At 71.8% G+C, this 55917-nt stretch carries 51 protein-coding genes and 7 tRNA genes (2 of these 58 cut by a window edge); 17 read left to right on the top strand and 41 right to left on the bottom strand.

Going from position 1 to position 55917, the window contains the following annotated elements; translation table 11 throughout:
* The 8 genes from ruvC to pgsA all read right to left on the bottom strand — a co-directional run.
* A protein-coding gene (ruvC, locus tag PYR72_RS39040) for a crossover junction endodeoxyribonuclease RuvC (RefSeq protein WP_275459667.1) crosses the window boundary here: on the bottom strand, window positions 1-108 show its beginning. 423 nt of this gene lie to the left of the window's left edge; the window shows 108 of its 531 coding nt (coding positions 1-108); its start codon is at window positions 106-108; the stop codon falls past the left edge of the window.
* A gap of 115 nt (window positions 109-223) precedes the next feature.
* Entirely contained in the window at window positions 224-976 is a 753-nt protein-coding gene (locus PYR72_RS39035) for a YebC/PmpR family DNA-binding transcriptional regulator (protein WP_275459666.1), read from the bottom strand.
* A 49-nt stretch (window positions 977-1025) separates the two neighbouring features.
* On the bottom strand, window positions 1026-1634 hold the full coding sequence (gene pdxT / locus PYR72_RS39030) for a pyridoxal 5'-phosphate synthase glutaminase subunit PdxT (protein ID WP_275459665.1): 609 nt from the start codon (window positions 1632-1634) through the stop codon (window positions 1026-1028).
* 6 nt (window positions 1635-1640) lie between these two features.
* Window positions 1641-2555, bottom strand: coding sequence for a pyridoxal 5'-phosphate synthase lyase subunit PdxS (gene pdxS / locus PYR72_RS39025; RefSeq protein ID WP_275459664.1), 915 nt, complete (start codon window positions 2553-2555; stop codon window positions 1641-1643).
* Between the two features lie 329 nt (window positions 2556-2884).
* On the bottom strand, window positions 2885-3430 hold the full coding sequence (locus PYR72_RS39020) for a hypothetical protein (protein ID WP_275459663.1): 546 nt from the start codon (window positions 3428-3430) through the stop codon (window positions 2885-2887).
* A gap of 82 nt (window positions 3431-3512) precedes the next feature.
* Complete coding sequence (locus tag PYR72_RS39015; protein ID WP_275459662.1) at window positions 3513-4673, bottom strand: glycosyltransferase family 4 protein; 1161 nt, start codon at window positions 4671-4673, stop codon at window positions 3513-3515.
* Entirely contained in the window at window positions 4670-5632 is a 963-nt protein-coding gene (locus PYR72_RS39010; RefSeq protein ID WP_275459661.1) for a phosphatidylinositol mannoside acyltransferase, read from the bottom strand. Before PYR72_RS39010 ends, PYR72_RS39015 begins: the two co-directional genes overlap by 4 nt.
* Window positions 5629-6381 (bottom strand): phosphatidylinositol phosphate synthase, encoded by a 753-nt coding sequence (gene pgsA / locus PYR72_RS39005; protein ID WP_275459660.1) that lies wholly within the window; start codon window positions 6379-6381, stop codon window positions 5629-5631. Before pgsA ends, PYR72_RS39010 begins: the two co-directional genes overlap by 4 nt.
* Before the next feature lie 243 nt (window positions 6382-6624).
* On the opposite strand from pgsA, the gene PYR72_RS39000 reads away from it, so the two are divergent.
* Both PYR72_RS39000 and PYR72_RS38995 read left to right on the top strand, forming a co-directional pair.
* Window positions 6625-8823, top strand: a complete 2199-nt coding sequence (locus PYR72_RS39000) for an elongation factor G-like protein EF-G2 (RefSeq protein WP_275459659.1) — start codon at window positions 6625-6627, stop codon at window positions 8821-8823.
* Between the two features lie 333 nt (window positions 8824-9156).
* Window positions 9157-10827: a hypothetical protein gene (locus tag PYR72_RS38995; protein ID WP_275459658.1), complete on the top strand. Its 1671-nt coding sequence runs from the start codon at window positions 9157-9159 to the stop codon at window positions 10825-10827.
* Between the two features lie 177 nt (window positions 10828-11004).
* On the opposite strand, the gene PYR72_RS38990 is transcribed toward PYR72_RS38995, so the two are convergent.
* Window positions 11005-11565 (bottom strand): HIT domain-containing protein, encoded by a 561-nt coding sequence (locus tag PYR72_RS38990; RefSeq protein ID WP_275459657.1) that lies wholly within the window; start codon window positions 11563-11565, stop codon window positions 11005-11007.
* 67 nt (window positions 11566-11632) lie between these two features.
* On the opposite strand from PYR72_RS38990, the gene PYR72_RS38985 reads away from it, so the two are divergent.
* The gene (locus PYR72_RS38985; RefSeq protein ID WP_013004994.1) at window positions 11633-12289 is read left to right on the top strand and encodes a potassium channel family protein; all 657 of its coding nucleotides are present in this window, start codon (window positions 11633-11635) and stop codon (window positions 12287-12289) included.
* A gap of 43 nt (window positions 12290-12332) precedes the next feature.
* Here PYR72_RS38985 and thrS read toward each other — a convergent pair whose 3' ends face one another.
* The 3 genes from thrS to PYR72_RS38970 form a co-directional block, all read right to left on the bottom strand.
* Window positions 12333-14309, bottom strand: a complete 1977-nt coding sequence (gene thrS / locus PYR72_RS38980) for a threonine--tRNA ligase (RefSeq protein ID WP_275459656.1) — start codon at window positions 14307-14309, stop codon at window positions 12333-12335.
* A gap of 105 nt (window positions 14310-14414) precedes the next feature.
* Window positions 14415-15683: a hypothetical protein gene (locus tag PYR72_RS38975; RefSeq protein WP_275460636.1), complete on the bottom strand. Its 1269-nt coding sequence runs from the start codon at window positions 15681-15683 to the stop codon at window positions 14415-14417.
* Window positions 15684-15694: 11 nt separating this feature from the next.
* Window positions 15695-16261 (bottom strand): DUF4365 domain-containing protein, encoded by a 567-nt coding sequence (locus PYR72_RS38970; RefSeq protein ID WP_037725663.1) that lies wholly within the window; start codon window positions 16259-16261, stop codon window positions 15695-15697.
* Window positions 16262-16429: 168 nt separating this feature from the next.
* On the opposite strand from PYR72_RS38970, the gene PYR72_RS38965 reads away from it, so the two are divergent.
* A complete protein-coding gene (locus tag PYR72_RS38965; RefSeq protein ID WP_275459655.1) occupies window positions 16430-17155 on the top strand; it encodes a 3'-5' exonuclease in 726 nt (241 codons plus the stop codon).
* Between the two features lie 38 nt (window positions 17156-17193).
* Here PYR72_RS38965 and PYR72_RS38960 read toward each other — a convergent pair.
* Together PYR72_RS38960 and PYR72_RS38955 are read right to left on the bottom strand one after the other, a co-directional pair.
* Window positions 17194-17265 (bottom strand) — tRNA-Val (locus PYR72_RS38960).
* A gap of 39 nt (window positions 17266-17304) precedes the next feature.
* Window positions 17305-17763, bottom strand: coding sequence for an SRPBCC family protein (locus PYR72_RS38955; protein WP_275459654.1), 459 nt, complete (start codon window positions 17761-17763; stop codon window positions 17305-17307).
* A gap of 103 nt (window positions 17764-17866) precedes the next feature.
* Here PYR72_RS38955 and PYR72_RS38950 point away from each other — a divergent pair, with 103 nt between their 5' ends.
* On the top strand, window positions 17867-20293 hold the full coding sequence (locus PYR72_RS38950) for a hypothetical protein (RefSeq protein WP_275459653.1): 2427 nt from the start codon (window positions 17867-17869) through the stop codon (window positions 20291-20293).
* Window positions 20294-20401: 108 nt separating this feature from the next.
* Here the strand turns inward: PYR72_RS38950 and PYR72_RS38945 are convergent, their stop codons facing one another.
* The 7 genes from PYR72_RS38945 to PYR72_RS38915 all read right to left on the bottom strand — a co-directional run bounded on the left by PYR72_RS38945 (window position 20402) and on the right by PYR72_RS38915 (window position 28290).
* The gene (locus PYR72_RS38945; protein WP_275459652.1) at window positions 20402-23149 is read right to left on the bottom strand and encodes a Tat pathway signal sequence domain protein; all 2748 of its coding nucleotides are present in this window, start codon (window positions 23147-23149) and stop codon (window positions 20402-20404) included.
* Between the two features lie 112 nt (window positions 23150-23261).
* Complete coding sequence (locus PYR72_RS38940) at window positions 23262-23867, bottom strand: hypothetical protein (protein ID WP_275459651.1); 606 nt, start codon at window positions 23865-23867, stop codon at window positions 23262-23264.
* A 12-nt stretch (window positions 23868-23879) separates the two neighbouring features.
* Window positions 23880-24779, bottom strand: a complete 900-nt coding sequence (locus tag PYR72_RS38935; RefSeq protein WP_275459650.1) for a carbohydrate ABC transporter permease — start codon at window positions 24777-24779, stop codon at window positions 23880-23882.
* Window positions 24779-25777, bottom strand: a complete 999-nt coding sequence (locus tag PYR72_RS38930) for a sugar ABC transporter permease (protein ID WP_275459649.1) — start codon at window positions 25775-25777, stop codon at window positions 24779-24781. The genes PYR72_RS38935 and PYR72_RS38930 overlap by 1 nt, the downstream gene beginning before the upstream one ends.
* Window positions 25777-27066, bottom strand: a complete 1290-nt coding sequence (locus PYR72_RS38925; protein ID WP_275459648.1) for an extracellular solute-binding protein — start codon at window positions 27064-27066, stop codon at window positions 25777-25779. The genes PYR72_RS38930 and PYR72_RS38925 overlap by 1 nt, the downstream gene beginning before the upstream one ends.
* 594 nt (window positions 27067-27660) lie before the next feature.
* Window positions 27661-27732 (bottom strand) — tRNA-Val (locus PYR72_RS38920).
* A gap of 78 nt (window positions 27733-27810) precedes the next feature.
* Window positions 27811-28290, bottom strand: a complete 480-nt coding sequence (locus tag PYR72_RS38915) for a TIGR02611 family protein (protein WP_275459647.1) — start codon at window positions 28288-28290, stop codon at window positions 27811-27813.
* A gap of 191 nt (window positions 28291-28481) precedes the next feature.
* Here PYR72_RS38915 and PYR72_RS38910 point away from each other — a divergent pair, with 191 nt between their 5' ends.
* Together PYR72_RS38910 and PYR72_RS38905 are read left to right on the top strand one after the other, a co-directional pair.
* Complete coding sequence (locus PYR72_RS38910; protein ID WP_004002642.1) at window positions 28482-28895, top strand: SsgA family sporulation/cell division regulator; 414 nt, start codon at window positions 28482-28484, stop codon at window positions 28893-28895.
* 315 nt (window positions 28896-29210) lie between these two features.
* Window positions 29211-29771, top strand: a complete 561-nt coding sequence (locus PYR72_RS38905; protein WP_275459646.1) for a CGNR zinc finger domain-containing protein — start codon at window positions 29211-29213, stop codon at window positions 29769-29771.
* 98 nt (window positions 29772-29869) lie between these two features.
* On the opposite strand, the gene PYR72_RS38900 is transcribed toward PYR72_RS38905, so the two are convergent.
* Both PYR72_RS38900 and PYR72_RS38895 read right to left on the bottom strand, forming a co-directional pair.
* Entirely contained in the window at window positions 29870-30022 is a 153-nt protein-coding gene (locus tag PYR72_RS38900) for a hypothetical protein (protein ID WP_013004980.1), read from the bottom strand.
* Between the two features lie 202 nt (window positions 30023-30224).
* Window positions 30225-30680: a hypothetical protein gene (locus PYR72_RS38895; protein WP_275459645.1), complete on the bottom strand. Its 456-nt coding sequence runs from the start codon at window positions 30678-30680 to the stop codon at window positions 30225-30227.
* 160 nt (window positions 30681-30840) lie between these two features.
* On the opposite strand from PYR72_RS38895, the gene PYR72_RS38890 reads away from it, so the two are divergent.
* Window positions 30841-31359 carry a DsbA family protein gene (locus PYR72_RS38890; RefSeq protein ID WP_275459644.1) on the top strand — a complete coding sequence of 173 codons (519 nt, stop codon included), beginning with the start codon at window positions 30841-30843 and terminating at the stop codon, window positions 31357-31359.
* Between the two features lie 282 nt (window positions 31360-31641).
* Here PYR72_RS38890 and PYR72_RS38885 read toward each other — a convergent pair whose 3' ends face one another.
* From PYR72_RS38885 to PYR72_RS38875, 3 genes are all read right to left on the bottom strand, one after another.
* Window positions 31642-32466, bottom strand: a complete 825-nt coding sequence (locus PYR72_RS38885) for a GNAT family N-acetyltransferase (RefSeq protein WP_275459643.1) — start codon at window positions 32464-32466, stop codon at window positions 31642-31644.
* A 200-nt stretch (window positions 32467-32666) separates the two neighbouring features.
* The gene (locus tag PYR72_RS38880) at window positions 32667-33488 is read right to left on the bottom strand and encodes an aminodeoxychorismate lyase (protein ID WP_275459642.1); all 822 of its coding nucleotides are present in this window, start codon (window positions 33486-33488) and stop codon (window positions 32667-32669) included.
* Window positions 33485-34528, bottom strand: a complete 1044-nt coding sequence (locus PYR72_RS38875) for a chorismate-binding protein (protein WP_275459641.1) — start codon at window positions 34526-34528, stop codon at window positions 33485-33487. Before PYR72_RS38875 ends, PYR72_RS38880 begins: the two co-directional genes overlap by 4 nt.
* 157 nt (window positions 34529-34685) lie before the next feature.
* Here PYR72_RS38875 and PYR72_RS38870 point away from each other — a divergent pair.
* From PYR72_RS38870 to PYR72_RS38850, 5 genes are all read left to right on the top strand, one after another.
* A tRNA-Gly gene (locus tag PYR72_RS38870) sits at window positions 34686-34758 on the top strand.
* 39 nt (window positions 34759-34797) lie between these two features.
* A tRNA-Cys gene (locus PYR72_RS38865) sits at window positions 34798-34871 on the top strand.
* 1 nt (window position 34872) lies between these two features.
* Window positions 34873-34944 (top strand) — tRNA-Val (locus PYR72_RS38860).
* 41 nt (window positions 34945-34985) lie between these two features.
* Window positions 34986-35057, top strand: a tRNA-Val gene (locus PYR72_RS38855).
* A 34-nt stretch (window positions 35058-35091) separates the two neighbouring features.
* Window positions 35092-35163: transfer RNA gene (locus PYR72_RS38850), tRNA-Val, on the top strand.
* An 82-nt stretch (window positions 35164-35245) separates the two neighbouring features.
* On the opposite strand, the gene PYR72_RS38845 is transcribed toward PYR72_RS38850, so the two are convergent.
* The 4 genes from PYR72_RS38845 to PYR72_RS38830 all read right to left on the bottom strand — a co-directional run bounded on the left by PYR72_RS38845 (window position 35246) and on the right by PYR72_RS38830 (window position 38186).
* Window positions 35246-35551, bottom strand: a complete 306-nt coding sequence (locus PYR72_RS38845; RefSeq protein WP_079081847.1) for a zf-TFIIB domain-containing protein — start codon at window positions 35549-35551, stop codon at window positions 35246-35248.
* An 87-nt stretch (window positions 35552-35638) separates the two neighbouring features.
* Window positions 35639-36586: an aminoglycoside phosphotransferase family protein gene (locus PYR72_RS38840; RefSeq protein ID WP_275459640.1), complete on the bottom strand. Its 948-nt coding sequence runs from the start codon at window positions 36584-36586 to the stop codon at window positions 35639-35641.
* Between the two features lie 907 nt (window positions 36587-37493).
* Complete coding sequence (locus tag PYR72_RS38835) at window positions 37494-37694, bottom strand: hypothetical protein (protein ID WP_013004972.1); 201 nt, start codon at window positions 37692-37694, stop codon at window positions 37494-37496.
* A 252-nt stretch (window positions 37695-37946) separates the two neighbouring features.
* The gene (locus tag PYR72_RS38830; RefSeq protein WP_013004971.1) at window positions 37947-38186 is read right to left on the bottom strand and encodes a hypothetical protein; all 240 of its coding nucleotides are present in this window, start codon (window positions 38184-38186) and stop codon (window positions 37947-37949) included.
* Window positions 38187-38382: 196 nt separating this feature from the next.
* On the opposite strand from PYR72_RS38830, the gene PYR72_RS38825 reads away from it, so the two are divergent.
* Entirely contained in the window at window positions 38383-39699 is a 1317-nt protein-coding gene (locus PYR72_RS38825) for a serine/threonine-protein kinase (protein ID WP_275460635.1), read from the top strand.
* Between the two features lie 65 nt (window positions 39700-39764).
* Here the strand turns inward: PYR72_RS38825 and PYR72_RS38820 are convergent, their stop codons facing one another.
* The 8 genes from PYR72_RS38820 to PYR72_RS38785 form a co-directional block, all read right to left on the bottom strand.
* The gene (locus PYR72_RS38820) at window positions 39765-40583 is read right to left on the bottom strand and encodes an RNA methyltransferase (RefSeq protein WP_275459639.1); all 819 of its coding nucleotides are present in this window, start codon (window positions 40581-40583) and stop codon (window positions 39765-39767) included.
* A 107-nt stretch (window positions 40584-40690) separates the two neighbouring features.
* Window positions 40691-41923 (bottom strand): uroporphyrinogen-III C-methyltransferase, encoded by a 1233-nt coding sequence (gene cobA / locus PYR72_RS38815; protein ID WP_275459638.1) that lies wholly within the window; start codon window positions 41921-41923, stop codon window positions 40691-40693.
* A gap of 192 nt (window positions 41924-42115) precedes the next feature.
* Window positions 42116-46510 (bottom strand): nicotinate-nucleotide--dimethylbenzimidazole phosphoribosyltransferase, encoded by a 4395-nt coding sequence (gene cobT / locus PYR72_RS38810; RefSeq protein ID WP_275459637.1) that lies wholly within the window; start codon window positions 46508-46510, stop codon window positions 42116-42118.
* A 347-nt stretch (window positions 46511-46857) separates the two neighbouring features.
* Window positions 46858-48069: a precorrin-6y C5,15-methyltransferase (decarboxylating) subunit CbiE gene (cbiE, locus tag PYR72_RS38805; RefSeq protein ID WP_275459636.1), complete on the bottom strand. Its 1212-nt coding sequence runs from the start codon at window positions 48067-48069 to the stop codon at window positions 46858-46860.
* A 127-nt stretch (window positions 48070-48196) separates the two neighbouring features.
* Window positions 48197-48835, bottom strand: coding sequence for a GNAT family N-acetyltransferase (locus tag PYR72_RS38800; RefSeq protein ID WP_275459635.1), 639 nt, complete (start codon window positions 48833-48835; stop codon window positions 48197-48199).
* 191 nt (window positions 48836-49026) lie between these two features.
* Window positions 49027-49860, bottom strand: coding sequence for a MetQ/NlpA family ABC transporter substrate-binding protein (locus tag PYR72_RS38795; RefSeq protein ID WP_275459634.1), 834 nt, complete (start codon window positions 49858-49860; stop codon window positions 49027-49029).
* Window positions 49861-49944: 84 nt separating this feature from the next.
* Window positions 49945-50676, bottom strand: coding sequence for a methionine ABC transporter permease (locus PYR72_RS38790; protein ID WP_275459633.1), 732 nt, complete (start codon window positions 50674-50676; stop codon window positions 49945-49947).
* Entirely contained in the window at window positions 50673-51719 is a 1047-nt protein-coding gene (locus PYR72_RS38785; RefSeq protein ID WP_275459632.1) for an ATP-binding cassette domain-containing protein, read from the bottom strand. Before PYR72_RS38785 ends, PYR72_RS38790 begins: the two co-directional genes overlap by 4 nt.
* 411 nt (window positions 51720-52130) lie before the next feature.
* Here PYR72_RS38785 and PYR72_RS38780 point away from each other — a divergent pair, with 411 nt between their 5' ends.
* Window positions 52131-52490, top strand: coding sequence for a hypothetical protein (locus PYR72_RS38780; protein ID WP_013004961.1), 360 nt, complete (start codon window positions 52131-52133; stop codon window positions 52488-52490).
* A 1-nt stretch (window position 52491) separates the two neighbouring features.
* Window positions 52492-52929 (top strand): hypothetical protein, encoded by a 438-nt coding sequence (locus PYR72_RS38775; RefSeq protein ID WP_275459631.1) that lies wholly within the window; start codon window positions 52492-52494, stop codon window positions 52927-52929.
* 66 nt (window positions 52930-52995) lie between these two features.
* Here PYR72_RS38775 and PYR72_RS38770 read toward each other — a convergent pair whose 3' ends face one another.
* The 3 genes from PYR72_RS38770 to PYR72_RS38760 form a co-directional block, all read right to left on the bottom strand.
* Window positions 52996-53493: a GNAT family N-acetyltransferase gene (locus PYR72_RS38770; protein ID WP_037725642.1), complete on the bottom strand. Its 498-nt coding sequence runs from the start codon at window positions 53491-53493 to the stop codon at window positions 52996-52998.
* A gap of 45 nt (window positions 53494-53538) precedes the next feature.
* Window positions 53539-54045 (bottom strand): sigma-70 family RNA polymerase sigma factor, encoded by a 507-nt coding sequence (locus PYR72_RS38765; protein WP_275459630.1) that lies wholly within the window; start codon window positions 54043-54045, stop codon window positions 53539-53541.
* A gap of 107 nt (window positions 54046-54152) precedes the next feature.
* Complete coding sequence (locus PYR72_RS38760; protein ID WP_275459629.1) at window positions 54153-55343, bottom strand: glycerophosphodiester phosphodiesterase; 1191 nt, start codon at window positions 55341-55343, stop codon at window positions 54153-54155.
* Between the two features lie 331 nt (window positions 55344-55674).
* Between PYR72_RS38760 and PYR72_RS38755 the strand changes: the two genes are divergently transcribed.
* Window positions 55675-55917, top strand: partial view of a lysophospholipid acyltransferase family protein gene (locus PYR72_RS38755; RefSeq protein WP_037725637.1) — the 5' end (the start) only. The gene runs 432 nt beyond the window's last position; the window shows 243 of its 675 coding nt (coding positions 1-243); its start codon is at window positions 55675-55677; the stop codon falls past the right edge of the window.

Genomic DNA, 55917 nt, shown 5'->3' with positions numbered 1-55917 from the left:
CGTCCGTACGACTCCGACACCGATCATGGTGAGCGGCCGGCCGGCGACTCCCTCGACGACGCCCACACCGCACCGCGTGAGTCCGGGGTCCACCCCTAGTACGCGCACGCGCCCCCCTCCACTCCCTCGCCTGTTCGTGCAGGCTATCTGCTGCCACCGACAACGGCGGCGGGCCGGTGGGTGTGTCCCACCGGCCCGCCGGAGTTGCCGTGTCCGCGGAGCGTTACGCGTCGACCTTGGCCATCACGTCGTCGCTGACGTCGAAGTTGGCGAAGACGTTCTGGACGTCGTCGCTGTCCTCCAGGGCGTCGATCAGCTTGAAGATCTTCCGGGCGCCCTCCTCGTCCAGCTCGACCTGCATGGTCGGGACGAAGTTGGCCTCGGCGGAGTCGTAGTCGATGCCCGCCTCCTGGAGGGAGGTGCGGACCGCGACCATGTCGGTGGCCTCGCTGAGCACCTCGAAGGACTCGCCCAGGTCGTTGACCTCCTCGGCGCCCGCGTCGAGCACGACCTCCAGGACGTCGTCCTCGGACAGCTCGCCCTTGGGGACGATGACGACGCCCTTGCGGTTGAAGAGGTACGAGACGGAACCGGGGTCGGCCATCGAGCCGCCGTTGCGGGTCATGGCGACGCGGACGTCGGAGGCGGCGCGGTTGCGGTTGTCGGTGAGGCACTCGATGAGCACCGCGACGCCGTTCGGACCGTAGCCCTCGTACATGATCGTCTCGTAGTCGGCGCCACCGGCTTCGAGGCCGCCGCCGCGCTTGACCGCGGAGTCGATGTTCTTGTTCGGGACCGACTGCTTCTTCGCCTTCTGGATGGCGTCGTAAAGAGTCGGGTTGCCCTCGACGTCGACGCCGCCCATCCGGGCCGCGACCTCGATGTTCTTGATCAGCTTCGCGAAGAGCTTGCCGCGCTTGGCGTCGATCACGGCCTTCTTGTGCTTCGTCGTAGCCCATTTAGAGTGGCCGGACATCTGCCTGTCTCCTTCGCGTAACCCATCTCTGCAACGAACCCCAGAGATCCTACAAGGAGTCCGCCGCCCTGTTCGCGCGCACCATCTCCACGAACAGCGCGTGCAGCCGGTGGTCGCCGGTCAGCTCCGGGTGGAAGGACGTGGCGAGGGCGTTGCCCTGGCGCACGGCGACGATGTGGCCCTCGTGCTCGGCCAGCACCTCCGTCCGGGCGCCCACGGACTCGACCCAGGGGGCGCGGATGAAGACGCCCTCCACGGGGGCGCCCTCCACACCCTTGACGTCGACCGCCGCCTCGAAGGACTCGTTCTGACGGCCGAAGGCGTTGCGGCGCACGATCATGTCGATGCCGCCGATGGTCTCCTGGCCCGAGCGGGGGTCGAGGATCTTGTCGGCGAGCATGATCAGTCCGGCGCAGGTGCCGTAGACGGGCATGCCGTCGCGCACGCGCGCGCGGAGCGGCTCCATCACGCCGAACAGCACGGCCAGCTTGGAGATGGTGGTGGACTCGCCGCCGGGGACGACGAGGCCGTCCACCTCGGCGAGTTCCTCGGGGCGCCGCACCGGCCTGGCCACGGCATCGGCCGCGGCCAGGGCGACGAGGTGCTCCCGTACGTCGCCCTGGAGAGCCAGGACGCCTATGACGGGGGTGTCGCTCATGGGTGCTTACCAGCCCCGGTTCGCGTAGCGCTCGGCCTCGGGGAGCGTGTCGCAGTTGATGCCGACCATGGCCTCGCCCAGGTTGCGGGAGGCGTCGGCGATGATCTTCGGGTCGTCGTAGAAGGTGGTGGCCTTCACGATGGCGGCGGCGCGCTTGGCCGGGTCGCCGGACTTGAAGATGCCGGAGCCGACGAAGACGCCCTCGGCGCCGAGCTGGCGCATCAGCGCGGCGTCGGCGGGGGTCGCCACGCCACCGGCGGAGAAGAGGACCACCGGCAGCTTGCCCAGCTCGGCGACCTCCTTGACCAGCTCGTACGGGGCGCGCAGCTCCTTGGCGGCGGCGTACAGCTCGTTGTTGTCGTAGCCGCGCAGACGGGCGATCTCGTTCTTGATCTGGCGCAGGTGGCGGACGGCCTCGACGACGTTTCCGGTGCCGGCCTCGCCCTTGGAACGGATCATCGCGGCGCCCTCGGCGATGCGGCGCAGGGCCTCGCCCAGGTTGGTGGCGCCGCACACGAACGGGGTCGTGAAGGCGAACTTGTCGCTGTGGTTGACCTCGTCGGCCGGGGTGAGGACCTCGGACTCGTCGATGTAGTCCACGCCGAGGGACTGCAGGACCTGGGCCTCGACGAAGTGGCCGATGCGGGACTTGGCCATGACCGGGATGGAGACGGCCTCGATGATGCCCTCGATCATGTCGGGGTCGGACATCCGGGCCACGCCGCCGTCCTTGCGGATGTCGGCGGGGACCCGCTCCAGGGCCATGACGGCGACGGCGCCCGCGTCCTCGGCGATCTTGGCCTGCTCGGGGGTGACGACGTCCATGATCACACCACCCTTGAGCTGCTCGGCCATGCCGCGCTTCACGCGGGCGGTGCCGGTCTCGGGGGTCTGGGCGGAGTGGGAGAGCGTGCTGGACACGGGTTTGACCTCGCTCGGGGGAAGCTCGGGGGAAGGTTTCTGCAATCCCCGAGGAAACGCGAGGGGAACAGGCCACTGCAAGGGCCAATGGGGAGGCGGTGGATCGTTTTGTGCGGGTGCGTCGGCGGGTGCGGGTGCGTGGGGCTTCTCGTGCAGTTCCCCGCGCCCTAAAAGCATCAGGCCCTGCGGGCCTGAAACCCACCGGCCCTGCGGGCCCGAAAAGCCCGCAGCCCCGGCTTTTCAAGGGCGCGGGGAACTGCGCGACCAGCCCCGACCCGACCCGCAGTCGCCCACGCACCGGCACCCCCGACCCATGAGGCGCCCGGAAGTCAGGCCGTCGCCCGGTCCGCCAGAGCCGCCGGCGGCTCGTCGTCCATCTCGAACGCGAGCGGGAACGGGGCATGCCCGGCGAGCCGGAACCACCGCACCTTGCGATGCCGCCGCAGCGCCCGCGCCGCACGCACCGCGTCGTTGTGGAAGCGCCGCGCCATCGGCACCCGGCGCACGGCCTGGGCCAGTTCGTTCGCGGCGTCCTCCCCGCCCGGCGCCTCCCGCACCACCTCCACCTGCTGCGCCTCCTCGAAGACGGCCCGCAGCGCCTGGCTCAGCTCGCTCTCGGCGACCTCGCGCTGCTCCTCCTCCGCCTGCCGGGCCGCGTGCGCCGCCTCGTAGAGGACGATCGAGGCGGCCGGGTCCAGCACCCCGGAGGTGGCCAGCTCCTGGGCCACCGACGCACGGCGCAGCAGCTGCGCGTCGAGCGCGGCGCGGGCGGCGTCGATGCGCGCGTGCAGTCGGTCGAGTCGTCCCGCGGTCCAGCTCAGATAGAGACCGATCGCGAAGAGGACGACGGCGATCCAGATGAGTGTCGAAGTCACGGGCGGCAAGGCTACTACCGGCGCCCGTCACCGCCGCGTACGACGTCGGCGCCCCGCGCCGGGCGCCGCGGCCGCCGCGTGCTCAGTCCCGGGCCAGCCCCAACCGCGCCCGCAGTCCCCCTCGTTCGTCCGCCGCCACCGAGGCCGCTCCCTCCGTGACCGTCTCGTAGACGCCGAGGATGTCGGCCCCGACGACGGACCAGTCGAAGCGCCGGACGTGGGCGCTGCCGCGGGCGCGGAGTTCGGCACGGCGGTCCGGGTCGCCGAGCAGGCGTACGGCGGCCGTCGCGAGGGCGTCCGCGTCCTCGTTGGCGAAGAGTTCGCCCGCGCTGCCCTGGTCCAGGACCTGGGCGAAGGCGTCGAGGTCGGAGGCGAGGACGGGAGCGCCCGCGGACATGGCCTCGACGAGGATGATGCCGAAGCTCTCGCCCCCGGTGTTGGGGGCGACGTACAGGTCGACGCTGCGCAGGAAGCGGGCCTTGTCCTCGTCGCTGACCATGCCGAGGAACTCGACGCGGGAGCGCAGTTCCTTCGGCAGCGTCTCCACCGCCTCCTCCTCGTCCCCGCGCCCGGCGACCAGCAGCCGGGTCTTCGGACGCTCGGCGAAGATCCGCGGGAGCGCCTTCATCAGGACCGGCAGCCCCTTGCGGGGTTCGTCGATGCGGCCGACGAAACCGAGGGTGTCGCCCTGCCACTCGGGCCGGGGCTTGGCGCGGGCGAAGAAGTCGACGTCGACGCCGTTCGGGATGACCACCGCGTCGCCGCCCAGGTGTTCGACCAGAGTGCGGCGGGCGTACTCGCTCACCGCGATCCGCGCGCTGATCTTCTCCAGCGCGGGCTGCAGGATCGGGTACGCCGCGATCATCGCCCGGGAGCGCGGGTTGGAGGTGTGGAAGGTGGCGACGATCGGGCCCTGCGCGGCCCAGCAGGCCAGCAGGCCGAGCGAGGGGGAGGCCGGCTCGTGGATGTGGATCACGTCGAACGTGCCGTCGTGCAGCCAGCGCCGTACGCGCGCCGCCGACAGGAAACCGAAGTTCAGGCGGGCCACGGAGCCGTTGTAGGGCACCGGGACCGCACGGCCCGCCGAGACGACGTACGGCGGCAGCGGCGTGTCGTCGTCGGCGGGGGCGAGGACCGACACTTCGTGACCGAGTCCGATGAGATGGTCGGCCAGGTCGCGGATGTGGAACTGGACTCCCCCGGGCACGTCCCAGGAGTACGGGCAGACGATCCCGATCCTCACGGGCGCCCCTTCTCGGATCCCGTGGCCTCGGAGCCGGCGTCGAAACCGGCCCCGGGGCTCTTCGCGGGGTCCAGGTCCGCGAGCCACAAGCGCTGGAGCATGTGCCAGTCCTCCGGGTGGTCGGCGATGCCGGTGGCGAAGGCGTCGGCCAGCGCCTGTGTCATGAGGGACGTCTTCTCGGCGCGGGTACCTGACTCGGGTACGTCGATCGGTGCGTGCACCCGTCCCCGCATCACCGGTGAGTCGTCGTACCAGAGTGTCACCGGCAGCAGCAGCGCGCCGGTCTGCTGGGCGAGGAGGGCCGGTCCGGCGGGCATCCGGGTGGGCTCGCCGAAGAAGTCGACCTCGACGCCGGACGCGGACAGATCGCGGTCGGCGACCAGGCAGACCAGGCCCCCGTCGCGCAGTCGTCGCGCGAGGGTGCCGAAGGCGGAGCCTCCGCTGTGCGGCAGGACCTCCATGCCCAGGCCCTCGCGGTAGGCGACGAAGCGGTCGTAGAGCGTCTCGGGCTTGAGGCGTTCGGCGACCGTCGTGAACGGGGTCTTCAGCTCGGTGGTGACCCAGGCGCCGGCCAGGTCCCAGTTGGCGAGGTGCGGCAGGGCGAGTATCACGCCCCGGCCGGAGGCGAGGCCGTCGGTGAGGTGGTGCAGGTCCTTGGGCGTGAATCCGGTCCGGACGCGCTCCTCGCTCCAGGCCGGCAGACGGAAGGACTCCATCCAGTAGCGCAGGTAGGAGCGCATGCCCGCGCGGGACAGCGCGGCGAGGCGCTCGGGGCTCGCGCCCGGCACCACGCGCGCGTAGTTGGCCTCCAGGCGGCGCACGAGAGGGCCGCGCCGCGTCCAGGTGGCGTCGGCGATCGTCCGGCCGAGGCGTACGGCGACGGGTTCCGGGAGCTTCTTGACGGTGGCCCAGCCGAGGCCGTACAGGCCGTCGGTCGCCCGCTCCCGCAGAGCGCTCACGGGGTCGCCTCGCTGTTGCGGGCGGCGTCCGGCGACTCCTGCGCGGGCGCGGCGGCCGCCTCCGCCTCGGCCGCGGCCTCCGCCTCGGCGGACTCGCGACGGACGGTGACGACGCGCTGGATCAGGGTGACGAGGCTGCCGACGGCGACGATCCACAGGGCGACGGGCAGCAGGACCTCGATGCCCGGCACACCGAACGCGTGCAGACCGGAGAGACCGGCCGCGACCAGCGAGATCACCAGGCGCTCGGCACGCTCGACCAGTCCGTTGACCGCCACCGGCAGACCGATCGACTCGCCGCGCGCCTTGGTGTACGACACGACCTGGCCGCTCGCCAGGCAGAAGATCGAGACGGCGCACAGCGCGAGGTCGTCGCCCTTGCCCGCGTACCAGAGGGCGAACCCGCCGAAGATCGCGCCGTCGGCGACCCGGTCGAGCGTGGAGTCGAGGAAGGCGCCCCAGCGGCTGGAGCGGCCCATCTGACGGGCCATGTTGCCGTCGACGAGGTCCGAGAAGACGAAGAGCGTGATGACGATCGTGCCCCAGAAGAACTCGCCCCGGGGATAGAAGACCAACGCGCCCGCGATCACTCCGGCGGTGCCGATGAGGGTGACCGTGTCGGGGCTGACACCCCTGCGGATCAGAAACGCGGCGAACGGTGTGAGGACACGCGTGAAGAATGCACGCGCGTACTTGTTCAGCATGGCCTTCCCGAGGGTCGGTGTCGCCGCGTGGCCCCTGCTGGCCATCCGGCTGGCCCATCGTAGCCACGCGCGCGCGTGTACGACCGTCGGGCACCAGCCCGCCGTGTCCCGGGGCCGTGGGGAGCGATCCCGTCCCCCGTATGGACGCGCGGTGACGCGAGTGGAAAGCTCGAAAGACACCGCGGGCGTCACCGGAGTCGACACCGCTGGGGTCCCCCGGGACGAAAGTCCGGGGAGGATCCGCGTGTCCGCGCCCACAGTGACCTCACCGTGCACGGGAGGCAGACCATGGGCGACAAGGCGAACGCACATCCCGGAGCCGCCGGCAGGGCTACGGCGGCCGACCACCCCGCGTCCGTACGGAATGTGGTGCTGGTCGGCCACTCCGGTTCGGGCAAGACGACGCTGGTGGAGGCTCTCGCGCTGACGGCGGGGGCGGTGAACCGGGCGGGCCGCGTGGAGGACGGCGGCACCGTCTCCGACTACGACGAGATCGAACACCGGCAGCAACGCTCGGTGCAGCTCTCGCTCGTCCCCTTGGAATGGGGCGAGTACAAGATCAATCTGTTGGACACCCCCGGATACGCCGACTTCGTCGGGGAACTCAGGGCCGGTCTGCGAGCGGCGGACGCGGCCCTTTTCGTCGTCTCGGCCTCCGACGGCGTGGACGGCTCGACCCGCATGGTCTGGGAGGAGTGCGCGGCGGTCGGCATGCCCCGGGCGATCGTGGTGACCCACCTGGAGGCCGCGCGGGCGGACTTCGAGGAGATGACCCGTATCTGCGCGGAGACGTTCGGCGGCGACGACCCCGACGCCGTACTGCCGCTCTATCTGCCGCTGCACGGCCCCCAGGGACCCGACGGGCACGCGCCCGTGACCGGGCTGACCGGGCTGCTGTCGCGGAAGCTGTTCGACTACTCCTCCGGTGAGCGCAAGGAGTCCGAGCCGGGCCCCGAGCAGTTGCCGGCCATCGAGGAGGCCCGCAACCGGCTCATCGAGGGGATCATCGCGGAGAGCGAGGACGAGACCCTCATGGACCGCTATCTCGGCGGTGAGGAGATCGACGTCACCACCCTCGTCGACGACCTGGAGCGCGCCGTCGCCCGCGGGGTCTTCCACCCCGTGCTGGCCGCGGCCCCCGCCGCCGACGGCGCGCGGCAGGGTCTCGGCACGGTCGAACTCCTCGAACTGGTCACCGGCGGTTTCCCCACCCCTCTGGAGCGCGAGACGCCCGCCGTCACCACCCCCGAGGGCGCGCCCCGGGAGATCAAGGCGGCCTGCGACCCCGACGGCCCGCTGGTCGCGGAGGTCGTGAAGACCGCCAGCGACCCCTACGTGGGCCGTATCTCGCTGGTACGGGTCTTCTCCGGCACCCTGCGGTCCGACGCGACGGTGCACGTGTCCGGGCACGGGCTCGCCGACCGGGGGCACGAGGACCATGACGTCGACGAGCGGATCGGCGCCCTGTCCACGCCCTTCGGCAAGCAGCAGCGGACGCTCACGCACTGCATCGCGGGCGACCTGGCCTGTGTCGCGAAGCTGAGCCGCGCGGAGACCGGGGACACGCTGTCGGCCAAGGACGACCCGCTGCTCATGGAGCCGTGGGAGATGCCCGACCCGCTGCTCCCGCTCGCCATCCAGGCGCACAGCAAGGCCGACGAGGACAAGCTCTCCCAGGGGCTGGCGCGGCTCGTTGCCGAGGACCCGACCATGCGGCTCGAACAGAACCCGGACACCCACCAGGTCGTCCTGTGGTGCCTGGGCGAGGCGCACGCCGACGTGGCACTGGAACGGCTGCGCAGCCGGTACGGCGTCCAGGTCGACGTCGTACCGCACCGGGTCTCCCTGCGGGAGACGTTCGCCGACAGGTCGGCCGGGCGCGGCCGGCACGTGAAGCAGTCCGGCGGGCACGGGCAGTACGCGATCTGCGAGATCGAGGTGGAGCCGCTGCCCGGTGGTTCCGGCATCGAGTTCGTCGACAAGGTCGTCGGCGGGGCCGTGCCGAGGCAGTTCATCCCGTCCGTCGAGAAGGGGGTGCGGGCGCAGGCCGCCAAGGGCGTCGTGGCCGGCTATCCGCTCATCGACGTGCGGATCACGCTGCGGGACGGCAAGGCGCACTCGGTGGACTCCTCGGACGCCGCGTTCCAGACGGCGGGCGCGCTGGCGCTGCGCGAGGCCGCGACGGACGCGAAGATCCATCTCCTGGAGCCGGTGGCCGAGGTGTCGGTCCTGGTCGGCGACTCGTACGTGGGCCCCGTGATGAGCGATCTGTCGGGGCGGCGCGGCCGCGTCGTCGGGACCGAGCAGGCGGGCGGCGGACGCACCCTGGTGCGGGCCGAGGTACCGGAGATCGAGATCGACCGGTACGCCGTCGATCTGCGCTCCCTCTCCCACGGCACCGCGCGCTTCGGCCGCCGGTACACGCGGCACGAGCCGATGCCCTCCCACGTGGCCGAGAAGGTGCGCGAGCAGATCAAGGAGCACTGACGGGCCGGGGCCGCGTCGAAGGTCGCGGTCCCCGGGGTGTGATCCGGGCACGTTGTCCGGCGGTGCGCCGGCGAACGGTTCCGGCCGTTCTGCCGGCCGCCGTCGGCGGGACGGCCGTGGGACCACCGCCGGGTGAGGACGGGACAACGCCGGTCCACGGACGGCGGGTTCCGTGAATGTCCGTTCTCGCACCGCGCGGTGTCCGTCGCTGCGGATACGCTGATCACCTGATCGACAAGTATGGCTCGATCGGGCTCGGATCGGGCGATGACCTGATCAACAGGTGTGCGGAGCACGGAAGTCGGGAAGAGCCGCAGGAGCGAGTGTGCGGCGATGGGGGCGGCGGCGGTGGCGGACAGTTTCGATTTCACTCCCGGGGCACAGGTGCCGCTGATGGGCACCGCGGGCCAGACGGCGGCCACGTACGCCCTGGCGTCCGCGGCCTACCGGGACAACGAGATCGCGGAGATCCTCAAGGCCAACAACGACTGGCACAAGTCCGCGGTCAAACCGGGGCGGAAATGGGCGACCATCTTCCGGCCGAACCTCGGGGAGGCGTTCTCCCTCGCGGTACGGGACCGGATGGTCGGCGCCGGCCGCAAACCCCTCATCCAGTCCTTCGGCATGGAGCCGCAGGTCGTCGTCGAGCACTGCCTCGCGGCGAACAACATCCGCCGGGAGCGCGACAACTGGCTCTCGGCGGTGATGGTCCTGTGCGGCCTGCTCTTCCTGCCCGGCCTGCTGCTCTGGCTGCTCGTCTTCCAGATCCGTTCGACGGTCGCCAAGCGTGACAAGCGCGCCGGCGCCCTCGGCACCACCCTGCTGGTCGCCGTGGGCGCCCTCGCCGTGATCTTCCTGCTCCGGATGCCGTTCGACGGGATCTGGGCCTGGTACGCGCGGGCCTGTGTGGTGCTGCCCGTGGTCGGCTGGTTCTGGGCCAAGCAGATCTGCGAGCGCGCCGCCGCGGACCTGCGGGACCGCTGGTCCGGCCTGCTGGCCGGCGGCGGGGTCGGCGCCAAGATCCCCGAGGCCGTGCCCGGCAGCCCCAACGAGACCAAGGCCGAGCAGCTGCGCAAGGAGCTGGCCCGGCTCAGCGCCGAGCAGCGGTCCAACCTCGTCTTCTACGCCGGCCCCAAGGGCATCCTCGGCATGGGCACCCGCTGGGGCGCCTGGCAGCTCGCCGAGGATCTCGTACCGGCCGATTCCGGCAAGGAGATCCACCCGTTCCGCAGCTGGGACGTCATACGCGCCATCCACGACCAGCTGCGCATGCTGGAGCGCACCCCCCTCAACACCGGCGGTTTCACGGCGCCCTCCATCAAGCACTGGATCGTCAGCCCCATCGGCGAGGGCGCCGGCGCCGTGGCCCGGCCCGAGGGCACCGACGTGGACGCCTACCAGTACAAGTCCCACGCGATACAGGAGATCTGCAACAAGCAGCACTTCGGCAGCGGCAACCGGCACTACCTGGGGGTCCAGTGGACGCTCTGGGACGGCCAGTTGATCATCACCATGATGGTCACGGTCACCGTGCTGCACCAGACGCTCCGCATCGAGGTGACCGGACACGCCCTGGGCCCGGTGCACGGTCTGTTCACGACCGGGCCGGCGGCCAAGGAGAAAGAGGTCCAGAAGTCGCTGAGGTTCTGGGAGACCCGCAAGGTGAAGCTCCCCCTCGTCGACGCGGACGAGGTCGTACGGCTCGCCGCGCGCGCCCCGCTGACCTGGTACCCGCCGCTGCTCAACTGGCTCGGCGGTTCCATCGGCCTGCCCGAGCCGTTCGGTCTGCGGCACGCCTGGGCCGACCAGCCGTGGCGGCACCGTTTCATGGCCGACGACGCGCTGCGCGCCGCCACGCCGGTGCTCCGCGTGGTGCACAACGCCGCGATCAAGGTCCTGAAGGACAACGGCGTGGACACCGAGAAGTTCGGCTCACGGGCCGGGTTCCTCAGCGGGGCGGTGCAGGACGCGTCGCCGCGGAAGGCGGACCTCTACGACGCGTGACCGCTGCGCTGGGCTTGGGCCGGGGGATGCGTGGGGGGTGGGGCGCCGTGTTTGGCTGCGGGTGCGTGGGGGCTGGTCGCGCAGTTCCCCGCGCCCCTGAAAAGCAGGGGCTGCGCCCCATGCTTTTCAGGCCCGAAGGGCCCCGCCGGCCGCGCGCGACGGCGTACCCCTCGGCGGTCACGCCGTCGGCCATGCCTCCGCGAGCATTTTCCTCGTGTCGGCGAGGAGTTGGGGCAGGATGCGGGTGTGGCCGACGACCGGCATGAAGTTGGTGTCGCCGCCCCAGCGGGGAACGATGTGCTGGTGGAGGTGGGCGGCGATACCAGCGCCCGCGACCGTGCCCTGGTTCATGCCGATGTTGAATCCGTGCGCACCCGACGCGGCGCGCAGGGCGGTCATGGACTGCTTGGTCAGCTCGGCCAGCTCGGCGGTCTCCGGGCCGGTGAGGTCCGTGTAGTCGGCGACGTGGCGGTAGGGGACGACCATGAGGTGGCCGCCGTTGTACGGGTAGAGGTTGAGCACCGCGTACACATGCTCGCCGCGCCTGATGACCAGGCCGTCCTCGTCCGACTTCGCCGGGATCGTGCAGAACGGACAGCCGTCGTCGGCCCCAGGACCGGTCGGCTTGTTCTCACCCTGGATGTACGCCATCCGGTGGGGCGTCCACAGGCGCTGGAACGCGTCCTGCGTTCCCACTCCGATCTGCTGCTCCGGCTCACTCGTCATGCAGTGCAGCATATTGCTTCGCCCGTTCGCGGCGTGTCGGCGGGTACCGGAGCGGGACGGGCGGGGCCAAGCTGAGGCGATGGACCTCGACAGCCGCGCGCTCCGCTGGGAGCAGCGCACCGGACGCGTCCTCGCCGGAGCGTCGGCCCTCTTTCTCGGCTCGTACGCGGTACGGGTGCTCGCCCACGGCCTTCCGCAGGTCTGGCTCGACCTCTGTCTCGCGGTGACCATGGCGTGCTGGGCGGTCTTCGCCCTCGACTACGGCGTGCGCTGGCGGCTGAGCGGGCTGGGCCCGAGGTTCGTACGCGTCCACTGGCTGGACACCGTCGTGCTGGTGCTGCCGCTGCTGCGGCCGCTGCGCGTCGTGCAGATCCACGACGCCGTGCAGCGTCACCACGAGCGGCCGCGGCTCTCCCTGCACGCGCGCGTGGCCGTCTACGCGGGCCTGTCGGTGACCCTGCTCGGCTTCACCGGCGCCCTCGCCGTCTACCAGCAGGAGCACGACGCGCCGGGCGCGACGATCCTGACCTTCGGGGACGCCGTGTGGTGGACCTGCTCGACGCTCGCCACGGTCGGGTACGGGGACGTCACCCCCGTCACCCCGATGGGCCGGACGATCGCCGTGTTCCTGATGGCCTGCGGTCTCGCCCTGCTCGGCACGGTGACGGGGTCGTTCGGATCGTGGCTGATCCAGGTGTTCGCGCGGGAGGACGAGGGGAGGCCCCCGGCGAGCTGAACTCTCCGGGGGCCTCCCTCGACGACCGGGGCGCGGGGGCGCGTCAGATCTGGACGCGGTCCTCCACGACCTTGGCGATCTTGGCGATGGCCTCCTCGACGGGGATGCCGTTCTCCTGGGAGCCGTCGCGGTAGCGGAAGGAGACGGCACCGGCGGCCATGTCCTCGTCACCGGCGATGACCATGAACGGCACCTTGGCCTTCTGGGCGTTGCGGATCTTCTTCTGCATGCGGTCGGAGGAGGCGTCGACGTCGACGCGCAGGCCCTTCCTCTTCGCCTCGGCGGCGAACTTCTGCAGGTACTCCACGTGCGCGTCGCCGATCGGGATGCCGACCGCCTGGACGGGCGCCAGCCAGGCCGGGAACGCGCCCGCGTAGTGCTCCAGGAGCACGGCGAAGAACCGCTCGATCGAGCCGAACAGCGCGCGGTGGATCATGACCGGGCGCTGCTTGGAGCCGTCCGGGCCGGTGTACTCCAGGTCGAAGCGCTCGGGCAGGTTGAAGTCGAGCTGGACCGTGGACATCTGCCAGGTCCGGCCGATGGCGTCCTTGGCCTGGACGGAGATCTTCGGCCCGTAGAACGCGGCGCCGCCCGGGTCCGGGACGAGCGGGAGGCCCTGCTTCTCGGCGACCTGGCGGAGCGTCTCGGTGGCCTCCTCCCACGCCTCGTCCGAGCCGACGAACTTCTCCGGGTCCTTGGTGGACAGCTCCAGGTAGAAGTCCGTGAGGCCGTAGTCGCGCAGCAGGTTCAGGACGAAGGTGAGCGTCTTGTCCAGCTCGTCCGCCATCTGCTCGCGGGTGCAGTAGATGTGCGCGTCGTCCTGGGTGAAGCCGCGGGCACGGGTCAGGCCGTGCACGACGCCGGACTTCTCGTACCGGTACACGGTCCCGAACTCGAAGAGGCGCAGCGGCAGTTCACGGTACGAGCGGCCGCGGGCGTCGAAGATCAGGTTGTGCATCGGGCAGTTCATGGGCTTGAGGTAGTAGTCCACGCCCTCGTCGAGCTGCATGGGCGGGTACATGCCGTCGGCGTACCAGTCCAGGTGGCCCGAGACCTCGAAGAGCTTCCCCTTCGTGGCGTGCGGGGTGTAGACGAACTCGTACCCCTCCTCCTCGTGCCGGCGGCGCGAGTAGTCCTCCATGACGCGGCGGATGATGCCGCCGCGGGGGTGGAAGACGGCGAGGCCGGAGCCGATCTCATCCGGGATGGAGAACAGGTCGAGTTCGTTGCCCAGCTTGCGGTGGTCGCGCTTCTCGGCCTCGGCGAGGAAGTCGAGATGCGCCTTCAGCTCCTCCTTGGAGGGCCAAGCGGTGCCGTAGATGCGCTGGAGCATCGGGTTCTTCTCGCTGCCGCGCCAGTACGCGGCGGCGTTGCGCATCAGCTTGAACGCGGGGATGTTGCGGGTGGTGGGCAGGTGCGGGCCTCGGCAGAGGTCCTTCCAGCACAGGTCACCGGTCTTGGCGTCCAGGTTGTCGTAGATCGTCAGCTCGCCGGCGCCGACCTCGACGTCCGCGCCGTCGTCGGAGGAGGCCGAGCCCTTGAGGCCGATCAGCTCCAGCTTGTACGGCTCGTCCGCCAGCTCCTCGCGGGCGGCCTCGTCGGTGACGACGCGGCGCGAGAAGCGCTGGCCGCGCCGCTGGATCTCCTGCATCTTCTTCTCGACGGCCTTGAGATCCTCGGGGGTGAACGGCTTCTCGACGTCGAAGTCGTAGTAGAACCCGTCCCGCACCGGCGGCCCGATGCCCAGCTTCGCCTCCGGGAACAGCTCCTGCACCGCCTGGGCCATCACGTGGGCGGTGGAGTGGCGCAGGATGTTCAGGCCGTCCTCGGAGGAGATCTCCACGGGCTCGACGGTCTCGCCGTCGCGCACCTCGTACGCCAGGTCCTTCAGCTCCCCGGCCACACGGGCGGCGACGACGGTGCGCTCGCCGGTGAAGAGGTCGGCGGCCGTAGTGCCCGTCGTCACCACGCGCTCTTCCCGCTCGGAATCGCGTTGGATGATCACACGGACGTCGGACACCGGTCTCTCCTGCCTGAAGGGGACCACCTACGGATTTCCGTAGGCGGTCCCCGAATCGTACCGAGCCGGGGGTGCCCCCTGCGAAACGGTTACGGGCGGACGCCGTCAGTCCCCTCCGCACGCCTCCTCGAAGAACGCCGTGATCTCCGCGGTCTCCTGCAGCGACTTCATCAGCCGGTCCCGCTCGGCCTCGTCGACCTGCACGGGCGCGATCCCGTCGGCGTCCGTGAGGCGCCGGAACCCGCCGCGGCTCTCCAGCCTCCCGCGCACCCGGACCGGCAGTCCCACGAGATGGGCCTGCCCCGCGATCCGGTACGACTCCTCGTCCAGGGTCATACGGACGTGCGGCACCTCGGCTCCGGCGAGGACCCGCAGCCGTACGGTGCCCTCGCCGCGCCCGGCGGACCGGCGCATCCGCACCACGGCCCCGGTGATCCGCACCGGCATCGAGGGCTCCGCCCGCAGATAGCGGGCCCCGGCCTCGCGCAGCACGGGCAGGTCGCCCGGTGAGAACTCGACGGGCTCGGCCCGTGAGGCGCCGCCCTCGGGGACCCCCGCGGCCGGTGCCCAGTCGACGGCGACCCGGGCGCCCTCGGTGCCGCGGACGAGGGCGACGAGCGCCTCGGTCAGCTCATGGCTGACCCCGGCCTCGACGGCACCGTCGAAGGCGTCCATGCCACCGGTCGCGCGCCGGTAGTCGATGGCCTCGCGGGCGGCGTGGAGGGCCTGGTGCAGGCGCAGGGCGAGGGGGCGGCCGGTGGCCACGGGGACGAAGGCGGTGAGACGGCGGCCGCCGGGCGCGGCGCCGACGAGGACGCCGTCCAGGGAGGCGGCGGCGGGCAGCCGGTGCCGGGCGCCGTAGTACCCGGCACGCGCGCGGGTGGCCAGCGCGGCCGCGAGGAGCATCTGGCGGGCGGCCGAGCGCAGTTGGTCCTCGACCCCCCAGGAGGCGGTGCCCAGGGCGCCGGTCGGCACGTCGCGCCACCAGTGGATCTCGTCGCTGGGCACGGTGAGGGCGACCAGCACGTCCCGCGCGGCGGGTGACCCGCTGCGGGACAGGGCCATGAGGGCCTCGCCGAGCAGGTCGTCGCTGTCGGGGAAGGCCCGGTTCTCGGGCACGAGCAGGCTCATGCCCCGCCCGGCGGGCCCCGGCGGGGTCCAGCGGCCGTACCGGCCGGCGGCTCCGCCGCGCCGCTGCCAGCCGTGCCGGCGCAGCAGGGCGCCGAGGACGGCGGGGTCGACCTGGTCGGGGTCGGGCGGCCGGGTCCAGCTGGGCTCGACGGGGTGGGGGCGTACCGGGCGCGCGGGCTCCCCGAGGGGACGGCGTACGGGCGCGCCCTCCTGGTGGGGACGGGGCGTCCGGTCGTCGTCGATGGGGCCGTGGGTCACGGTCTGCCTCCCGTTCCGACCCGCGTCATGATCTCGCAGAGCGCTCGGTCGTCGAAGATGCGCGAGGTCGGTATGCGCACGGTGGTGCGCCGCCGGCCGGTGATCGGGTGTCCGGCGAGGTTGATCCAGTAGCAGCAGTGCCGCAGGTCGAGCCGGTCGTGGCCGGCCCGCAGCCACTGCTCCTGCGAGCGGGGGACGATCATCACGACCAGGATCTTGTGCACCGAGACGGGGGTGCGGGCCAGCTTCGCCAGGTGCTGGTTGTCGAGGGTGAAGGAGAAGAACCGGCCCGCCGGGTTGGGCGCGAGCTGGTAGGTGGCCTTGAGTTGCACCTTGATGGTGACCTCGTCGTCGACCGTGTGTCCGGGCGAGCCGTGGCTGACGTGCCAGTCGATGCCGTTGTCGGGAAAGGGCTGGGAGAGCGAGCAGCCCGCCGCCGCGGCGACCGCGTGCAGATAGCCCACCTGCAGGGTCTCCATGCAGGCGGTGGTGGCGAGGGAGCCGCGGAGCGGTGCCGCGTGCTCGGGCAGCAGCCCGCCCCGCTCGGGCTGCGCAATGGCCATGACCAACAGCCTTCCAGTGCTGGTGTTTCCCCGTACCGAGCCGCTGAACTGCGCAGACCCGTACTTCTGTTGTCTCCTTCCGGCGTACGGCGCAAACAGCCCGGGTATCACCAAACTGGCAGAAGACGGGACGTCAGCTGCCGTGGGTGAACGAGGAGTTGTGGACACATGACGTGTTGGTACGAGGGGCCCTTGGCGGCGTTCGACACGGAGACCACGGGTGTGGACGTCGAGACCGACCGGATCGTGTCGGCCGCCGTGGTCGTCCAGGACGCGCCCGGCACCCGCCCCCGGGTGACCCGGTGGCTGGTGAACCCGGGCGTGCCGGTGCCCGCCGCGGCGACGGCGGTGCACGGGCTGACGGACGAACGGTTGCAACGCGACGGCCGCTGGCCGGCGCCGGTGATGGAGGAGATAGCCAGGGCGCTGGCGGAGCAGGCGGTGCGCGGCCGTCCGCTGGTCGTCATGAACGCGCCGTTCGATCTGACGCTGCTGGACCGTGAGTTGCGGCGGCACCGCGCCTCGTCGCTGGACCGCTGGTTCGAGGCGACGCCGTTGCGGGTCCTCGACCCCCGGGTCCTGGACAAGCATCTGGACCGCTACCGCAAGGGCCGGCGCACGCTCACCGACCTGTGCGCGCACTACGAGGTCGTGCTGGACGGCGCGCACGACGCGGGAGCGGACGCCCAGGCGGCGATGGACGTCGTCCGCGCGGTGGGGCAGCGTTTCGCGACCCGGCTGGCCCGTCTCTCCCCCGCCGAACTGCACACGCTGCAGGCCGTGTGGCACGCGGCGCAGGCCCGGGGGCTGCAGGCGTGGTTCGCGCGCAGCGGCACGGAGGAGGCGGTGGACCCGGCGTGGCCGCTGCGTCCGGACCTGCCGGCGGCGGCATGAGAAAAGCCGGTCCGCGTCTGCGGACCGGCTCTACCCGGTGGGCGATACTGGGTTCGAACCAGTGACCTCTTCGGTGTGAACGAAGCGCTCTCCCACTGAGCTAATCGCCCGGGAACGGACTGAACAATACAGGTCCCGGCGGGTCCGGTTCAAACCGCTTGGCCGTGCGACCCGAGATGGGCGAGGAGGCCGCGTCGTCCCGCCCGCATCATCAGGGTGTGGTTGACGCGGAACAGGGGCCGCCCGGGTACGGCGAGGCGTCGCAGCAGGGGCTTGGTGACGTCGACTTCCTGGTCGTAGAGGGCGAGGGTGCCGGGTCCTCCGGCGGTGACCGTCCAGCGCGCCCAGCCGTTCAGGTCGCCGGTCATCGCGATCTCCAGGACTCCGGCCGCCGCGTCGCGCCGTACCGCCCGCGCGGTGAGGACGAGTTCGTACGGCACGACCGAGCGGATCCGGAGGGTGCCGGTGGTGTCGTCGATCCGGACCACCTCGCGGACCTGGGGCCACCAGTACGGGTAGTCCTCCGGGCGCCGGAGCGCGTCGTAGACGGCGGCGGGCGGCGCGGGCAGGCTCCAGCGGCTGTGGAAGCGGTAGTGGTACCAGTCCATGGTCGGATTGTGCCTGCGCTCGGGCCCCGCGTGCGGGATCTGAGTACCGGCCTGAGTACGTGGACTCATGCCGTGCGGCGTGACGCCGACCACACTGCGTGGCATGACGCACTTTCCGTCCCCGGCCGAGGAGCTGCGAGTCCTCGACGCCGAACTCCGGCAACTCGACGCCCGCCGCGTGTTCCTCCTGACGCGCCGCGCCTGGCTGGTCAACGCCCTGTACACGGCGACGTCCGCACCCGGCGCGCCCACCGCCCCGCCCGCGCGACGCCCCGAGGCGACGGCGCCGAGCGTACAGAACGTGCTGCTGATTCTCGGCGGTGTCCTGCTGACCGTCGCGGCGATCGCGTTCACGCTGGTCAGCTGGGGGCACCTGGGAATCGGCGGCCGGGCGCTGGTGCTCGGCGGGGTGACGGTGGCCGCGCTGGGCGCGCCGTGGCCGCTGCTGCGCCATGGGCTGCGCTCGACCGCCGAGGCGGTCGCGGGCCTCGGCCTCGCCCTCACCGTCCTGGACGCGTACGCGCTGCACGAGGTCGCGTTCACCGGCGCGGACGGTACGGGATACGCGGCCGTCGCGGCGGCCGTGCTCGCGGTGGTGTGGGCGGCGTACGGTCTGGTCCTGCGCGCTCCGGCGGCCGACACCGGCGAGACGCCCACCCGCGGCCCCCTGGTCCTGCCCCTCCCCCTCGCCCTGGTCGCCGCTCAACTCCCTCTGCTGCTGTGGGCGTTCGCGAGCGGCGCGGGCGCCGAGACGGTCACGGCCGTGCTGCTGGTGACAGCGGCGGCCGACACCGCGATCGCGCTCCGGGTGTCCCCGAAGCCGGTACGGATCGTCGCCGTGGCCGGCGCGTTCGGCTGGGGCGCCGGGGGTGTGGTGACGGCCGGGTGGCTCTCGTGGACCGCCGCCGGCCCGGGCGCCGCCGCCCGCGCGGCGGCGCTCCTCGCCCTCGCCGCGGTGATCGCCCTGACGACCGCCCGGTTCGCCCCGAAGCACGCCCTGGCCCTCGGCACCGCGCTCACCGGTGGGCTCCTCGTGGTCGCCGGCGCCGGTGGCATCGCCCGCTCGCTCCTGCCCGAGGTGTGGACGGTCCCGGCCCATCTGCTGTGCGGAATCGCTCTGCTGGCGGCCGTACGTATGCGGGTCCCCGAGCCCGTACGGCGGGGCCTCGTGCACGCGTCCTGCGTGGTCCAGGGCCTCGCCGTGGCCACCGCGCTGCCGACCTTGGCCATCGTGCTGCTCAGCCCGATCGGCTGGATCGAGCGGATCTGGTCGGGTGCGCCCGTGGACGCCCGCGCGGCGGTGACACTCGACGCGCCCTGGCCGCCGAACACGGCCACCGTGCCCCTGGTGCTCGCCGTCGTCGCCGGCGTGCTGACCGTGGCCGCGCGCGCCGTGACGTGGCGGACCCCGGCCCTGGTCGGCGCTCTCGTCCTCGCCTGGGCCACGGTCCTGGTGCTCCCCTCGATCCTCGAACTGCCGTTCATGGCCGGGTTGGTGGTGCACGGCCTCCTGGTCGTGGCCGCACTGGGCTTCGCCGTGTTCATGCGGCCGGCGGAACCCGGGCGCCTCCAGGCACCGATCCCCCTCACCGGCGCGGCCCTGGCCCTCGTCACCGCCCTGGGCCTGGCCCTGCACTCCCTGGCCACCGAGCCGGCCACCCTCACCGTCCTCGCCGCCTCGACCGTCGTGTTCGCGGCGGCGGCCGCCCTGCGCATCGACGTGGGCGCCCTCACCGCCCCCGTCTCCGTCGTCCACGCCACCGCCCTGACCTGCGCGATCGGCGCCTCCGCCGGCTGGGAGCCGCAGCACACGGCACTGCTCGTCCTCACCGTCCCGGCCGCCGCGGGCCTGCTCGCGGCCCGCCTCGGCGACTCGCCCCTGACCGTCCCGGTCGAGGCGACCGGCGCCGCCGCCGGTCTCCTGGCCATCGCGCTCTCCGCCACGCACCCGCCGCTGCTGGCCCTGACTCTCGCCCTCTGCGGGGTCATCGTCCTGGGCACAGCCGTACGGCCGGACCGCCGCCGGCTCGGCCACGCGGCCACCGTGCTGTTCGTCCTGGCCTCCTGGGTACGGCTGGCGGCCTGGGAGGTCGGCACCCCGGAGGCGTACACCCTGCCGGTGAGCGTCCCGGCCCTGCTCGTCGGCCATCTGCGCCGACGCCGCGACCCGGCGGCCTCGTCCTGGACGGCGTACGGCCCGGGACTCGCCGTCACCCTCGTCCCGAGCCTGGTCGCGGCCTGGGGCGACACCCACTGGCTGCGCCCCCTGCTGCTGGGCACGGCCGCCCTGGCGGTCACCCTCCTCGGCGCCCACCACCGCCTCCAGGCCCCCCTCCTCCTCGGCGGCGGCACCCTCGTCCTGGTCACCCTGCACGAACTGGCCCCGTACCTCGCCCAGGTGGTCGACGCCCTCCCCCGTTGGGCGCCTCCCGCCCTGGCGGGCCTGCTCCTGCTGACGGCGGGCGCCACCTACGAACAGCGCCTGCGCGACGCACGACGCGTACGGGACCTCCTGGGAAGGCTGAGCTGAGACCGCGCCCCGCCAGGGGCGCGAGGAACTGCGCGACCGGCCACAACGGTCCCGCAGTTCCCCACTCACCCCAGCCACCCCAAGCCCCCCGCTCGACCCAGCGGAGCGTCACGGCATCTTGTCGCCCACCAGTGCCAGGTTCTGGATGGCCGCCAGCCCGTACAGCGCGGTCGCGTTGGTCGACACCCACGCCGCCTCGCTGCCCGGCACGAGGCCCGTCGGCCCCTCGATCTTCTTGGTGGTCCAGTCGGTCGACTCCTTGTAGTCCCAGGTGTCGGCGCTGTTGTAGAACTGCCGCCACGCACGGGCCGCGAGCTTGTCGTCCTTCAACTGCACGGCGGCGTAGGCGTCCTGCCGCGAGTGGCCCTGGAAGAGCAGCAGCGTGCCGAAGTTGGAGCCGTACCGCGCGGCCTGTTCCGCCTTCGTCGCGTTGAAGTAGCGGCAGTAGTCGAGCCACGCCTCCTTGAACTTGGGCATCTCGATCTGGTCGAGGAGTTCGGCGCACATCTCGACCAGGCCGAACATGGCCGACAGGTGCGAGACCCCGACCACCGGCTTGTCCGCGACGGCGAACTTGCCGGTGTCCAGGTCGTAGAGCCCGGTGCCCTGGACGAAGCCGTTGGGCTGGGCGGCGATGGTCTCCATGGTCGACAGGACGCGCGCCCTGGCCTTCTCCCACTTGGGGCCGCGCCGCTCCCACTCGGTCAGCCACGCGGAGACGAGCCCGGACCAGTCGGTGCCGAAGCCGATCGACAGGGCGTTGCGGTCGGGGGTGTAGGGCTCGGTGCGGATCTTGCGGATGGGGTCGAGGACGAGGAAGGTCTCGTCGGAGTCGACGTTGGCGTGCATGAGGTCGCCGACGCGTTCGTCGGCGGTGAGGAAGTAGTAGTAGCGGCGGTACGTGGTGTTGGCGATCCGCTGCTGCTTGGCGCTGTCGGCGTAGTGCTGGACGCCGTGGCGGGTGCCGAGGCCGGCCCACTTGCCCAGGTGGTAGACGTCGACCTCGCCGGTGTGGCGGGTCATGGCCTCGGCGAAGCGGAAGATGTCCGCGCGGCCGGAGCGCATGTACGCGAACCACAGCCACAGGTCGGGCGAGAGTTCGGAGTTGTCCCAGGCGTAGCCGCCGATGTCGTAGCACCACTGGTGGCGGCTGGGGTCGTAGCTGTGCATGATGTCGCCGTAGTCCCAGAAGCCGTACCAACGGCGCATCTCCACCTGGTCCTTGTAGTAGGTGAAGAGGAAGTCGAGGTGGTCCTCGATCTTCGCCTTGGCGGCGGTGGACCGGTCGGGTTCGGCGAACAGCCTGCCGAAGACGCCTGCCCCGACGAGCTGCTTGGGCGGGGCGGCGAGCTGAGGGGGCGTGCGGACGGCCTCGACCTGCCGGGCCATGGCCTCGGCGCCCGGTGTGGACTCGTGGGCCCAGAAGAGGAGTTCGCTGGTACGGGCGATGCCGTACGGGGTGCCGAAGCCGGGCTCGTAGTCCTCGTAGGTGATGTTGAGACCTTCGAGCTGCTCGGCGTAGGTGTCCTGTCCCATGCCGTCGTGGTAGAAGCGCAGGTCCATGGGCCGTGCCTCGGGCGACCAGAGCCAGAGGGTGACCTCGGCGGTGTCGGTCTGGGCGTCCCGGATGTCGAGCTGGGCGGGGAACTTCTCCCAGAAGTCGCGCAGTCCGAAGGCGAAGCCGCCGGACGCCCCGCCGACGTACCCGAAGCCGCTGGCCCGCCGTCCGCCGCCGGCCGGGATCCAGCCGTGGCCCTTCCTGGTGCGCTTGCGGACGCCGAAGCCGTCGGCGGACAGCTGCGAGAGCGTGTAGTCGCCCCACTCGGGGATGTACTGCAGACGGGTCGTGACGCGCTGGTCCCAGGTGGAGGGGTCGGGCAGCTTCTTGCCCTCGAACTGGGCGGTGCGCACCGCCGCCCCGGGGTCGCGTCGCAGCCCCGTGACGCCCTTGACCGCCTCGCGCAGCAGGCCCGTGCCCTCGCCGCCGATACGGATGTGACGGTCGTACGCGGCGTCGCGCATCGGCACCTCGAAGCGGACGCCGATGCCCCGGACGAAGTCGCCGCCGGCCTTTCCGGCCTGCTGGTCGCCGTCGAAGGTGATGGTGTGCACCATGCGGAACGACTCGGCACCCGCGTAGAAGTAGAGGCGGATCGAGAAGGGCAGCCAGCTGTGGCTTCCTCTGCGGTGCTTGCCGTCGATGCGGACCACGGCCCGCACCGGGCCCTCCTGCTCGACCTCGACCTCGTCGATCTGGCTCTCGTAGCGCTGGGTCTTCTCCGTGCCCTGGTCGCCGTCCTCGATCTCGGGCTGCCGCAGCAGCACCAGATGGCCGCTGTGGGCGATCTCGGTGGAGCCGCGCAGCACGGACTTCACGAGGGTGGAGCCGGACTTGCCGATCTTGGCGGTGATGACACCGGTCGACACGTCGATGGTGGTGGCACGTTCGTCGACGGTGACCTTCTTCGCCGGCGCCGCGGGCGTGCCCGCCGCGAGGGTGAGCCTGCCGGAGCCGGCGCCCGCGCCCACCGCGTGCGCGGTCCACTTCACGGAGCCGTCGGGCCAGTAGCCGATCGGCCAGGACTGCACGGCGACGGCCTTGCCGTCCGCGTCCGTCAAGGAGAACGACTGTTCTTTCTCGTACGCTCCCTTGGGCCATGGCACACCCACGGTGGAGCCGGGGGCGGCGCCGAGCCCGCCGTCCTCCAGCCAGTCCAGGGTCACCGGATCCGCCTTCGCCGCCTCGGCCAGGGGGGCGGCCTGCGCGTCCGCGCTCCCCAGCGCCCAGCTGAACTGGGCGGCGGCTCCTGCGACGGCGGCCGCCTTGAGAAGGGACCTGCGGTCGATCGGGGACATGGCCTTTCCTTTCCGTACGGGACGTCTTGCGTGCTGGTGGTCAGGGGCATGACAGAGAGAGGTGCGACGCCTCCGGGGCGTCGACCCGAACGGACGGCACCGCCCGCCGCGGTCAGCGGCGGCGGTACCGCTCCTCCACGGCTACGGCCGCCGCCGCGACGGCCCCGAGGACCGGGATCGCCAACGGCGCGACGAACCAGGCGGAACAGACCACCACGGCCAGTCCGCCGACGAGCAGGAACGACCCGGCGGGGTCGAGCACGGTCCGCCGCCCGGCCGCGCCGAGCAGCGCACGCCAGGGGGAGCCGGGCCGCCAGACCGCCGCCGCGCGCAGTCCGGCGACGACGGCGCCGATCAGCGCGAGGACACCGATCGCGCCGACCAGCGGCCCGCCCGGAAGACCTGCGCGGACGGCCCGGACGTCCACCCACACCGCCGCGAGCGCCGCCCATCCGGCGAGTCCGACCAGCCAGCCGCCGCGCACCGCCGTCCGGAAGTCGGCCCAGAACTCCCGCCACCCGCCGCCCTCGTGGGTCGTGCGGCGCCGGAGGTGCCGGGAGCCGGCGGCGAACGCGGCCGGGTAGGTCAGCAGCGGCAGCGAGGCCAGCGCGATCCACACGCCGGTGAGCAGACACTCGGCGAACAGCGCGAACCGTTCGGCGAGCACGGACTCCTCGCGGGAAGCGGCGGTCTTCGCCCGGGCACGGGTCTGGGCCATGGTCGGCTCACCTCAGCCCTTCAGGCCCGAGGTGGCCATGCCGTCGATCAGATAGCGCTGGAAGGCGAGGAAGAAGGCGAGCACCGGCAGCAGGGCCACCAGCGACATCGCGATCATGCCGCCGTAGTTGGCCACCCCGTCCTGGTCCACGAACATCTTCAGCCCGAGCGAGACCGTGTACTTGTCGGGCTCGTTCAGATAGATCAGCGGGCCCATGAAGTCGTTCCAGGAGTTGATGAAGGTGAAGATCGCGCTGGTGATGAGCGCGGGCCGGCACAGCGGCAGCACGATCGACCAGTAGATCTGGAAGTGCCCGCAGCCGTCGAGCCGCGCCGCCTCGTCGAGCTCCTTGGGCAGGTTCCGCATGAACTGCACCATCAGGAAGACGAAGAACGCCTCCGTGGCCAGGTACTTCGGCAGCAGCAGCGGGGTGTAGGTGTTGATCAGCTCCATGTTGCGGAACAGCACGTACTGCGGGATCAGCAGCACGTGGTACGGCAGCAGCAGCGTGCCGATCATCAGCGTGAAGAGCAGGTTGCGTCCGGCGAACTTGATCTTCGAGAAGGCGTACGCCGTCAGCGAGCAGGACACCAGGATGCCGATCACCGAACCCACGGCGAGCGTGAGCGAGTTGAGGAAGAACGTGGAGATCGGGATGTCGGCGATACCGTCGGCGAGCCGGGTGTAGTTCTCGACGACCGGGTCGCTCGGCAGCAGGTCCAGACTGCCGACGATGTCCTCGCTCTTCTTGAGCGAGCCGCCGACGACCCAGATCACCGGGTAGAGGATCACCGCGAGAATGGCCAGCGACCCGAGGTGCCAGGCGAGGGAGCCGGGCAGCCTGCGCCGCAGGGCCCCCGTCCGCGAGGCGGGTGCCGGGGCCGGGGTGATCTCGGTGGCCTGTGCACTCATCAGGCACCCTCCTCGTAGTGCACCCAGCGCTTCTGGGACCAGAACAGCACGGCCGTCACCAGGGCGACCGCGACCAGCAGCAGCCAGGCCATGGCGGAGGCCAGACCCATCCGGCTGTTCTCGAAGCCCTGGACGTACAGATAACAGGTGTAGACCATCGAGCCGTCGGCCGGACCGCAGGCATTGCCGCCGGCCCCGCCGCCGACGATGTACGCCGAGCTGAAGATCTGGAACGAGTGGATCGTCTCCAGCAGGACGTTGAAGAAGAGGACCGGGGAGATCATCGGCAGGGTGATGTTCCAGAAGCGCCGCCAGGTGCCCGCCCCGTCGACCTCGGCGGCCTCGTACAGCTCGCGCGGGACCTGCTTGAGACCGGCCAGGAAGATGACCATGGGGGCGCCGAACTGCCAGACGGTGAGCGCCACCAGGCTGTAGATGATCATCTCCGGGTCGCCGGTCCAGCCGCCGACGTCGATGCCGAAGATCTTCTGCGTACGGTCGACGATCGCGTCGTCGGAGAAGATGGCCTTCCAGACGATCGCGATGGAGACGCTGGCGCCGATCAGCGACGGCGCGTAGAAGGCGGCCCGGTAGAAGGCCTGCCCGCGCCGCTTCTGGGCCAGGAGCAGTGCCACGCCGAGGGCCGCGATCAGCTTCAGGGGCGTGCCCACGGCGACGTACCAGAGGGTGACCCGCACCGAGTGGCGCCAGCGGGGGTCGGCGAACATCTCGGAGAAGTTGTCGAGGCCGATCCACCGGGGCGCGTCGAACAGGTTGTAGTCGGTGAAGGCGAAGTAGAGCGAGGCGATCATCGGGCCCGCGGTGAGCAGCAGGAATCCGGCGATCCAGGGGGACATGAAGAGATAGCCGGCCAGGTTCTCCCGGCGGCCCCGCCGCTTGAGCGCGGCGGGGCGGGGAGCCTTGGCCGGACGCTGCCGCGGCTCGGAGTCCCGGGTCGGGTTCTCCGTCGCAGGGGCGTGTGTCACGGCGGTTCCCATCAGCTGCCGAGAGCCGTCTTCGACTCGGTGAAGAACTGCTTGACGGCGTCGTCCACCGAGCGCGTGCCCAGACCGAGCTCCTCGCCGATGCGCAGGAACGCGGCCTCACAGATGTCCGCGCCGTTCGGGTGCGGGGTGATGGGCTCCAGGACGCCGGCCGCGACGAGGGACTCCTCGTACGCGGCGATCGCCTTGTTGACCGGGTCCGTCGGCTGGAACGCGTCGTACTGGGCCTGCGTCGCGGGCACCCCGCGGTCGTAGCCCATGATCTTGGCGACCTCGGGCTCGTGCACCATGAAGTCGATGAACTGCGCGACCTCCTTGGGGTGCTGGGTGCGCTTGGAGGCGCTGAGCATGAGGGAGCCGAGGTACTGGCCGGTCTTCTTGCCGTCGGTGGTGGGGATGGGGGCCAGGCCGTACTCGCTCTTGCCCTCGGAGGTGTAACGGACGGTGAAGTTGTCCCAGGTGAACTCACCGGCGGCGAGTTCCGCGGCCACCGCCGACTTGGGCTTGATCTGCGCGACCTTCTTCGGGTCGGCGTAGAGGCCCTCCTTGATGCCCTTCCTGGCCTTCGTCCACCACTGCTCGAGATCCGCCTCGGTGAAGCCGAGTCCGTCCGCGGTGAAGAACGCCTTGCCGTTCTGGCGCAGGTAGAGGTCGTAGAGGTACATGACGCCGTACATGCCGCTGTCGCCGGCGCGTCCCGTCTTGTCGTGGATCTTCTTCATCGCCGCGTCGAAGTCGTCCCAGGTCCAGCCCTGCTCGGGCTTGATGCCGGACTTGGTGTACACGGGCTTGTCGATCACCAGGGCCATCGAGTTGGACCCGACCGGGACGCCGAGCAGCTTTCCGTCGACCTCGCCGAACTTCTCCAGGCCCGCTCTGAAGCCCTCCAGCGACAGGTGGCCCGCCTCGACCTGAGGGCTGAGATCGAGCAGCACATTCTTCGCGTCGTATTTCCGCAGGAAACCGATGGCATTCTGGAACACGTCCGGCGGATTTCCACCGGACGCCTGGGTGTTGAACTTCTTCCAGAAGTCGGGATAGGGCTGGAAGTCGGTCTTGACCTTGATCTTCGGGTACTTCTTCTCGAAAAGCGCGATGGTCTTCTTGATGCGCGCCGCGCGGTCCTCGGCGCCCCACCAGGCGTAACGGATCGTCACCGTTCCGTCCCCCGCGCCGCTGCCGCCACCACAGGCCGTGGCGGTCGCCCCCAGCCCCGCGACGGCCAGTGAGGCTCCGGCCGCCTTGAGGACCGTCCGCCTCTCAACGTTCCTGTTCTGCTGCATGGTTGAGCCTCCCCGCGCCGTTGCGTCCGCGCCGTGAATCGTTTCAAGTAAGCGCTTGCTGGCACAAGGTACGGAGACCCTCAGGAGACGTCAATGATTCGGACAGGAATTGATGGAAAGCGGTGTCACCCGAGCACCGGGGACGACGAGGCCGCAGGTGACGGCGGGTCAACCGAAAGCGCAGGTCCGGGAGTTGCGGTCGACGGGCCGAACGCGGGGGCGGCCGAGGGTCCGCCAACGGAAGAGGCTGAAAGGAGTCAGTGGGGCGATCCCCGGGCCGCTCGGCGAACCACCCGCGGACCAAGGCGGACCCGGCGACGACCACCGCGCGGACAGGGGCGGGAGGGCACCGAATTCGGCCAAATCGAGGGAGAGCCGGAGCACGCCGGCCGCCAGCCGGTCTCCACCGGGCGCCTGCCGTGACGTCGCCCGACGCTCACGCACACCCCGAATTCGCCCCCACCCTGGCCCGGCACCCGGCATCCGACACCTGGGTCCATCAGGCATCAGGCATCAGGCATCAGGCACGGTCGTACGGTCACGCAAAAAGCGGCCCGGCCCACGTTTTCCGTGGACCGGGCCGCTATCATCCGGTGGGCGATACTGGGTTCGAACCAGTGACCTCTTCGGTGTGAACGAAGCGCTCTCCCACTGAGCTAATCGCCCGGACGCAGGAAGAACATTACCCCATGTCAGCGGGTGCCTCCGACCACGTTCCCCGGCCTCGCGCCGACCCGTCCGTGATCACTGGTCCTTGATGTTCCAGGGCATCTCGAAGCCGAACTTCCAGACGTAGACACCGACCAGAACGGCCACGATCACCAGGCCGATCGTCGTCAGCACGATGTTGCGGCGCCGGACCTTCGGGTCGAGGGCGCGCTGGGTGGCCTCGGAGACCTTCCGCTTGGTCCAGCGGAGCACCAGCTGGGCCCAGACGAACTCCGTCGCCCAGATCGCCATGCCGCCGAAGATCACGAGCCAGCCCGGGCCGGGCAGCGGAAGCATGATCACGCCCGCCACGACCACCGCGAGGCCGACCACGAAGACGGCCACCTGCCAGCTCATGTGCAGCATCCGCCGCGCCTTGACGAAATCCGGCGCCCGGGATCCGAGCGGTGCCTCGTCCTTGGCCATATCGGCCTCACCGTTCGCTACGTCCGTGTCACTCTTCGTTCCGTCGGCCGCCACACCGGCCTCCCCCGTTCCGTGACTCCCCGTGTCCATACGGCCAAACCCTACCGGAGAGAAACCGGTCACCGGAATGGTCGTACCCCCCGAAGACGGTCTCGGCCGGATGAGCTACCAAAAGCGACGCAAAACTCCCAGAGGGGTTTACAACGGCACCGTAGGTGGCATGTCGATTTCGCCGACGTGCGAATCCCCGAGCGCACACTGAGCGAAAGGCCTTGGCGCTTATGAACACCACGGTCAGCTGCGAGCTGCACCTGCGCCTCGTTGTGTCGAGCGAGTCCTCACTGCCCGTTCCCGCGGGACTGCGGTATGACACGGCCGATCCCTACGCCGTGCACGCCACCTTCCACACCGGAGCAGAGGAAACGGTCGAATGGGTGTTCGCCCGCGACCTCCTCGCCGAGGGCCTGCACCGGCCCACCGGCACCGGCGACGTCCGTGTCTGGCCGTCCCGCAGTCATGGCCAGGGCGTCGTGTGCATCGCCCTGAGCTCCCCGGAGGGCGAAGCCCTCCTCGAAGCCCCGGCGCGAGCCCTGGAGTCCTTCCTGAAGCGCACAGACGCCGCCGTGCCACCCGGCACGGAGCACCGGCACTTCGACCTCGATCAGGAGCTCTCGCACATCCTCGCCGAAAGCTAGGGCGAGACCCCCACAGAGCCGCCCGGCGCCGTCCACTCGGGGAGACGGCTCGGGCTCGGACAACCGAATACGGCCTCGGGCCGACCCAACGGCGCCGTCGTCGCGGACCCCCGCGCGGCGGCGTCGCCATGTCGTGACTCTGTGCGACGGAATCCGGCTCCTCCGGGCCCGCTCCCCCGCCCGCCCTCCTGGCCCGTTCCGCTCTGGGCGGAGCACCCCGGGCCGGTCGGCACCGGCCCGCCGCCTCGCCGAGCGATTACCATCGGCCAGCATCGGCGGGCGCCCGCCCGACCCACGCAGGCCAGGGAGCGAAACGTGCTGATCACCCACGACACCCGGTGTTCCCTCGATGCCGTGGTGGATCTGGTGAACACCGTGCCGGACGACGAGACGGCGACCGACGAGCTCGCGACCGTCGCGGCGCTCGCCGAGTTCGTACGAAAGCACGACATCAGCGATGTCGGGGTGCTGTCCGAGTTCGACCTCGCGGCCGTGCGGCGGGTCCGCGGCCGGTTCGCCGAGATCTTCGCGGCGGCCGACGCGGCCTCGGCCGCCTCGGTCATCAACGAGCTGATCGCCGCGGCGGGCACCACCCCCCGCCTCACCGACCACGACGGCTACGACTGGCACGTGCACTACTTCGCGCCCGGCGCGTCGCTCGCCGACCATCTCTCCGCCGACTGCGGCATGGCGCTGGCCTTCTTCGTGGTCGCCGGGGAGCAGGAGCGGCTTCGCCGCTGCGAGGCCCCCGACTGCCGGCGCGCCTTCGTGGACCTCTCCCGCAACCGCTCGCGCCGCTACTGCGACAGCCGTACCTGCGGAAACCGCCTGCATGTGGCCGCCTACCGGGCGCGCCGCAAGGAGGCGGCCGGCTGAACCGGTGGCCGTCCGCGCGAAGGCCGGGGCCGGGTGAGGGCCGGACACGGGGACTGACGGAGCCCTCGACGGATGACGCCAGGGGCTCCGTTTACGGCTCAGAGCATCAGCAGGTCGTGCAGTGACGCCATGAGCAGCAGGCAGCCGATCACCGCTAGGAAGATCATCAGCGGTGGCTGGGAGAGCGCGAAGAGACAACCTCGACGCTCCTCCGGTGGGGCGACAGTGTCGCTCTGTGTTGTGTCCAGCATCTCGCCGCGATGATGACGCAGCGGAGACCCCTCGCGCGATCAACCCACCCGGAATGACGGAGAGTTCGCCAATATCCACGAAGTGTGGAACGAACGTGATCACTTCGCGGTCGCCGCCCGACCTTCTGTGTCGTTTCAGTCCGCGGGCCCTCGGCGGCCGGTACGCCAGGCTTCTCCAGGTCGGATGCGGTGCTTCGCCGGGTCAGATGCCGTGCTTCTTGAGGATCGCCTCGATGTCGCTGAAGTCGTCCCCCGTAGACGCGGCCGGACCGGTCGCCCGGGGTGCCGCGGCCGGACGGGCCGCCGGCCGCGTGCCCTGGCCCAGTGAGGGTGCCGAGGCCGCCGGGGCTATCGCTCCGGTGCGGGACGCCTTGGCCTCCTTGCGCTCCTTGCCCGGGGCTCCGCGGCGCCGCTCCACGGCGCGGGTGGTCATGAAAAGGAACCAGGCGGCGCCGAGCACGCCGAAGCCGGCCCAGGCGGTCGGGCTGAACGCGGTGTCGGCCAGCCACTCGACGACCCCGGTCATCACCAGACCGAGGGGCACGAGGGAGTAGGCCGCGATGCGGGCGGCTCTGAGGAAACGCTTCCGGTAGGCCGTGATCGCGGCGATGCCCAGGCCCGCCGCGGAGACGGCGGCACACACGGTCTCGGCAATCATCCGGTCCTCCAGGCGGTGCGCGGTCGGGTCGGTCTCGTGGCGTCCCTTCCATCCTGCACCGCCACGCGTCCGATATGCCATGGTCCGGGGAGACCTCAGGGACATCTCCGGGTCGCCTCGGGGTCGGCCCCGGCTCCGGAGAGCTGGGAGACTGATCTCCATGAGCGACTCCTCCCCCGTCCCCACCGCCGTCGTCCTGGACGTCTGGTGCGAGCTCCAGTGCCCCGACTGCCGCAGCGCCCTCGACGACGTCCGCGCGCTGCGGGCCCGCTACGGCGACCGGCTCGACGTGCGGTTGCGGCACTTCCCGCTGGAGAAGCACAAGCACGCCTTCGCCGCCGCGCAGGCCGCCGAGGAGGCCGCGGAGCAGGGCCGGGCGTGGCCGTACGTCGAGGCCGTGCTCGGCAGGGTCGAGGAGCTGGACCGGACCGGAGAGCCGTTCCTCGTCGATGTCGCCCGTGAACTCGGTCTGGACGCGGAGGAGTTCGACACCGCGCTCATCGACGGCCGGCACATCCTGATCGTCGACGCCGACCAGGCCGAGGGCAAGGCGATCGGTGTGACGGGCACGCCCACGTACGTCATCGGTGGCGAGCGTCTCGACGGCGGCAAGAGCCAGGCGGGGCTGCGCGAGCGGATCGAGGAGATCGCCGACCGGCTGCTGGCCGGGGGCGCGTGACCTCGGCCGGCCGCCTGACTCCGGCCGGCCGCCTGGCTCCGGCCGGCCGCCTGGCTCCGGCCGGGCGCCTGGCTCCGGCCGGGCGCCTGGCTCCGGCCGGGCGCCTGGCTCCGGCCGGGCGCCTGGCTCCGGTCGGCTGCCCGACCGGGCTGCGGCGCCGAGGGCTCCGGGAAGCGCCCCACCGTCGCCCTGTCCCCGTCCACGCCGCCGCCGTCCCGCCCGCCGTCGGCCCGTCGTCGCCCGGCAGCCCGGTCCGCCGTCGCGCGGCTCCCGGTGTGGTCGTCAGAGCAGGGGCTTGGACAGGTGGTGGGCCGTGGTCTCGTAGCCGAGGGAGTCGTAGAGGCATTCGGCCCGGGCGTTGCCCGCGAAGACGTTGAGCGCGATGGCGGTCTTCCCCGCCGCCAGCGCCTGCGCCTCGGCCAGCAGCATGAGCGAACGGCCGTGCCCCCGTCCCCGGTGGGCGGCGTCCGCCTCCACGTCGTAGACGAACGCGGGGTCGTCGGCCAGTCGCAGCCACAGCGTGCCGACCCTCGTGCCCTCGTGCTCCAGCACGCTGCACAGGTTGTCCGCGGAGGCCACCCCCTGCGGCAGACACCGCACATAGTCCTCGGCGGCCCTGGCGTACGCCTCCTCCTCGGGCACGCCCCGGGTGATCAGGTCCTGGGCGTAGCCCTCCAGCCCTGCCGCCTTCCAGGGTTCGTACTCGGCCTCGGTCATGGGCCGGCCCCTGCTGCCCGCGGGCAGTTCGGGCGGGGTGCCGCCGAGGGGCTTGCGCATGGTCCGGTTGCGCAGGACGTAGCCGAGCGCCTGGGTCAGCCGCAGCGCGGGCTCGGCACCGGCCGGGACGGACGCCTCGATCCGCCGGCAGCCCCAGCCCCGGGCCACCTCCTCGGCGGCGAGCGCGGCGACCGTCGCTCTGCCGCGCCGCCGGTCGGGTTCGTCGATGCGCAGGTCCAGGATCCGGGCGGCCGAGGAGGCCGGGCCCGGACGCGTACCGAGATGGATCTCGCCTGCGGGACGGCTGTTCACGCACACCTGGTAGCGGCGCGAACGGGAACCGTCGGCTGCGTGCTGAAGCGGCTCGATGGGCCGCAGGGTGGTGGTCATCAGGGGTGTTCTACCCGCCGTGGCGCGAGGAGTCCGCCGAATATCCACCGCGGCCATCACACATCGCAGGCTTCACTCACCGCAGGCTTCACTCACCGCAGGCTTCACACATCGCAGGCTTCACTCACCGCAGGCTTCACGGATCGCAGGCTTCACACATCGCAGGCTTCACGGATCGCAGGCTTCACACATCGCAGGCGTCAGGGATCGAGGTCGTCGCCGGACCGCTCGTCGAAGATCCGCATCGCCTTGGCCGTCACCGGGCCGGGCGCGGGGAGGAGTTCACGGGCGTCGACGCGGTGCACGGCCTGCACGTCGCGCAGGCTGGACGTCAGGAAGACCTCGTCGGCGCTGTTCAGGACGTCCAGCGGCAGGTCGGTCTCGCGGGCGCCGGTCCATTCGACGACCAGGGCCCGGGTGATGCCCGCGAGACAGCCGGAGGCGACCGGTGGGGTGTGGATCTCACCGTCGAGGACGACGAAGACGTTGGAGCCCGTGCCCTCGCAGAGCTGTCCCACCGTGTTGGCGAACAGCGCCTCGGTGGCGCCCCGTTCGTGGGCGCGGGCGAGGGCCACGACGTTCTCGGCGTACGAGGTGGTCTTCAGGCCGGTGAGGGCGCCGCGCTCGTTGCGGGTCCACGGGACGGTGATCGCGGCGGTGGTGTCGGCGCGGCGGGCGGTCTCGCCGAGGGCCACGACCAGGGTCGGTCCGTGGTCGCCCCGGTCGGAGCCGAGCGGGGAGACGCCGCCGGTGTAGGTGATGCGGAGCCGGCCGAGGGCCACCGGGTTGGCCTCCACGACGGCCGAGCAGGCGCGGCGCACCTCGTCGAGGTCGGGCTCGGGCAGACCGAGTCCCTGTGCCGAGCGGGCCAGACGGTCGAGATGCCGGGTCAGCGCGAACGGCCGGCCGGCCACCGTCTTCGCGGTCTCGAAGACGCCGTCGCCCACGGTCAGTCCGTGGTCGAGGACGGAGACACGGGCGGAGTCGATGTCCTGCAGTCCGCCGTCGAGCCAGATCTTCACGTAAGGGTCCTCCCACTCGCCTCGTACGTCCCCGACGCTACCGCGAGCAGCCTGGCCGCCTTCAGCTCGGTCTCCCGCCACTCCGCCTCGGGGTCCGACCCCCAGGTGATGCCCGCTCCCGTGCCGAAGCGCAGTTCGCCCGCCGTCCGGTCGATCCAGAAGGTACGGATCCCGACCGCCAGCTCTCCCGTCCCCCGGTCGGCGTCGACCCAGCCGATGCCGCCGGTGTACGGGCCGCGCGGCGCGGTCTCCAGGGCGTCGATGATGCGCAGGGCGCTCGACTTCGGCGCGCCGGTGACGGAGCCGGGCGGGAAGGAGGCGGCGAGCAGCTCGGGCCAGCCGGCGCCGTCGCGCAGTTCGCCGCGCACCGTCGACACCAGGTGCACGAGGCCCGGGTGCTTCTCGACCACGCACAGGTCGGGCACGGTCACCGACCCGGTGGCGCAGACCTGCCCGATGTCGTTGCGGACCAGGTCGACGATCATGACGTTCTCGGCGCGGTCCTTGTCCAGGAGGTCGGCCTCGGTGCGTCCGGTGCCCTTGATCGGGCCCGACGTGACGACCCGGCCGTCGCGGCGCAGGAAGAGTTCGGGAGAGGCGGTGGCGATCTCGACACCGTGACCTGGGAGGCGAATCGTTCCTGCATAGGGGGCCGGATTGCCGCGGGCCAGCAGTGCGGTCAGGGCGTCCACGTCGGCGTCCGGGGCGACGGGCGCGGACAGCACCCGGCAGAGGTTCGCCTGGTACACCTCTCCGGCGGCTATGTGCTCGCGGATCCGCCGGACCCCCGCCGTGTACGCGGCGCGGTCGAGGGACGTCGTCCAGTCACCGACGGCGGGACCGCGCCACTCCCCCGGCACCGGAGCCGGAGCGGGCTCCCGGCGTACGTCAGCGAAGCGCGCGCACACCAGACCGCCCTCGTAGTCCGCGCACACGGCCCAGAAGCCGGCGGAGTCCAGGGCGGCGGCGTCGCTGGTCACATCGGTGAGACCGGTGGCCACGAGGTCGCCGAAGCGGGCGAGGGGAAGGAGGTCGGACACGCAGTCGAGTCTAGGACGGGTGCCCTGCGGGTGGGCCCGGCCGGGTCTCGGACTGGACGCACCGCAGCACGCTGCACAAACGCGTTTTTGTGCTGGCCCCGGAATCCGCTAGAGTTCAACTCGTCGCCGGGTCGCGCAAGCGGACCGGAAACGACAAGCGGACGTAGCTCAGTTGGTAGAGCGCAACCTTGCCAAGGTTGAGGTCGCCAGTTCGAACCTGGTCGTCCGCTCGCAGGAACGTGGGGGATCTTCCCGACCCCCGCACTCCTGGTGGAGTGGCCGAGAGGCGAGGCAACGGCCTGCAAAGCCGTCTACACGGGTTCAAATCCCGTCTCCACCTCCAAGGACGATTAGCTCAGCGGGAGAGCGCTTCCCTGACACGGAAGAGGTCACTGGTTCAATCCCAGTATCGTCCACTGAGGCCCGAGGGCTTCCCGGAGCCGGACGGCTTCGACCCGCGCGATTAGCTCAGCGGGAGAGCGCTTCCCTGACACGGAAGAGGTCACTGGTTCAATCCCAGTATCGCGCACGCAGGATGCACCGCCCCCGGGCTGTGATCCCGAGGACGATTAGCTCAGCGGGAGAGCGCTTCCCTGACACGGAAGAGGTCACTGGTTCAATCCCAGTATCGTCCACACGCACCGAGCCCCCGGCCGTCTCGTACGGTCGGGGGCTTCGTCGTGCGGAGGGGCGCTGTGCGCCCCCCGCCCGGCTCGGTCAGCTGGAGAACAGCATGTGGCCGAAGCCGCGGTTGTGGTGACCGTGACCGCCGTGGTGGCCTCCGTGGTGACCACCGTGCGGGGCGCCCCAGGCGGGAGCGTTGTGACCGCCGCCCGCGGGGTACTGCGGGGCGGCCGGCGGCGGGGGAACGGCCGGGCCGCCGCCCCACTGGCCCTCCATACGGGTCAGCGCCTCCAGCTCGCCGTAGTCGAGGAAGATCCCACGACAGCCGCTGCACTGCTCGATCTGGACGCCACTGCGGTTGTAGGTGTGCATCGGCGCATGGCACTTGGGACACTGCATGTGCATGGTTCGGGTCAACTCCTCGGCGCTCGGTCCTGCTTCGCGTTACGCCTGGACAGACACTGTCCGGCTGCGGTCGGTTGCACCCTACTTCGGGAAAGGGCCGTCCAACTCCGGCGGGATGCCACTCATTCGGTCACATGCGTCCACAACGGACCGCTGGGCCTCGTCCAGGGGCCGGTCCGCCGCCGTGCACTTCGCGATCGCCAGTGCCGCGGTCTGCACGGTGAGTGCGCGGGCGGGTACGTCCAGTGCCGGCCAGGGGTCGCCGTGCGGAGGGACCGCCGGGCCGTCGGCCGACCGGTAGGCGCCCAGGAAGCGAGTCCAGTCCGCGGGCGGGAGGAGGCCGCAGGCGTACCAGGCCGCCGGGCGGGCCAGATCCCAGGCGGGGACGCCCACGCCCAGGTCGTCGACGTCGATGAGACGCCAGGCCCCCGTGCCCTCCGGATGCCGGACGAGCTGGCCGAGATGCAGATCGCCGTGGCAGAGCGTGGTCGTGCCGGGCATGGGGGCCTCGGCCCTGGCCCAGGCGGGGAGAGCGTGCCAGGCGCGCAGCACCGAGGGGGTGGCGGGGTGGTGCGGTGCGGTGGATGCGAGGCGGGCGACGGCGTGGGCCGCCTTGACCGGGCCCCGCATCGGCGGCAGGCCCGCGGGGGGCGGCTGCCGGTGGAGGCGGGCGAGGAGCGTGGCCGCCGCCTCCCAGGGAGCGACCTCCGGGGCCTCGGGGTCGACCGGGGTCCCGTACGGCCAGAACGTGACGAGGCGGTCGTGGAGGGCGGCCGGGGTGGGGGTGAGCGGGGCGAGAAGGGTGTCGGGGTGGGACGCGGCGACAGTCATACGGAGTGCCAGGTGGGCGGGGTCGGTGCCGGGGGCGTGCGCCTTGGCCACGGTGTCGCCGTGGCGGACGACGACGCCGTCGGCGCGCTCCGCGAGGACCGAGTCCGGATGGGAGCACAGGGCGGCCCCGGGGTGCGCCCTGCCGCGCACCCTGGCCCTCAGGGCGGGGAGCACGTCGGCGTCGGCTGTGGCGGTCATGGATCCCCCTGCTCGGGTACGGCGCTGCCCCGTGAGCCTACGGTTCGGAAGCGCCGCCCGGCCGGGGGTGAGCGGGGTGGGGCTGCTCGGTCGGCTTGGCCCGGCCCGGCCGGCTCGGTTTGGCGCGGTCGGCTTGGCTCGGCTCGGACTGCTGGGTCGGATCAGCTCGGCCGGCTTGGTCCGGCCCGTCTGGCTCGGTTCGGCCCGGCCCGGCTGGCTGGCTGGCTGGCTGGTTTGGCTCGATCGGCCCGGCTGGCTCGGCCGGATTGGCGGCCCGGCCTGCTTGGTCGGATCGGCCCGGCCCGGCCCGGCTCGGCCGACTCGGATCGGCTCGGCCGACTCGGATCGACTTGGCCGACTCGGCTTGGCTCGGCCGACTCAGCTTGGCTTGGCCGACTCGGCTTGGCTTGGCCGACTCGGATCGGCTTGCCCGACTCGGATCGGCTTGCCCGACTCGGATCGGCTCGGCCGACTCGGATCGGCTTGGCCGACTCGGCTTGGCTCGGTCGGCTCGGTTTGGCTCGGTCGGCTCGGCTCGGTCGGCCCGGATCGGCTCGGCCGACTCGGATCGGCTCGGTTTGGCCCGGCCCGGCTTGGCTCGGTCGGCTTGGCTCGGATCGATTCCGGTCGAGGTTTCGGCGGCGGGCCGGCAGTGCAGTCGTCCTCACCCTGCCGTCGCGAGACCGTCCCCATCGCGCGGTCGGCAGACCTGCCCGCGTCCAAGGCCGGGTGCGGCCGCCGCGCGGGGCCGTACCGGGCCGGCAGGGGGAAGCAGCGGGAAAGACAACGCCCGCGCAGCTCCCCAGCTGCGCGGGCGTCTTTTGCCGTCCGCCGCACCCCCGTCCCCACGGGGTTTCATGGATGGATGTCCCCGCCCGGACCGCTCTTCCGGGCCTGGGGTCGCCGCTCAGCGCCCCAGCATCACACCCACGGACGACGCCTGTGTGACCACTGCTTCCCAGCCGCCGAAGGCGTACACGAGCAGGGCCGCCAGAGGGAGGACCATCGCGGTCGCCACCAAGGGGTGGCGACGGCCCGGACGGCGGTCGGCGGTGAACATCCTGCGCTCCCGTGTGCGGATCGCGGTCCGCGGTGCCGTGTGGGCCATGGTCCCTCCTCTGACCTTCTCGTCGGTGTTGCGTCGTTGGCAGCGGCGGGTGTCTGACCTCGGGGGACGAGTGCTGCACCCGCCGCTTGACCTCAAATCTAGGCGCGTGGGCGAACCCGGTCGTCATGCCCTCGTACCGATTGCCGGGCCTCCCGGAGGATGAGCGGGGACCTCCGGTGTACTCCCCAGGGTGGAGACGAGGTCCTACGTCTCGGGGTCTTCCCGGAGGGGGTGTCCGGTCTGCCCCGTCTGTCACCCGTCCCGTTCCGCGGCGTCCTCGCGGGGCACCGGCTGCTCGACCAGCGCGAGGACCCGGTTCGCCATGAACCTGGCCGTGCGCACCACGGAGCCGTTCCGGGTGACTTCGCTCACTTCCACCACTCCTCGTCGTACCGCCGTCTCCACCCGGCGGCCCGCCCTGCTCGCGATCACCTCGTACGTGCGCGTCGTGTCACCGGCGTCCACGACTATCTCCACTCGGTCACCCTTCACGGGTTCAATCCCCCTTCTGCGGTGGCTGGTTGGGATCAAGGTGCGCCCAACACCGCCCCGAACTCCTGTTCCCTGACCACTCTTCAAGTTTCTCACCCGGCACTGACAATCCATCGGGTCGCGAGGGCGCGGCCTCTGCGCACGCCCGGCCGTGGAAACGTAAGCTGTGGCTCGTCAGACGGAACGGGCAGCGGGGATGAACATGGCGATGATGCGCCTGAGGCGCGAGGACCCGCGCGTCGTCGGCTCGTTCAGGATTCACAGACGGCTCGGCGCCGGGGGAATGGGCGTCGTCTACCTGGGCTCCGACCGGCGTGGACAGCGTGTCGCGCTCAAGGTCATCCGGCCGGACCTGGCGGAGGACCAGGAGTTCCGGTCGCGGTTCGCGCGCGAGGTGTCGGCGGCGCGGCGGATCAGGGGCGGGTGCACCGCCCGGCTGGTGGCCGCGGATCTGGACGCGGAACGGCCGTGGTTCGCCACACAGTACGTGCCGGGGCCCTCGCTGCACGACAAGGTCGCCGAGGAGGGACCCATGTCGGCCGCCGACGTGGCCGCCGTCGGCGCCGCCCTCTCCGAGGGACTCGTGGCCGTGCACGAGGCCGGTGTCGTCCACCGGGACCTCAAGCCGTCGAACATCCTGCTGTCCCCGAAGGGGCCGCGGATCATCGACTTCGGTATCGCGTGGGCGACCGGGGCCTCGACCCTGACCCATGTCGGTACGGCCGTGGGCTCACCCGGCTTCCTGGCGCCCGAACAGGTGCGCGGGGCAGCCGTCACGCCGGCCACGGACGTGTTCTCGCTCGGCGCCACGCTCGCCTACGCGGCGACCTCCGACTCGCCCTTCGGACACGGCAGTTCGGAGGTCATGCTCTACCGGGTGGTGCACGAGGAGGCGCAGCTGCGCGGGGTGCCGGACGCACTCGCCCCCCTCGTCCGCGCCTGTCTGGCGAAGGACCCGGAGGAACGGCCGAGCACGCTGCAACTGTCGCTGCGGCTCAAGGAGATCGCCGCCCGTGAGGCGCAGGGCCTGTCCGATCTGCGGCCGCCCGCGCCCCGTACCGATCCGGATCGGGCCTCGGGTCGGCTCGCGGAGCAGTACGTCGAACAGCGGACGCTGCGGCAGCCGCCGGACACCCGCCGGTCGCAGCCGGGGGCTCCGTCACCGCGGACCGGGGGCGGTTCCCGGACGGGCGGCGGGGCCGGTGGCGCGCGTACCGGTGGTGGGTCGCGGCCCGGTCCGCGGCCCGCGCCGTCACGCGGCACGACCGGGTCCGGCAGGCGTCCCGCGCCCCGCAACGGTGCGGGACGGCCGGGGCCGCGGACCAACGGGACCGGGCGGCGGCCCGCCAATCCGCGGTTGCTGCGGCAGCGTCTTTTCGTGTTCGTCGTCGTGACGTTGCTGGCCGCGCTGGGGATCGCCACGGCGCAGGGGTGCCAGGGGCCCTCGCGGGGGCTCGGCTTCGACGGGGGCCTCCGGTACGAGCGGCCCTTCCCGGAACCGCAGCACGACTGAGCGTCGTCGCCGGGTGGCGGCCGCCCCGTGACCGGGGACGCCGGCCGCCCCGCGCGTCCGCCGGTTCAGGTACGCGGACGGCCCGTCGCCACCGCGTAGAAGGCCACGGCCGCCGCCGCGCCCACGTTGAGGGAGTCGACTCCGTGGGCCATGGGGATGCGGACCCATTCGTCGGCGGACATCAGGGCCTTGGTGGAGAGGCCGTCCCCTTCGGCGCCCAGCATGAGGGCGACCCGGTCCATGCGGTGCGGGGCGGTCTCGTCGAGGGACTTCGCCTTCTCGTCCGGAGTGAGGGCGAGCAGGGCGAAACCGGCGTCGCGGACCGCGTCGAGCCCCTTCGGCCAGGTGTCCAGACGGGCGTAGGGCACCGAGAAGACCGCGCCCATGGAGACCTTGACGCTGCGTCGGTAGAGCGGGTCGGCGCAGTCCGGCGAGAGCAGGACCGCGTCCATGCCGAGGGCGGCGGCCGAGCGGAAGATCGCGCCGATGTTGGTGTGGTCGTTGACCGACTCCATGATGACGACCCGGCGGGCGGAGCCCAGGAGTTGGTCGGCCGTCGGCAGGGGTTTGCGCTGCATGGAGGCGAGCGCGCCCCGGTGCACGTGGTAGCCGGTGACCTGTTCGGCGAGTTCGGGGCTGACCGCGTAGACGGGCGCCGGGAGTTCGTCGATGACGTCGCGCATGACGTCGACCCACTTCGCGGAGAGCAGCATCGAGCGCATCTCGTAGCCGGCTTCCTTGGCCCGTCTGATGACCTTCTCGCCCTCGGCGATGAAGAGGCCCTCGGCGGGTTCGCGCCGGCGGCGCAGCTCCACGTCGGTCAGGCCGGTGTAGTCGCGCAGGCGCGGGTCGTCGGGGTCGTCAACGGTGATGAGATCGGCCACAGGGTGATACTGCCTTGTCCTGGGTGTGGTGCCAACGGCTGGGGACGGGTCGGGTTACCGGTGGTTACGGTTCCGCTCCCGCACGGTCCGGGGTCGTCGCCCGGGTGTCACGCGTTCGTCCCGGGCCCCACCTTCACGACCTCGCCGATCACGATGACGGCGGGCGGCTTGACTCCCTGCGTACGCACCGTCTCGGCGACCGTGGCGAGCGTGGCGTCCACCCGGCGCTGCGCGGCCGTGGTTCCCTCCTGGACCAGGGCGACCGGGGTGTCGGGGGACTTGCCGTGCGCCACCAGGGTCTCGGCGATCCGGCCGATCTTGTCGACGCCCATCAGGATCACGAGGGTGCCGGTCAGCCGGGCGAGGGCGGGCCAGTCGACGAGCGAGCGCTCGTCGTCGGGGGCCACATGGCCGCTGACCACGGTGAACTCATGGGCGACGCCCCGGTGGGTGACCGGGATGCCGGCGGCGCTCGGCACGGAGATCGAGCTGGAGATGCCGGGCACGACCGTGCACGGAATGCCGGCCTCGGCGAGCGCGTGCAGTTCCTCCATGCCGCGGCCGAAGACGTACGGGTCGCCGCCCTTGAGGCGCACGACCGACTTGCCCTGCTTGGCGTGCTCGATCAGCGCGTTGTTGATGGCCTCCTGGGCCATGAAACGGCCGTACGGGATCTTCGCCGCGTCAATCACCTGGACGTGCGGCGGGAGTTCGGCGAGGAGGTCGCGGGGGCCGAGACGGTCGGCGATGACGACGTCGGCCTCGGCGAGGAGACGGCGGCCGCGCACGGTGATCAGGTCCGGGTCGCCGGGGCCGCCACCCACCAGGGAGACACCGGGGGTGCGGGTGCGGTGGTGGGGGGCCACGAGCGTGCCGTCCCGCAGGCCCTCGACGACCGCGTCGCGGATCGCGGCGGTGTGGCGGGGGTCGCGCTCCTGGGCGTTGGCCGTGAGCACGGCTACCGTGACGCCCTCGCTGTGGCCGGTCGCCGGGGTCCAGGCGGTGGCCTCCTCCGCGCTGTCGGAGCGGACGCACCAGATGCGGTGGCGTTCCGCCTCGGCGGACGCGCGCGCGTTCGCCACCGGGTCGCCGGTCGCGACCAGGACGTACCAGGCCTCGGCGAGGTCGCCCTCCGCGTACCGGCGCCTCTCCCAGGTCAGCTCGCCCGCGTCCGCCATCGCCTCGACGGAGGGGGTGGCGCTCGGGGACACCAGGACGACGTCGGCGCCGGCCGCGATGAGGGCGGGCAGGCGGCGTTGGGCGACCTGACCGCCGCCGATGACGACCACTCGGCGGCCGGTGAGGCGGAGGCCTACGGGGTAGGCGGGGTGTTCGGCCATGAGGGTGCGGCTCCTCGGGCTGGCGGCGTGCGAGGCGGGCCACTGCGGCTTTGGAGTAGGCCCTGACGTGCGGATTCTAAGGGGCGGACGGGGAGCGCGGCTCAGCAGGTTCACCGGCCGGACCGCGGAACCGGGTGCGGGCCGGTGGGCGCGAGCGCCCTCCGGGTCCGTGGCGCACCCGGCGCCCGCCGCCTACTTCTCGGTCACCCCCGCCGAGTCGAACGTCGCCACCTCGTGCATCGCCCTGGCCGCGCTCTGGACGACCGGGAGGGCGAGGAGGGCGCCGGTGCCCTCGCCGAGGCGGAGGTCGAGGTCGACCAGGGGCCGCAGGCCCAGCTTCTGCAGAGCGGCCACATGGCCCGGCTCGGCACTGCGGTGGCCCGCGATGCAGGCGGCGAGGACCTCGGGGGCGATGGCCCGGGCCACCAATGCGGCGGCACCGGCGCTGACGCCGTCGAGGATCACCGGCGTCCGCAGGGAGGCGCCGCCGAGGAGCAGGCCGACGATGGCGGCGTGCTCGAAGCCGCCGATGGCCGCGAGGACGCCGATGGGGTCGGCGGGGTCGGGCTGGTGCAGCTCGATGGCCCGTCGGACGACCTCGGTCTTGCGGGCGAGGGTCTCGTCGTTGATGCCGGTGCCCCGGCCGGTGACCTCGGCGGGGTCCGCGCCGGTGAACACGGCGATCAGGGCGGCGGACGCCGTGGTGTTGGCGATGCCCATCTCGCCCGTGAGCAGCGCCTTGTTGCCGGCCGCGACCAGGTCGCGGGCGGTCTCGATGCCCACCTCGATGGCCTGCTTGGCCTCCTCGCGGGTCATCGCGGGGCCGGTGGTCATGTCGGACGTACCGGCGCGGACCTTGCGCGGCAGCAGCCCCGGCGTGGCCGGGAGGTCGCTGGCCACGCCCACGTCCACCACGCACACCTCGGCACCCACCTGGGCGGCGAAGGCGTTGCAGACCGCTCCCCCGCCGAGGAAGTTGGCGACCATCTGGGCCGTCACCTCCTGGGGCCAGGGGGTGACGCCCTGGGCATGGACGCCGTGGTCGCCCGCGAAGATCGCGACGGCCGCGGGCTCCGGGATGGGCGGCGGGCACTGCCGGGACAGGCCCGACAGCTGCGCGGAGATGATCTCCAGCATGCCGAGGGCGCCCGCCGGCTTGGTCATGCGCTTCTGGCGCTCCCACGCCTCGCCGAGCGCCTTGGCGTCGAGCGGGCGGATGCCGGCGACGGTCTCGGCCAGCAGGTCGTGCGGCTCGGCGCCGGGCAGCGCGCGGCGGCCGTACGTCTCCTCGTGGACGACCCAGGAGAGCGGGCGCCGCTTGGCCCAGCCCGCCTGCATCAGCTCGGGCTCCGCCGGGAACTCGTCGACGTAGCCGACGCACAGGTACGCCACGACCTCCAGGTGCTCCGGGAGGCCGAGCGCGCGGACCATCTCGCGCTCGTCGAAGAAGCTGACCCAGCCGACGCCGAGCCCCTCGGCGCGGGCCGCGAGCCAGAGGTTCTCGACCGCGAGCGCGGAGGAGTAGGGCGCCATCTGCGGCTGGGTGTGGCGGCCCAGGGTGTGGCGGCCGCCGCGGGTCGGGTCGGCGGTGACGACGATGTTCACCGGGGTGTCGAGGATCGCCTCGATCTTCAGTTCCTTGAACTGCTTCGCCCGGCCCTTCGGCAGCGACTTCGCGTACGCCTCGCGCTGGCGCTGGGCGAGTTCGTGCATCGCGCGGCGCGTCTCGGCCGACCGGATGACGACGAAGTCCCAGGGCTGCGAGTGGCCGACGGAGGGCGCCGTGTGGGCGGCCTCCAGCACGCGGAGCAGGACGTCGTGCGGGATGGGGTCGCTGCGGAAGCCGTTGCGGATGTCGCGGCGCTCGCGCATGACCTTGAGGACGGCCTCGCGTTCGGCGTCGTCGTACGGCGGCGCGGCGGGGCCCGTGGGCTGCCGTGCCTCGTCCTCCTGCACCTCGGGCACGGGAACGTCTTCGGGCGTCTCGTCCACCGGGTCCGTGCTCTCCTCCGCTGCCGCTTCCCCTGCTTCGGCCTCGTGCGCCGCTTCGCCGTCCTCCTGGTCGGCGGCCCGGGTGGCCAGGTCCTCGGCGTTCTGGACGAGGGCGGGTTCCGCGTCCGCGCCGGTCGCCGCGACCGACTCCGGTACGACGATCGTCTCGGCCTCGGAGTCCCGAGGAGTGGGGACCACGGGCCCGTCCGCCGCTTCCGTCTGCCCCTCGGCGGGCGGGAACCCGGTGGCGGCGGGCACCGACGGCGGAGTCGAGGCCGCCTGGGAGGCGGCGGTCGGCAGGGAGCCGAGGAGGGGTACGAACGGTTCCGGCGGACGCACGGCACCGGGCTCGGGTGCGGACTCCGGGGCCGCTCCGGCGAGCGGTGTGTCCGGCTCGGCCGGGGGCCGGACCACCGCGCCCTGGGGGGCGGCGATCCCGGTGGCCAGGAGGTGCGGCGCCTCGGCCGGGGAGGGCTCGGCGGTCGCGGCGGCGTCCACGGTCACGGGGGCGGCGGTTCCGGGGTCCACGGTCGACGGGTCGGCCGGTGCTTCGGCGGTCGTCTCGTCGGTGGGCCCGGGCTGCCCCTGGGACTCCGCGTCGGCGGGCTGCGCGTCGGCTGCCTGTACCTCGGTGACCTCGGGCTCGACGGCGGCTTCGGCGGGGTCCGGCGTCGGTACGGGCTCCGGCTGCCGAGCGGCGCTGTCGGACGCGGACGTGGCGGTCTCCTCGGCTGCGGTTTGCTCGGCTGCGGTTTGCTCGGCCTCGACCTGGCCCCCGTCCACCTTCCCGGCCTGCTCCTCTTCCTTTTCCCTGTCCGCTGCCTCGTCCGCCACCGCTTCGACGGCCCCGATGGCCTCCGGGTCCGGCGCGGCGGCCTCGGCCGTCGGCTGCGCGGGCTCCAGCGGCTGGGCTTCCGCGGCCTCGGGCACGGCCTCCGCCTGGGGTTCCGGCGTCGGGACCTGCTCCGCCTCGGCCTCCGGGGGCAGGGGTTGCTCCGCGACCGGGGTCGACGTCTCCTGCTCGGACTCCTGCGCGGGGGCGGGGGTGCTCTCCTCGTCCGGTGCGGCGGGGGCCACCAGCTCGTCGCTCTCGTCGGTCCCGTCGGCCAGCGCCTGCTGCTCGGGCAGGGCGGGGTCGGCCTGCGGCTGCGCCTCGGCCTCGTCGGGCACGGCCGGAGCGGACACGTCGACGGGGTCCGGGGTCTCCGCCTCGGGCTCTTGAGCGACCTGCGAGGCGTCCTGGGCCTCGGCGACGATCCCGGCCGGTACCGGCTCCGGGTCCCCGGCGGCGGGGTCGACGGGCTCGGGCTCCTCGGAGACCGGCACATCAGGTGCCTGCGCCTCGGGTGCCTGTGCCTCGGGTGCCGTCTCCACGGGCTCGGGGCCCTGCTGGGCCGCCTGGGGGGCTTCGACGGCCGGCTCGGCCTCGGGCACGGAGGGCTCCGCGGCGGCCTCGGGGGCCGCTTGCTGCTCCTCGGTCGGCGCCTCGGCCGTCGCCGGCGCCTGCTCCTCGGCCACGACCGGCACGTCCCCGGCCTCCGGGGCGTGCGCCTGCGGCTCGACCGCCTCGGCGACCACGGCCGCCTGCTCGACGACCGGCGCCCCGACCGCCTCCGGCGCCTGCTCCTCGACCACGACCGGCGTTTCTTCGGCCTCCGCCGGGTGCGGCTGCGGCTCGACCGCCTCGGCGACCACGGCCGCCTGCTCGACGACCGGCGCCCCGACGGGCTCGGGCACCTGCGCCTCGACGGCGACCGGCGCTTCACCGGCGTCCGCGGCATCCGGCTCCGGGGCATCCGGCTGCGCCGCGTTCGGCTCCGGCGCGGCCGTCTGCGGCTCGGCCTCCTCCGGGGTCTGGAACTGCGCCGCGACCGGCGTCCCCACGGCCTCCGGGTTCCGGAACTGGGCGGCCGCGGCCTCCTGCGCCAGGGCGTAGGCGGCGTCCTGGGCCTGGTGGAGAGCCTCGGCGTCCTGGATGTCCTCCGCGGCGTCCTCGGCCGGCGTCGTCTCGGCCACGGCGACGGAGAGCTGTGCCTCCTGCGGAACGACCGTTTCTGCCGCCGCTCCCCCGGGAGCCACCGCGGGAGTGGCCTGCGCGGGGGCGCCGACCCACTGCGACACGGGCTGCTGGGGCGCGTCGAGGTACTCGGGGCCGGGGTGGCGTACGGCGCTCGGCGGCACGGGGGCGCCGGCCGGGCCACGGTCGGCGAGGGAGCGGACCGGGCTGGCGGAGGCGTCGGGGGTCGGCGGACCGAGGTGCAGCGGGCGGCGGGCCACCGGCGGCTGCGGGACGGGGGTCGCGACGGGGGTGCGGACGGCGCTCAGGTCGTGCGAGCCGCTGTCGCGGCCGGACATCTCGTGCGGACCCGGCTCATGGACGGCGGGCTCGTGGACGACCTGGACGACGGGCTCGGGGGCGGGCGGGGGCATCTCGTTGCCCCACGCGCCCTGGGCGCCCGGCAGCAGGAGGTCTTCGTCCTCGGCGGCGGTCTCGGAGAGGTAGGTGTACGCACCCGGCGCGGGGACGCCCGGCTGCTCCACCATGCCTGCGCTCTCCGGCAGTCCCTCGCCCGGGACCTGGCCGGTGTCGGTCATGCGTACCCCTCGCCCATCGGTTAGTGCCTCCATGCCAGCTGGCCCGGGAACGGCGCACCTACCGCCCCACTGTGGAGAACGAGCGTGCGTGCCCAGCGGCACGTGACGACCCGGCTGCATGTCGACAAAGCCATTGAAGGGCCATTGTCCCGGTCGTCCCCCCGTCGCGACAGCTTGATCCGCGACGGTCCGCTGTGGACTGCGCCACGTTGCGCGTCCTCCCCGTTTCGCCGTACCACACACGCCCTCAAAACGGGCGTGCTTTTAGGACATTGACCGACGAAAGGCCGGATGTCGCAGTGCGGTACAACAGTCGGCCAGCCTACCGCGCCGGTACGACAACCGGATCACACGGAACGTTCGGGCAGAGTCCCGCTGAGCAGGAACGCGACGCTGCGCTCCCGTTCCGTCCAGGCCCTGGTATCGAGTTCCACGGACTGGACGAAGTCGCAGCGGACCTCGTACCCGTGCTCGGTCAGGTCCCGTCCGACGCGCTCGGCGGCGGGCCGGGTCAGGGCGTGGGTGACGATGCGCCGGGGGCGGCGGTCGGCGACGGCCGAGACCACCCGGGCTCCCCCGCCGCCGACGCGTACGACATCGGGTTCGGGCAGGTTCTCCAGGACGTGCGGGGCGGCTCCGTGCACCACTTGGAGCTGCACGCCGAAGCGGCGGGCGGCGAGGGTGGTCCGGCCGCAGGCCTCGGGGTCCTGGTCCACGGCGATCACGGCGGCGCCGCAGCGGGCGGCCTCGGTGGCGAAGGCGCCGCTGCCGGAGCCGATGTCCCACACGAGGTCGCCCACCCGGGGGCCCAGGCAGGCGAGTTGGGAGGAGCGCAGCAGTTCGGCCTCGCCCTCGCCCAGGGCACCGCCGTAGACGGCGGAGGGCAGGGCCCAGCCGCGCGGTCCGGCGGCGGGGTCGCGCCCGGCGAGCCAGCCGCCGCTGCCGGCCGCGCCCGCGGGGCCGCCGATGACGATGACGAGGTTGGGGTCGCGCCAGGTGCGGTCCACGGCCTTGTCGGAGCTGAGGACGGTGACCCGCTCGCGGTCCGTGCCGAGTTCCTCGCAGACCACGAAGGTGCGGTGGACTCCGTCGAGGAGCAGGCCGAGTTCGGCGGGTCCGGCGCCGGGCGAGGTGAGGACGGCGACCTTGGTGTGGGCGCGGCAGACGTTCACCGCGCGGCGCAGCGTACGGCGGTGGGCGACGACGACCTCCGCGTCGTCCCAGGGCATGCCCGCGCGGGCGAAGGCGGCGGCGACCGAGGAGACGCCGGGGACGACCTCGACCTCCAGGCCGAACTCGGGGGACCGCAGGGTGCGGACGACACCGAAGTACCCCGGGTCGCCGTCGGCGAGGACGACCGCCGTGCCCCGGTGGCCGGCGATGCGGCGGGCGGCGAGGGCGACGCTGCCTAGGCGGATGCGTTCGGCGCGCGGGGGTACCTCGGGCAGGGCGAGATGGTGGGCCGCGCCGGCCACCAGCGTGGCGGCGGCGAGGGCGGAGCGTGCCGCGGCGGTCAGGGGGGAGCCGTCCCAGCCGATCACCGTGACCCGGTCGGCCATCTTCGTCAGTCTCCAGAGGGTCTTCGCAGGTCGTCGGGAATGCCCGCACGGGGTCCGTCGAGACTACCCGGTGGCCCGGTGGGCTCCGGCGGCCGGGTTCACGGCCCCCGCGACGGCCGCCGGGGGTTCAGTTCCAGTCCGAGTAGGCCCCGTAACCGCCGCTGTCGGCCAGTTCCTCGCTGACGCCCTCGATGTCCTCCGGGAGGAGGCTCCAGACGATGAAGTCCGTGCGGACCTCGGTCCAGCCGTCCTCGGCGGTGCGGGTGCGCGCTATGCAGGCGTTGCGCAGCACGCCCTCGCTGATACAGCCGATCTTCTGCGCGACCTGCTGGGAGGCGGTGTTGTCGGCGGCCGTGCGCAGCTCGATGCGTTCGAACTTCTGCTCGCGGAACAACCATTGGGCGGTGGCGAGGGCCGCCTCGGAGGCGTAGCCCTCGCCGCGCGCCCAGGGGGCGACGACGTACGAGAGTTCCGTCGCTCGTACGTGCCAGTCGGTCTTGGTCAGCCGGATGACGCCGACCAGGCGCTGGGTGAGGAACTCGGTGACCGCGAGGTCCAGGCCGCGTCCCGACGTGCGTTCGGTGGGCGCGTACATGGTGATCCAGGTACGCGCCTCGCGTTCGGTGAAGGGCTGGGGGACATCGGTCCAGGCCATCACCTGCTCGTCGTTCATCATCTCGGTGAAGGCCGGGATGTCGTCCTCGTCGAACGGGCGCAGAACCAACCGATCCGTGTTGATGGAGATGTCGGGAAAGGTGCTCATCATGCGCCGCTCCGTAACCTTCGAAAACTTTGAGAGCCTGCCGAACTGCCCAGCATGCAGCATGAAAGCACTGAATCGCACCAGGGGGCCGACTCCCCGTGAGGGAGCGGCCCCGATGCGTGGCGATACGCCGTATACGTGCCGTCGGCACGGAAGGGCGGGAGCGGGAAGGACGCGCGCGGGAAGGGCCCGAGTCAGAAGGACGGGATGACCGAGCCGTTGCTCCACTTGTCCTCGATGAACTTCCTTACCTCGTCGGAGGTGAGGAGCTTGGCGAGCTTCTTCACGCGCGGGTCGTCCTCGTTACCCTCCTTGACGGCGAGGAAGTTGCCGTTGGGGTTGTCCTTGGCGGGCTCGACGGCGAGGGCGTCGTCGGCGGGCGAGAGGTCGGCTTCGAGGGCGTAGTTACCGTTGATCACCGCGGCGTCGACGTCGTCGAGGGAGCGCGGGGTCTGGGCCGCCTCCAGCTCCTTGAACTTCAGCTTCTTCGGGTTCGCGGTGATGTCGGCGGGGGTCGCGTCGGTGCCGACACCGTCCTTGAGCGTGATGATCCCGGCGGAGTCGAGGAGCTTGAGGGCACGCGCCTCGTTGACCGTGTCGTTGGGTACGGCGACGGTCGCGCCGGTCTTGAGGTCGTCCTTGCTCTTGACCTTGTTCGAGTAGAGGCCGAGGGGCTCCAGGTGCACGGTGACGACGGGCACGATGTGGGTGCCCTGCTTCTTGTTGAAGTCGTCGAGGTAGGGCTGGTTCTGGAAGTAGTTGGCGTCCACGGAGCCGTCCTCGGTCGCCGTGTTCGGCAGGACGTAGTCGGTGAACTCCTTGACCTCCAGGTCGAGGCCCGCCTTCTCCGCCAGGTTGTCCTTGACGAAGTTCAGGATCTCGGCGTGCGGAGTGGGGCTGGCGGCGACGACCAGCGGGCCGCTGGTGTCGGACGCGCCGTCGGTCTTGTCCGCGCCGCAGGCGGTGAGCCCGAGGGTGAGGGCCCCGGCGGCGAGTACGGCGGTGGTGAACTTGGCGGTGTTACGCACGAAAAGTGCCTTTCCTTTTGGGTGGAGCGGTCCCGTCTTGGGTGGGACGGGAAGTTTTTTGGTTGTGGGGGGCCGGAGCGCGGGCTATGCCTCGGTGGCGTCCGGGGTGGCGGCCCTGACCTTCAGCAGCCGGAGCCGGGGTGCGGCGCCGGAGCGGCCGCCGCGCCGGTGCAGCGCCCGGGCCGCGTAGTCGCCGGCGAACTGGATGACGGAGATGACGACCGCGAGGACCACCACGGTGATCCACATCAGTTCGGTCTCGAAGCGCTGGTAGCCGTACCGGATGGCGATGTCGCCGAGGCCGCCGGCGCCGACGGTGCCGGCCATGGCGGAGTAGCCGATGAGGGCGACGACGGTCGTGGTGGCGGACGAGATCAGCGAGGGCAGGGACTCCGGGACGAGCACCCGGCGGACGATGGTCCAGGTGGTGCCGCCCATGGCCTGTACGGCCTCCACGAGCCCGTGGTCCACTTCGCGGACGGCCGTCTCGACCAGGCGCGCGAAGAACGGGATCGCGCCGATGGCGAGCGGCACGATGGCCGCCTCACGGCCGATGGTCGAGCCGGTGACCCAGCGGGTGAAACCCATCAGCGCGACCATCAGGATGATGAAGGGCATCGAGCGGGCCACGTTCACGACCTGCCCGATGACCTTGTTGGCGACGACGTTGCGCAGCAGCCCGTCCCGGTCCGTGAGGACGAGCAGGATGCCGAGCGGCAGGCCGCCGACGACCGCGATGAGCGTGGACCAGCCGACCATGTAGAGGGTGTCCCCACACGCCTGCTCCAGCAGCAGCCGCATCTCCGACCAGGTCACTTGGCACCTTCCTTCACCAGGACGGACTCCTGGCCCACGACGTCGATCTGGAGGCCCTGTTCACGCAGGAAGCCGATCGGCACCACGTTGTCCTCGTAGCGGCCGGGCAGTTCGATGCGCATCCGGCCGACCTGGAGGCCGCCGACGGTGTCGATGGCGGCGCCGAGGATCGAGATGTCGATGTTGTAGGTGCGTGACAGCCGGGAGACGACGGGCTGGGTGGCCGCCTCGCCCTGGAAGGTGACGTCGACGACGGTGCGGTCCTCGCCGGTGGCGTCGCCGGTCACCGGGAAGAGGGCGGTGGCCAGTTCGGAACCGGGGGTCGCGAGGAGTTCGCTCACCGTGCCGGACTCGACGATGCGCCCGTTCTCCATCAGCGCGGCCGAGTCGCAGACCGACTTCACGACGTCCATCTCGTGGGTGATCAGCAGGACGGTCAGGCCCAGCTCGCGGTTGAGGTCGCGCAGCAGGGTCAGGATCGAGCGGGTGGTCTCCGGGTCGAGGGCGCTGGTGGCCTCGTCGGACAGGAGCACCTCGGGGTCGCCGGCGAGGGCGCGGGCGATGCCGACACGCTGCTTCTGACCGCCGGAGAGCTGGGCCGGGTAGGACGTCGCCCGGTCGGCGAGCCCGACGAGGTCGAGGAGTTCGAGGGCCTTGCGGGAGCGCTCCTTGCCGGACCTGCCGAGGATCTCCAGGGGCAGCTCGACGTTGTCCTGGACCGTGCGGGTGGACAGCAGGTTGAAGTGCTGGAAGACCATGCCGATACGGCTGCGCGCCCGCCGCAGCTCCTTGCCGGCACGGGGGCCGCGCCCGGCGAGGGCGGTGAGGTCCCGCCCGGCGACGGTGACGGTGCCGGCGGTGGGGCGCTCCAACAGGTTGACGCAGCGGATGAGGGAGGACTTGCCGGCGCCGGACTGGCCGACGACGCCGTACACCTCGCCCTCGCGGACGTGGAGGTCGACGCCGTCGAGGGCGGTGACCTCACGGCCGCGCGAGCGGTAGACCTTGGTCAGGCCTGATGTCGTGATCACTGGGGTTTCCATCGCTGTCGAGTACGCGGGGCAGGGGTGTGCCCGGGTACGGGAGGGAAGGCGTGCGCGGGCACAGGGGTCACGTACGGCGTTCAGCGACGCGTACGGACGTGCCGGGGGGTGGGGGCCTCTAGCAGGCGCACATTCGACACATACAACGAGCACCGGGCGTCATCGTCGCCTCGGTCGCAAGGGTGCGGCAGCTCGTCGTGGTCATGAGATCAGTAAAACAGATGCATGCGGCAGGTGAGAGCGGAGCGTCCGCGATATGGACAGCATGAAGGGGAATACCCGCTGGTGGGATGGAGTGCCGTCCACTCTGTGAGCATCCGTCGCTGTGGCCAAGGCCACGCCGCATGCCCGGCGGGCTTCCCGGGGCGGGGCCGGACGCGGCGGGGTTTTGCGCCGTAATAGGGTCGCGGCATGCTTGTTCCCCTGACGGTGACGACCGCCGTCGCCGCGCTTCTGCTCGCCGCCTGGTGCGGCTGGGCCGCGTATCGCGATCAGCCGACCAAGGACTGGCACTTCATCGGCATGGCCGTGGTGTCGGTGCTCGCCCTGGTACAACTGGTCGTCGGGATCGTGCAGTTGGCGCGCGGGGAGAAGCCGGAGCAGGGAACCACGATCTTCGTCTCCTATCTGCTCGGAGCATTCGCCTGTGTCCCGGTCACCGGGTTCATGTCGTTGGCGGAGCGCACCCGCTGGGGCAGCGTGACCGTCGCGGCCGGCGGTGTGGTGCTCGCCGTGCTGCAGGTGCGGCTCTACGACATCTGGGGAGGCTGACGTGAGCGCGACGAACGAGGTGCGGCAGGAGACGAAGCGGACGCGGCTGATCAGCGGACCGGGGATGCTGCTGGTCTGGCTGTACGGGGTGATGGTCGTCGGGGCCGTGTCGCGGTCCGCCGTGCAGATCTCCACCGAGTTCGCGCACGCGCCGCTCGCGTACACGCTGTCGGCGGTGGCCGGTGTGGTCTACGGGTTCATCACGTACTCGCTGGTGCGGGGCGGGGAGTTCGCCCGGCGGGCGGCGCGGGTGTGCTGTGCGGTGGAACTGGCGGGCGTGCTGATCGTGGGGACGTGGACGCTGGTGGAGCCGTCGGCGTTCCCGGACAAGACGGTCTGGTCGGACTACGGGATCGGATACCTGTTCATCCCCGTGATCCTCCCGGTCACGGCGATGTACTGGCTGCGCAGGAGCGCGCGCCGGGAGGCGGCCGCCTGAGATCCGTCAGGCGGCCGGGGAACCCTCGCGGCCGGCACCCTGCCTCCGCCCCGTCCGGGGCCGCCGTCATGCTGTGGTCGCGTACGCCTCCGCGGGCTTCTCCAGCACCACCATCGGCACCCCGTCCCGGCCCTGGCTGGTCCCCACGGTCTCGTAGCCCACCCGGCGGTAGAGCCGCAGGTTGCCCTCGCTGCGGTGGCCCGCGCTGAGGCGGAACCTGGTGGCGCCGCGCTCCCCGGCGAGGGCCGACTCGGCGGCGCGCAGCAGGCGCGCGCCGATGCCGTGGCCCTGGAGGCGGGGGTGGACGCAGAGCTTGCCGATGGCCGCGGTGCCGTCGGCGTCGAGGGCGCCGCGCACGGAGCCGACCACTTCGTCACCGAGCCTGGCCACGAACACGCAGTCCGAGGCGACCTCCTCGCGGACGGAGTCGAGGCTCTGGACGAGCGGGTCGATGCGGTAGTTGCCGTACAGGGCCGCCTCGCCCTGGAAGCACAGGTACTGCAGCCTGAAGATCTGCTCGGCGTCCTGCTCGGTCGCCACCGCGATGGTCACGCTCATGCCCATGTGTGCACGCCTCCCGCTCACCTGCTCACCCGATGTCCTTCACTCCTATCCCCGTGGTTCGTGTGCCGCAACCTCCACGGCCAGCAATCGTCGAAGACATCCCAGACATCTGGAGCGTTCCGGGCCCAGGCTGCCCTGTGAGATACCCAACTCGCCCGCGATCTCGCGATAGGTGAGGTCGTTCGGGGACAGCAGGGCCGCGAGCAGCCGGGGGCAGCGCCCGGGGAGCCGGCGTACGGCCGCGTACAGCGCGCGGCGGCGGGCCGCGGTCAGGGCCTGCTGCTCGGGGCCGGGCGCGTGCTCGTCGGCGGGCTCGGCGGTGTAGGGCAGTTCGCGCCGGGCCGTGCGGCGGCTGAGGCGCGCCTCGAAGCGCACGGCGCCGCGCAGCCAGCCCTCCGGGTCGGCGGGCGGGCCGTCGGCGTCGAGCCGTTCCAGCAGGCGCAGCCAGACCGCCTGTTCCAGGTCCCCCGCCTCGGCGCCGGCCGCGTGGGCCTCGGCCGACGCCTCCGCGGCCAGCAGGGGGCGGAGGACTGTCAGCAGGTCGTGTGTCATATGCCCCGGGACGCCACCGCCCCGGCAGGGGTTGCCGGGGCGGACGGGAGTCACCCCAATCGGGGGCGAGGGCTCATGTGTTGACGGCCGGGATTCCCCCGGTCGGCTCAGTCGCCCACGAAGTCCGCGTGGGCCAGCAGGCCGGTGTCGGGGTTGTCGGTGAAGATGCCGTCGATGCCGGTGTCGAAGTACACCTTGAACGCGCCGAAGGCGTCGCCGTAGGCGTTGGCGTCCGTGCCCCTGCGGAAGTTCGCGGGCAGGAAGGAGTTCTCGTTGCGCATGGTGTACGGGTGCAGGATGAGGCCCTTGGCGTGCGCGTCCGCGACGAGGGTGGTGGGGGTCGTCAGGTTGCCGCCCGAGTCGCGCGGAATGACCAGGTCGAGCGTCGGACCGATACCGTTGGCGAAGGAGGCGATCCAGCCGAGACCGGCCGGCTTGACCAGGTCGGCGACCGTGCGCGGGTCACCGGCCTCGACGAAGTCCCAGGGGCGGGTGGCGGCGCCGGAGAGCAGGACGACCAGGGGGCTGTCCACCAGGCCGTTCAGGCGCTGGATGCTGCTCGGTTCGAACGACTGCAGGAAGACCGGCGAGTTCTTCTTGTGCCGGTCGTACGTACGCAGCAGCTTGGCGAGCGGCTCCTCCAGGCCGAGGCCCAGCTTGCGGAAGTAGGTGGGGTGCTTGGTCTCCACGTGCAGCCAGACCCGCTCGCCCCGCTTCCTGCCCTCCTTCTCGGCCCAGCGCAGCACCTCCTCGAAGGTGGGGATCTCCCAGCGGCCGTCGTAGAGGGTGTTCTTCTGGCGGTTGCCCGGGATGCGCTCCTTGGCGCGCAGGGTCTTCAGCTCGGCGAGGGTGAAGTCCTCGGTGAACCAGCCGGTGTACGTGACGCCGTCGACGACCTTCGTGGCCTTGCGGTCGGCGAACTCGGGGTGCGTCGCCACGTCGGTGGTGGCGGTGATGTCGTTCTCGTGACGGCACACGAGGTGGCCGTCCTTGGTGGGCACGAGGTCCTGCTCGATGACGTGCGCGCCCAGGTCGAGGGCGAGCTGGTACGAGCCGAGCGTGTGTTCCGGGCGGTAGCCGCTGGCGCCGCGGTGCCCGATGATCGTCGGCACGGGCAGTCTGCGGTACCCGCCGCCCGATTTCGCGCCCGACCCGGCCTCGGCGGCCGTGGCCGTGGCCGGCAGTCCGAGGACCGCTCCGCCCGCGCCCAGCATCGCGGCGCCGAGCAGCGCCCGTCGGCCCGCTCCGCGTCCCTGCTCGTTCGAGTCCTGCGACTGCCGCGACTCCTGCGTCCCCATGAACGGCTCCTCCACCGTGATGCCCTGCACCTGTCAAAGCTGGACGATCGTAGGTGTCCGGAGGTGACCGTCGGGAGACCTGGGACCGAACACACGGAAGACGCCTCGTGTCGCACGAGTGGCGCAATTTGACGGGTCGTCCGTTCGGTGGCGCGACGTCCGTCACATGTTTCGGGTTCGTGACACGCCGCCACGTCGGCGTCACCGCAGGTAAAACAGCGTCAACACTTGGTATCCACTCGGTGAACCCGGTGTGCGCCGCCCCCGGAGCCGGGAGTATCGTCCTCACCTGCACATACTTGTACCGGAACGCTTGACATGGGAGGGCCCGTTGTCCCGCTTCGTGCTCATCAAGGCAGTGCTCGGACCGATCATGCGCCTGATGTTCCGCCCCCGGGTGGAGGGCGCCGAGCACATTCCGGGAGACGGTCCGGTGATCCTCGCCGGCAACCACCTGACCTTCATCGACTCGATGATCCTGCCGCTGGTCTGCGACCGGCAGGTCGTGTTCATCGGCAAGGACGAGTACGTCACCGGCAAGGGGATCAAGGGCCGGCTGATGGCCTGGTTCTTC

The organism is Streptomyces sp. VNUA24 (assembly GCF_029167005.1).
GTDB lineage: Bacteria > Actinomycetota > Actinomycetes > Streptomycetales > Streptomycetaceae > Streptomyces > Streptomyces scabiei.
This window is presented reverse-complemented; position numbering and strand designations above follow the sequence as displayed.

Bases quoted from the DNA above. Each gene is read 5' to 3' on its own strand.
- PYR72_RS39035 (WP_275459666.1), bottom strand. From the start codon at position 976: ATGTCCGGCCACTCTAAATGGGCTACGACGAAGCACAAGAAGGCCGTG.
- pdxT (WP_275459665.1), bottom strand. From the start codon at position 1,634: ATGAGCGACACCCCCGTCATAGGCGTCCTGGCTCTCCAGGGCGACGTA.
- pgsA (WP_275459660.1), bottom strand. From the start codon at position 6,381: ATGGCCAGCAGGGGCCACGCGGCGACACCGACCCTCGGGAAGGCCATG.
- PYR72_RS39000 (WP_275459659.1), top strand. From the start codon at position 6,625: ATGGGCGACAAGGCGAACGCACATCCCGGAGCCGCCGGCAGGGCTACG.
- PYR72_RS38995 (WP_275459658.1), top strand. From the start codon at position 9,157: ATGGGGGCGGCGGCGGTGGCGGACAGTTTCGATTTCACTCCCGGGGCA.
- PYR72_RS38990 (WP_275459657.1), bottom strand. From the start codon at position 11,565: ATGCTGCACTGCATGACGAGTGAGCCGGAGCAGCAGATCGGAGTGGGA.
- PYR72_RS38985 (WP_013004994.1), top strand. From the start codon at position 11,633: ATGGACCTCGACAGCCGCGCGCTCCGCTGGGAGCAGCGCACCGGACGC.
- PYR72_RS38970 (WP_037725663.1), bottom strand. From the start codon at position 16,261: ATGGCCATTGCGCAGCCCGAGCGGGGCGGGCTGCTGCCCGAGCACGCG.
- PYR72_RS38965 (WP_275459655.1), top strand. From the start codon at position 16,430: ATGACGTGTTGGTACGAGGGGCCCTTGGCGGCGTTCGACACGGAGACC.
- PYR72_RS38955 (WP_275459654.1), bottom strand. From the start codon at position 17,763: ATGGACTGGTACCACTACCGCTTCCACAGCCGCTGGAGCCTGCCCGCG.
- PYR72_RS38950 (WP_275459653.1), top strand. From the start codon at position 17,867: ATGACGCACTTTCCGTCCCCGGCCGAGGAGCTGCGAGTCCTCGACGCC.
- PYR72_RS38945 (WP_275459652.1), bottom strand. From the start codon at position 23,149: ATGTCCCCGATCGACCGCAGGTCCCTTCTCAAGGCGGCCGCCGTCGCA.
- PYR72_RS38940 (WP_275459651.1), bottom strand. From the start codon at position 23,867: ATGGCCCAGACCCGTGCCCGGGCGAAGACCGCCGCTTCCCGCGAGGAG.
- PYR72_RS38935 (WP_275459650.1), bottom strand. From the start codon at position 24,779: ATGAGTGCACAGGCCACCGAGATCACCCCGGCCCCGGCACCCGCCTCG.
- PYR72_RS38930 (WP_275459649.1), bottom strand. From the start codon at position 25,777: ATGGGAACCGCCGTGACACACGCCCCTGCGACGGAGAACCCGACCCGG.
- PYR72_RS38925 (WP_275459648.1), bottom strand. From the start codon at position 27,066: ATGCAGCAGAACAGGAACGTTGAGAGGCGGACGGTCCTCAAGGCGGCC.
- PYR72_RS38915 (WP_275459647.1), bottom strand. From the start codon at position 28,290: ATGGACACGGGGAGTCACGGAACGGGGGAGGCCGGTGTGGCGGCCGAC.
- PYR72_RS38910 (WP_004002642.1), top strand. From the start codon at position 28,482: ATGAACACCACGGTCAGCTGCGAGCTGCACCTGCGCCTCGTTGTGTCG.
- PYR72_RS38900 (WP_013004980.1), bottom strand. From the start codon at position 30,022: ATGCTGGACACAACACAGAGCGACACTGTCGCCCCACCGGAGGAGCGT.
- PYR72_RS38895 (WP_275459645.1), bottom strand. From the start codon at position 30,680: ATGATTGCCGAGACCGTGTGTGCCGCCGTCTCCGCGGCGGGCCTGGGC.
- PYR72_RS38890 (WP_275459644.1), top strand. From the start codon at position 30,841: ATGAGCGACTCCTCCCCCGTCCCCACCGCCGTCGTCCTGGACGTCTGG.
- PYR72_RS38885 (WP_275459643.1), bottom strand. From the start codon at position 32,466: ATGACCACCACCCTGCGGCCCATCGAGCCGCTTCAGCACGCAGCCGAC.
- PYR72_RS38845 (WP_079081847.1), bottom strand. From the start codon at position 35,551: ATGCAGTGTCCCAAGTGCCATGCGCCGATGCACACCTACAACCGCAGT.
- PYR72_RS38840 (WP_275459640.1), bottom strand. From the start codon at position 36,586: ATGACCGCCACAGCCGACGCCGACGTGCTCCCCGCCCTGAGGGCCAGG.
- PYR72_RS38835 (WP_013004972.1), bottom strand. From the start codon at position 37,694: ATGGCCCACACGGCACCGCGGACCGCGATCCGCACACGGGAGCGCAGG.
- PYR72_RS38825 (WP_275460635.1), top strand. From the start codon at position 38,383: ATGAACATGGCGATGATGCGCCTGAGGCGCGAGGACCCGCGCGTCGTC.
- cobA (WP_275459638.1), bottom strand. From the start codon at position 41,923: ATGGCCGAACACCCCGCCTACCCCGTAGGCCTCCGCCTCACCGGCCGC.
- cobT (WP_275459637.1), bottom strand. From the start codon at position 46,510: ATGACCGACACCGGCCAGGTCCCGGGCGAGGGACTGCCGGAGAGCGCA.
- cbiE (WP_275459636.1), bottom strand. From the start codon at position 48,069: ATGGCCGACCGGGTCACGGTGATCGGCTGGGACGGCTCCCCCCTGACC.
- PYR72_RS38800 (WP_275459635.1), bottom strand. From the start codon at position 48,835: ATGATGAGCACCTTTCCCGACATCTCCATCAACACGGATCGGTTGGTT.
- PYR72_RS38785 (WP_275459632.1), bottom strand. From the start codon at position 51,719: ATGGAAACCCCAGTGATCACGACATCAGGCCTGACCAAGGTCTACCGC.
- PYR72_RS38780 (WP_013004961.1), top strand. From the start codon at position 52,131: ATGCTTGTTCCCCTGACGGTGACGACCGCCGTCGCCGCGCTTCTGCTC.
- PYR72_RS38770 (WP_037725642.1), bottom strand. From the start codon at position 53,493: ATGGGCATGAGCGTGACCATCGCGGTGGCGACCGAGCAGGACGCCGAG.
- PYR72_RS38765 (WP_275459630.1), bottom strand. From the start codon at position 54,045: ATGACACACGACCTGCTGACAGTCCTCCGCCCCCTGCTGGCCGCGGAG.
- PYR72_RS38760 (WP_275459629.1), bottom strand. From the start codon at position 55,343: ATGGGGACGCAGGAGTCGCGGCAGTCGCAGGACTCGAACGAGCAGGGA.